The organism is Kordiimonas sp. (genome assembly GCF_048260245.1).
Classification (GTDB): domain Bacteria; phylum Pseudomonadota; class Alphaproteobacteria; order Sphingomonadales; family Kordiimonadaceae; genus Kordiimonas.
Window position 1 is genome coordinate 57672 of sequence record NZ_JBLXGZ010000011.1, and the last position, 55304, is coordinate 112975.

58 protein-coding genes (1 of these 58 only partly in view) are annotated in these 55304 nt (G+C 55.2%); 37 read left to right on the plus strand and 21 right to left on the minus strand.

Features of this window, described 5'->3' with window-relative positions:
• A protein-coding gene (locus tag ACN0VM_RS07995) for an ureidoglycolate lyase (RefSeq protein ID WP_417450341.1) crosses the window boundary here: on the plus strand, positions 1–200 show its 3' end. Its footprint begins 313 nt before the window's first position; the window shows 200 of its 513 coding nt (coding positions 314–513); the start codon falls outside the window, past its left edge; its stop codon occupies positions 198–200.
• Here the strand turns inward: ACN0VM_RS07995 and ACN0VM_RS08000 are convergent.
• From ACN0VM_RS08000 to ACN0VM_RS08015, 4 genes are all read right to left on the minus strand, one after another.
• Complete coding sequence (locus tag ACN0VM_RS08000) at positions 181–1848, minus strand: glycosyltransferase family 4 protein (protein ID WP_417450342.1); 1668 nt, start codon at positions 1846–1848, stop codon at positions 181–183. The two genes, ACN0VM_RS07995 and ACN0VM_RS08000, sit on opposite strands and share 20 nt — an antisense overlap.
• Positions 1849–1926: 78 nt before the next feature.
• On the minus strand, positions 1927–2526 hold the full coding sequence (locus ACN0VM_RS08005) for a GNAT family N-acetyltransferase (protein WP_417450343.1): 600 nt from the start codon (positions 2524–2526) through the stop codon (positions 1927–1929).
• A 100-nt stretch (positions 2527–2626) separates the two neighbouring features.
• Positions 2627–2845, minus strand: coding sequence for a YqaE/Pmp3 family membrane protein (locus ACN0VM_RS08010; protein WP_417450344.1), 219 nt, complete (start codon positions 2843–2845; stop codon positions 2627–2629).
• A 23-nt stretch (positions 2846–2868) separates the two neighbouring features.
• On the minus strand, positions 2869–3084 hold the full coding sequence (locus ACN0VM_RS08015) for a DUF3126 family protein (protein ID WP_417450345.1): 216 nt from the start codon (positions 3082–3084) through the stop codon (positions 2869–2871).
• Between the two features lie 169 nt (positions 3085–3253).
• Here ACN0VM_RS08015 and ACN0VM_RS08020 point away from each other — a divergent pair, with 169 nt between their 5' ends.
• Together ACN0VM_RS08020 and ACN0VM_RS08025 are read left to right on the plus strand one after the other, a co-directional pair.
• A complete protein-coding gene (locus ACN0VM_RS08020) occupies positions 3254–3652 on the plus strand; it encodes an Hpt domain-containing protein (RefSeq protein ID WP_417450346.1) in 399 nt (132 codons plus the stop codon).
• A gap of 102 nt (positions 3653–3754) precedes the next feature.
• Complete coding sequence (locus tag ACN0VM_RS08025) at positions 3755–4261, plus strand: MmcB family DNA repair protein (RefSeq protein WP_417450347.1); 507 nt, start codon at positions 3755–3757, stop codon at positions 4259–4261.
• Here the strand turns inward: ACN0VM_RS08025 and ACN0VM_RS08030 are convergent, their stop codons facing one another.
• Positions 4262–6319 (minus strand): HD-GYP domain-containing protein, encoded by a 2058-nt coding sequence (locus ACN0VM_RS08030; protein WP_417450348.1) that lies wholly within the window; start codon positions 6317–6319, stop codon positions 4262–4264. It abuts the gene before it with no gap.
• A gap of 221 nt (positions 6320–6540) precedes the next feature.
• On the opposite strand from ACN0VM_RS08030, the gene ACN0VM_RS08035 reads away from it, so the two are divergent.
• Positions 6541–7173 (plus strand): transglutaminase-like cysteine peptidase, encoded by a 633-nt coding sequence (locus tag ACN0VM_RS08035; protein WP_417450349.1) that lies wholly within the window; start codon positions 6541–6543, stop codon positions 7171–7173.
• 66 nt (positions 7174–7239) lie between these two features.
• Positions 7240–8544 (plus strand): hypothetical protein, encoded by a 1305-nt coding sequence (locus ACN0VM_RS08040; RefSeq protein ID WP_417450350.1) that lies wholly within the window; start codon positions 7240–7242, stop codon positions 8542–8544.
• Positions 8545–8573: 29 nt separating this feature from the next.
• On the opposite strand, the gene ACN0VM_RS08045 is transcribed toward ACN0VM_RS08040, so the two are convergent.
• The 4 genes from ACN0VM_RS08045 to ACN0VM_RS08060 all read right to left on the minus strand — a co-directional run bounded on the left by ACN0VM_RS08045 (position 8574) and on the right by ACN0VM_RS08060 (position 11988).
• Positions 8574–9122, minus strand: coding sequence for an ActR/PrrA/RegA family redox response regulator transcription factor (locus ACN0VM_RS08045; protein ID WP_417450351.1), 549 nt, complete (start codon positions 9120–9122; stop codon positions 8574–8576).
• A complete protein-coding gene (locus tag ACN0VM_RS08050) occupies positions 9119–10459 on the minus strand; it encodes an ActS/PrrB/RegB family redox-sensitive histidine kinase (RefSeq protein ID WP_417450352.1) in 1341 nt (446 codons plus the stop codon). Before ACN0VM_RS08050 ends, ACN0VM_RS08045 begins: the two co-directional genes overlap by 4 nt.
• Positions 10460–10469: 10 nt before the next feature.
• On the minus strand, positions 10470–11351 hold the full coding sequence (locus tag ACN0VM_RS08055; protein WP_417450353.1) for a hypothetical protein: 882 nt from the start codon (positions 11349–11351) through the stop codon (positions 10470–10472).
• Positions 11352–11418: 67 nt separating this feature from the next.
• On the minus strand, positions 11419–11988 hold the full coding sequence (locus ACN0VM_RS08060) for an ankyrin repeat domain-containing protein (protein WP_417450354.1): 570 nt from the start codon (positions 11986–11988) through the stop codon (positions 11419–11421).
• A gap of 153 nt (positions 11989–12141) precedes the next feature.
• Here ACN0VM_RS08060 and ACN0VM_RS08065 point away from each other — a divergent pair, with 153 nt between their 5' ends.
• Genes ACN0VM_RS08065 through ACN0VM_RS08080 form a run of 4 tightly spaced genes read left to right on the plus strand, consistent with a single transcriptional unit; the run spans position 12142 to position 14470 of the window.
• Positions 12142–12735 (plus strand): SCO family protein, encoded by a 594-nt coding sequence (locus ACN0VM_RS08065; RefSeq protein ID WP_417450355.1) that lies wholly within the window; start codon positions 12142–12144, stop codon positions 12733–12735.
• Complete coding sequence (locus ACN0VM_RS08070) at positions 12735–13163, plus strand: YcgN family cysteine cluster protein (protein WP_417450356.1); 429 nt, start codon at positions 12735–12737, stop codon at positions 13161–13163. Before ACN0VM_RS08065 ends, ACN0VM_RS08070 begins: the two co-directional genes overlap by 1 nt.
• Before the next feature lie 22 nt (positions 13164–13185).
• Positions 13186–13773, plus strand: a complete 588-nt coding sequence (locus tag ACN0VM_RS08075) for a hypothetical protein (RefSeq protein WP_417450357.1) — start codon at positions 13186–13188, stop codon at positions 13771–13773.
• On the plus strand, positions 13751–14470 hold the full coding sequence (locus ACN0VM_RS08080; protein ID WP_417450358.1) for a M48 family metallopeptidase: 720 nt from the start codon (positions 13751–13753) through the stop codon (positions 14468–14470). Before ACN0VM_RS08075 ends, ACN0VM_RS08080 begins: the two co-directional genes overlap by 23 nt.
• On the opposite strand, the gene ACN0VM_RS08085 is transcribed toward ACN0VM_RS08080, so the two are convergent.
• Together ACN0VM_RS08085 and ACN0VM_RS08090 are read right to left on the minus strand one after the other, a co-directional pair.
• A complete protein-coding gene (locus tag ACN0VM_RS08085; protein WP_417450360.1) occupies positions 14448–14723 on the minus strand; it encodes a group III truncated hemoglobin in 276 nt (91 codons plus the stop codon). The two genes, ACN0VM_RS08080 and ACN0VM_RS08085, sit on opposite strands and share 23 nt — an antisense overlap.
• 237 nt (positions 14724–14960) lie before the next feature.
• On the minus strand, positions 14961–16958 hold the full coding sequence (locus ACN0VM_RS08090) for a transglycosylase domain-containing protein (RefSeq protein ID WP_417450362.1): 1998 nt from the start codon (positions 16956–16958) through the stop codon (positions 14961–14963).
• 159 nt (positions 16959–17117) lie between these two features.
• Here ACN0VM_RS08090 and ACN0VM_RS08095 point away from each other — a divergent pair, with 159 nt between their 5' ends.
• On the plus strand, positions 17118–17663 hold the full coding sequence (locus ACN0VM_RS08095) for a TetR/AcrR family transcriptional regulator (RefSeq protein WP_417450363.1): 546 nt from the start codon (positions 17118–17120) through the stop codon (positions 17661–17663).
• A gap of 66 nt (positions 17664–17729) precedes the next feature.
• Positions 17730–18293 (plus strand): NifU family protein, encoded by a 564-nt coding sequence (locus tag ACN0VM_RS08100; protein ID WP_417450364.1) that lies wholly within the window; start codon positions 17730–17732, stop codon positions 18291–18293.
• A 27-nt stretch (positions 18294–18320) separates the two neighbouring features.
• Here the strand turns inward: ACN0VM_RS08100 and ACN0VM_RS08105 are convergent, their stop codons facing one another.
• On the minus strand, positions 18321–19355 hold the full coding sequence (locus tag ACN0VM_RS08105; protein WP_417450365.1) for a polysaccharide deacetylase family protein: 1035 nt from the start codon (positions 19353–19355) through the stop codon (positions 18321–18323).
• Between the two features lie 109 nt (positions 19356–19464).
• Here ACN0VM_RS08105 and ACN0VM_RS08110 point away from each other — a divergent pair, with 109 nt between their 5' ends.
• From ACN0VM_RS08110 to rimI, 3 genes are read left to right on the plus strand one after another with little or no spacing between them, the layout of a single operon-like run.
• Positions 19465–20055, plus strand: coding sequence for a malonic semialdehyde reductase (locus ACN0VM_RS08110; RefSeq protein ID WP_417450366.1), 591 nt, complete (start codon positions 19465–19467; stop codon positions 20053–20055).
• 30 nt (positions 20056–20085) lie between these two features.
• Positions 20086–20742, plus strand: coding sequence for a tRNA (adenosine(37)-N6)-threonylcarbamoyltransferase complex dimerization subunit type 1 TsaB (tsaB, locus tag ACN0VM_RS08115; RefSeq protein WP_417450367.1), 657 nt, complete (start codon positions 20086–20088; stop codon positions 20740–20742).
• A 4-nt stretch (positions 20743–20746) separates the two neighbouring features.
• Positions 20747–21244: a ribosomal protein S18-alanine N-acetyltransferase gene (rimI, locus tag ACN0VM_RS08120; RefSeq protein ID WP_417450368.1), complete on the plus strand. Its 498-nt coding sequence runs from the start codon at positions 20747–20749 to the stop codon at positions 21242–21244.
• Positions 21245–21257: 13 nt separating this feature from the next.
• Here the strand turns inward: rimI and ACN0VM_RS08125 are convergent, their stop codons facing one another.
• Entirely contained in the window at positions 21258–21557 is a 300-nt protein-coding gene (locus ACN0VM_RS08125) for a sulfurtransferase TusA family protein (protein WP_417450369.1), read from the minus strand.
• A gap of 108 nt (positions 21558–21665) precedes the next feature.
• On the opposite strand from ACN0VM_RS08125, the gene ACN0VM_RS08130 reads away from it, so the two are divergent.
• The 19 genes from ACN0VM_RS08130 to ACN0VM_RS08220 all read left to right on the plus strand — a co-directional run bounded on the left by ACN0VM_RS08130 (position 21666) and on the right by ACN0VM_RS08220 (position 42457).
• Entirely contained in the window at positions 21666–22076 is a 411-nt protein-coding gene (locus ACN0VM_RS08130) for a MucR family transcriptional regulator (RefSeq protein ID WP_417450370.1), read from the plus strand.
• 136 nt (positions 22077–22212) lie between these two features.
• Complete coding sequence (locus tag ACN0VM_RS08135; RefSeq protein WP_417450371.1) at positions 22213–22632, plus strand: Fur family transcriptional regulator; 420 nt, start codon at positions 22213–22215, stop codon at positions 22630–22632.
• 50 nt (positions 22633–22682) lie between these two features.
• Positions 22683–23597 (plus strand): lysophospholipid acyltransferase family protein, encoded by a 915-nt coding sequence (locus tag ACN0VM_RS08140; RefSeq protein WP_417450372.1) that lies wholly within the window; start codon positions 22683–22685, stop codon positions 23595–23597.
• A gap of 142 nt (positions 23598–23739) precedes the next feature.
• Positions 23740–25146, plus strand: coding sequence for a tRNA (N6-isopentenyl adenosine(37)-C2)-methylthiotransferase MiaB (gene miaB / locus ACN0VM_RS08145; RefSeq protein ID WP_417450373.1), 1407 nt, complete (start codon positions 23740–23742; stop codon positions 25144–25146).
• Positions 25147–25198: 52 nt separating this feature from the next.
• On the plus strand, positions 25199–26242 hold the full coding sequence (locus ACN0VM_RS08150; RefSeq protein ID WP_417450374.1) for a PhoH family protein: 1044 nt from the start codon (positions 25199–25201) through the stop codon (positions 26240–26242).
• Between the two features lie 9 nt (positions 26243–26251).
• Positions 26252–26836, plus strand: coding sequence for an rRNA maturation RNase YbeY (ybeY, locus tag ACN0VM_RS08155; protein WP_417450375.1), 585 nt, complete (start codon positions 26252–26254; stop codon positions 26834–26836).
• Positions 26829–27758, plus strand: a complete 930-nt coding sequence (locus tag ACN0VM_RS08160; protein WP_417450376.1) for a hemolysin family protein — start codon at positions 26829–26831, stop codon at positions 27756–27758. The genes ybeY and ACN0VM_RS08160 overlap by 8 nt, the downstream gene beginning before the upstream one ends.
• On the plus strand, positions 27745–29361 hold the full coding sequence (gene lnt, locus ACN0VM_RS08165; RefSeq protein ID WP_417450377.1) for an apolipoprotein N-acyltransferase: 1617 nt from the start codon (positions 27745–27747) through the stop codon (positions 29359–29361). Before ACN0VM_RS08160 ends, lnt begins: the two co-directional genes overlap by 14 nt.
• A gap of 122 nt (positions 29362–29483) precedes the next feature.
• A complete protein-coding gene (gene trmB, locus ACN0VM_RS08170; RefSeq protein ID WP_417450378.1) occupies positions 29484–30206 on the plus strand; it encodes a tRNA (guanine(46)-N(7))-methyltransferase TrmB in 723 nt (240 codons plus the stop codon).
• 318 nt (positions 30207–30524) lie between these two features.
• Entirely contained in the window at positions 30525–31052 is a 528-nt protein-coding gene (gene rimP / locus ACN0VM_RS08175; protein WP_417450379.1) for a ribosome maturation factor RimP, read from the plus strand.
• 79 nt (positions 31053–31131) lie between these two features.
• A complete protein-coding gene (gene nusA, locus ACN0VM_RS08180) occupies positions 31132–32835 on the plus strand; it encodes a transcription termination factor NusA (RefSeq protein ID WP_417450380.1) in 1704 nt (567 codons plus the stop codon).
• A 29-nt stretch (positions 32836–32864) separates the two neighbouring features.
• Positions 32865–33473, plus strand: a complete 609-nt coding sequence (locus ACN0VM_RS08185; protein ID WP_417450381.1) for a DUF448 domain-containing protein — start codon at positions 32865–32867, stop codon at positions 33471–33473.
• A 23-nt stretch (positions 33474–33496) separates the two neighbouring features.
• A complete protein-coding gene (gene infB / locus ACN0VM_RS08190) occupies positions 33497–36133 on the plus strand; it encodes a translation initiation factor IF-2 (RefSeq protein ID WP_417450382.1) in 2637 nt (878 codons plus the stop codon).
• Between the two features lie 45 nt (positions 36134–36178).
• On the plus strand, positions 36179–36607 hold the full coding sequence (gene rbfA / locus ACN0VM_RS08195; RefSeq protein ID WP_417450383.1) for a 30S ribosome-binding factor RbfA: 429 nt from the start codon (positions 36179–36181) through the stop codon (positions 36605–36607).
• Between the two features lies 1 nt (position 36608).
• Positions 36609–37508, plus strand: a complete 900-nt coding sequence (gene truB, locus ACN0VM_RS08200; protein ID WP_417450384.1) for a tRNA pseudouridine(55) synthase TruB — start codon at positions 36609–36611, stop codon at positions 37506–37508.
• Between the two features lie 19 nt (positions 37509–37527).
• Positions 37528–37797 (plus strand): 30S ribosomal protein S15, encoded by a 270-nt coding sequence (gene rpsO / locus ACN0VM_RS08205; RefSeq protein ID WP_417450385.1) that lies wholly within the window; start codon positions 37528–37530, stop codon positions 37795–37797.
• A 217-nt stretch (positions 37798–38014) separates the two neighbouring features.
• Positions 38015–40183, plus strand: a complete 2169-nt coding sequence (gene pnp, locus ACN0VM_RS08210; protein WP_417450386.1) for a polyribonucleotide nucleotidyltransferase — start codon at positions 38015–38017, stop codon at positions 40181–40183.
• Between the two features lie 122 nt (positions 40184–40305).
• The gene (locus ACN0VM_RS08215; protein WP_417450387.1) at positions 40306–41700 is read left to right on the plus strand and encodes an NAD(P)H-dependent flavin oxidoreductase; all 1395 of its coding nucleotides are present in this window, start codon (positions 40306–40308) and stop codon (positions 41698–41700) included.
• A 286-nt stretch (positions 41701–41986) separates the two neighbouring features.
• Positions 41987–42457, plus strand: a complete 471-nt coding sequence (locus tag ACN0VM_RS08220; protein WP_417450388.1) for a MarR family winged helix-turn-helix transcriptional regulator — start codon at positions 41987–41989, stop codon at positions 42455–42457.
• A 48-nt stretch (positions 42458–42505) separates the two neighbouring features.
• Here the strand turns inward: ACN0VM_RS08220 and ACN0VM_RS08225 are convergent, their stop codons facing one another.
• The 4 genes from ACN0VM_RS08225 to ACN0VM_RS08240 all read right to left on the minus strand — a co-directional run bounded on the left by ACN0VM_RS08225 (position 42506) and on the right by ACN0VM_RS08240 (position 45583).
• Entirely contained in the window at positions 42506–42781 is a 276-nt protein-coding gene (locus ACN0VM_RS08225; RefSeq protein ID WP_417450389.1) for a hypothetical protein, read from the minus strand.
• Positions 42782–43058: 277 nt separating this feature from the next.
• Positions 43059–43967: a GNAT family N-acetyltransferase gene (locus tag ACN0VM_RS08230; protein WP_417450390.1), complete on the minus strand. Its 909-nt coding sequence runs from the start codon at positions 43965–43967 to the stop codon at positions 43059–43061.
• Positions 43967–44920 carry a bifunctional helix-turn-helix transcriptional regulator/GNAT family N-acetyltransferase gene (locus ACN0VM_RS08235; RefSeq protein WP_417450391.1) on the minus strand — a complete coding sequence of 318 codons (954 nt, stop codon included), beginning with the start codon at positions 44918–44920 and terminating at the stop codon, positions 43967–43969. Before ACN0VM_RS08235 ends, ACN0VM_RS08230 begins: the two co-directional genes overlap by 1 nt.
• A gap of 174 nt (positions 44921–45094) precedes the next feature.
• Positions 45095–45583, minus strand: a complete 489-nt coding sequence (locus tag ACN0VM_RS08240) for an SH3 domain-containing protein (RefSeq protein WP_417450392.1) — start codon at positions 45581–45583, stop codon at positions 45095–45097.
• A gap of 114 nt (positions 45584–45697) precedes the next feature.
• Between ACN0VM_RS08240 and ACN0VM_RS08245 the strand changes: the two genes are divergently transcribed.
• From ACN0VM_RS08245 to ACN0VM_RS08255, 3 genes are all read left to right on the plus strand, one after another.
• Entirely contained in the window at positions 45698–46690 is a 993-nt protein-coding gene (locus tag ACN0VM_RS08245) for a 2-hydroxyacid dehydrogenase (protein ID WP_417450393.1), read from the plus strand.
• A gap of 98 nt (positions 46691–46788) precedes the next feature.
• Positions 46789–48591, plus strand: coding sequence for a translation elongation factor 4 (lepA, locus tag ACN0VM_RS08250; RefSeq protein WP_417450394.1), 1803 nt, complete (start codon positions 46789–46791; stop codon positions 48589–48591).
• 373 nt (positions 48592–48964) lie between these two features.
• Entirely contained in the window at positions 48965–49843 is an 879-nt protein-coding gene (locus ACN0VM_RS08255; protein ID WP_417450395.1) for a hypothetical protein, read from the plus strand.
• A gap of 15 nt (positions 49844–49858) precedes the next feature.
• On the opposite strand, the gene ACN0VM_RS08260 is transcribed toward ACN0VM_RS08255, so the two are convergent.
• The gene (locus tag ACN0VM_RS08260) at positions 49859–50071 is read right to left on the minus strand and encodes a hypothetical protein (RefSeq protein ID WP_417450396.1); all 213 of its coding nucleotides are present in this window, start codon (positions 50069–50071) and stop codon (positions 49859–49861) included.
• A gap of 56 nt (positions 50072–50127) precedes the next feature.
• A complete protein-coding gene (locus tag ACN0VM_RS08265) occupies positions 50128–51237 on the minus strand; it encodes a serine hydrolase domain-containing protein (protein WP_417450397.1) in 1110 nt (369 codons plus the stop codon).
• A 126-nt stretch (positions 51238–51363) separates the two neighbouring features.
• Here ACN0VM_RS08265 and ACN0VM_RS08270 point away from each other — a divergent pair, with 126 nt between their 5' ends.
• On the plus strand, positions 51364–52890 hold the full coding sequence (locus tag ACN0VM_RS08270; protein ID WP_417450398.1) for a winged helix-turn-helix domain-containing protein: 1527 nt from the start codon (positions 51364–51366) through the stop codon (positions 52888–52890).
• A 5-nt stretch (positions 52891–52895) separates the two neighbouring features.
• Here the strand turns inward: ACN0VM_RS08270 and ACN0VM_RS08275 are convergent, their stop codons facing one another.
• Complete coding sequence (locus ACN0VM_RS08275; RefSeq protein WP_417450399.1) at positions 52896–54509, minus strand: EAL domain-containing protein; 1614 nt, start codon at positions 54507–54509, stop codon at positions 52896–52898.
• A gap of 183 nt (positions 54510–54692) precedes the next feature.
• Positions 54693–55166: a hypothetical protein gene (locus ACN0VM_RS08280; protein WP_417450400.1), complete on the minus strand. Its 474-nt coding sequence runs from the start codon at positions 55164–55166 to the stop codon at positions 54693–54695.
• Between the last annotated feature and the right edge of the window lie 138 nt (positions 55167–55304).

A 55304-nucleotide genomic window follows, 5' to 3' on the forward strand; every position in this document is an offset into this window, starting at 1 on the left:
ACGCGGGCAAACTGCGAGCCTTCAGGGCAGAGCCCGGGCAGGGCATAAACTATTACGCCGGTACGTGGCATCACTTCAGCCTTGCGCTGAATGAGGTGAGCGACTTTCTGGTGATTGACCGTATTGCTGATGATGAAAACTGTATTGAACACCAACTAAGCCATACAGAACAAGTCGCCCTTACGCTTCCGATAGCGTGATCAGGCCGATTTTTGCGAAAGCAACAATAACAACCGCAATTTTGGCGGGCGAGGCTTTCAGCTTTGTTGCCAGATTAGCCACGGTCAGTCCCGGTGTCCCTTCAATAATCCGGAGGAGTTTTCCAGCTGATGGGGCGCTCGGCAGTACCTGTTTCGCATAATCAAACATCTGAAGCTTCAAGGCTTCCGCATAGCGCATGGCCAGATCGTTACCCAGAGGAGTTATTCTGGTGTTCATGGCGACAACATGCGTTGGATAGGCGGCGAAGGCCTTATAGGGGTCCATGCGAGCCGGGGCTGCCTTTGGCGCGTTTGACGGGAGATATCTATCGGCGCTTTGCTGGCGTATCGATCCTAGCTCAGTCCAGAGCGCCTGATATTGTTTATAAATCACACTCCAGTCAAACGTGGCGCGCGCATAGGTGCGACCAAAGTTTCCCATTTTTTGTCGTAGCGACGGGTCGTTGACGAGGTCACGGAAGCTCGTCGTAAGACTTGCCTGGTCCAGAGCTATGGTTTGGCATGCGTATCCGCTGTAGCGGTCATAGCTGTCTGTCCGCGCCTCATGGCGCGCTGCCAGCCTATGTACCTCGTCGTCCACAAGGGTCCATGTCGGAATACGGAACCCTGCTTTGCCATTGGGCACGGTGTCCTTGTATCCATCCCAATCACTGACGACGACGGGCAGACCTGCCGCCATCGCTTCGATGGGGGTAATGCCAAAGGTTTCCTGAAAATTGTCGGCCAGTGACGCGAAGATATCTGCTGCCGCCCAACTCGCGTTTCTGGCTGCGGTGTCTTTTCCATCGGTAAAGACACAACGTACACTGGGACAGATGGCTTTTGGGGTCGACTTGTAGGCTTGTTTGATTGCATCGTTGGCAAACCAGCCACATTGGATCAAAACGAGCTTTTTTCCAGTTTCCCTGGCGACATTTTCCAGCGCCAGCATCATGGCATGAGGGTGCGCCTTTGCATGGTATGACAGGCGTCCGACATATAGTATGGCGATCTCGTCATCCTGAATTTGAAGCGCCTTGCGCGCAACTTTTTTGTCATTGTCGTCAAAGACAAAATCATCACATTGAATACCAAGGGGGATTACCGGCAATTGCGGTAAAACCGGTTCAATGTTTTTTCCGAAACGCCAGCGCAACAGATCCATCTGTGCCTCAAGGATTGTATCAACCGTACTTTTGACGGCATTTGACGTGCATATTAGCGCATCCCATGGCATGACCGGCGCACTCAGCATGGCGGAAATGGCATCCATGGCGCCGTGACTGGCGGTGGTATGGGTGACGCCGCATATGCTGAATGCGTCTGGCCCCACACGCAGGCGCTGATTGGCATAGGTATCGAGGTTTGGACCCGGAATATATAGCGTGCCAGTGTTCTTCAGCAGGTCTGGCCGGTGCGTTGGGTACCACTGTGTCTTGACGGAAGAATTGATCGAATTTACGAGGCTGCTGAAAACTTTCGCTGATCGTTCGCTTGGGCTAAAGCAAGACAGTGGTTGCGCGCCCGCATGTGCAATAGCTGCCCGCAGGAAGCTGTTCCCCGCTGCCTGCCGCCCCATAATTTTGTCGCCTGTGACAACATATCCATCAGGCTCAAAGTAAATCGTGGCATGTGCGGCAGTTTGCATAAGGCAGTGTCCTGTTGACGGAAAAGTCTGCTGCATACTTCAACCAGAAGCCGCTGTTTGGCAAGACACATATGTGACTTACGTGTTGGTGGCGGGGCGCCACATCAGCCACATCGGGGGGCAACCCGGCGCCGCTGTTATTTCACGTTCGATTTCAAAACCATGGTTACGGTAGAAACCAATGTTCTGCGCCTTGGAGTTTTCCAGATAGGCGGGCATGCGGGCCTTATCAACCTCCGTGAGGGCTTCGCGCATGAGCTGTCCGCCCATGCCTTTTCCTTGCAACAGCGGATCAACCGCAATCGCAAATAAGTAGTAGTGCGGTGGGTAGGCGGCGCGGTGACGGCTCATGCAGGCGTCAATCGCCAACGAGTTCCGGAGACCGCGAACGCCGCCATGACGCAGGATCGTCTGCGCAAGCGCGACGTTGCCAAGGCCATATGTTTTTGGGGTTCCCGGTCTCAACCATAACGTTCCGGCCTGTGCATCCTGTGTGCAATGACCGAAGCCTCGTTTGAGATACAGGTGCCTTGCCATGACCGTAAAGGCCGGCTTCATCGCCGCAATGCTGTTGAATGCCCAGAGATTCACCGCATCGTCCGCGAACCCGTCTGCGATAATGCGACCGATAAGGTTCGAATCGCCAAGCCCTAGTGGGCGCACACCATGCTTGTTCATTACCTCTTGCTCCATAAAGTGAATGGTATTCACTTTATGGACGGTGCGTCAAGCCGCATGCAGTCTATCTCAGGCATGTTAGGCCTGCCGCGCGAGGCGTTTACGGCCTTCTGGCATCTTCAATCAGTTTGCGTGTATTTCGGTCCCGTACCACCATTATCGCCCAAACAGCGAGCACCACCCACATGATAAAGCCGGCGCCAAAAAGAGCGAGAACCCAAGCTAAAACCCAGATGATGGCGGCTAATATTGCCTGAAAAGGTTTACCGCACAGCAGTAGCGCTAGCGGGGGAATCAATAGTGCGATAAGATAAAGCATGGCTTTTCCTGAAAATCCAACGGTCAGATTTTTGGAAGATCCTCTTCCAGAACACAGATCGACATGGCGTAGGATACCTCGCCTTCGTCTTCATCCCGGTAGACGACGCCCAAAAATTCCTCGCCAAGAACGACCTCAACTGAATCGGGAGCCTTCGGCCGACGGACCAGTTTCAGCATGTTATTGTTAAACTTGGTCTGCAGATAAACCTGCAGCCGCGCGATTTCATTCGGGGTCAATGTATGCTCCTTGCGACTCTGCTGTTTGCCAAGGTTTATCCAAGGCATGCAGCGCAATGCAAGCAAAACCGATGGCTTAAGGCGATAGATCGGAATTTTTAACCTTAAAGTCTTGTTAATCTCATATATTTATTAACAATACGTTCGAGGCGAAAATAGAAGAAGATTTATGACCAGTGATCAAAGCGATTATTCTTACGCGGAAGACAAAGAGCTTGTGGACCAGTTCCTGAGCTGGACTGCTGACGCCGTGAAAGAACTGCGGGAGTTGACGGATTCGCTTGATGGCAGTGAGGGTCCCGAATCTAGTGCTGCTGACAGAATATATGACCTCGCTCACAACGTGAAGGGCATGGGCAGTAGTTTTAATTACGATCTTATGACCACTGTTGGTACCTCTCTGTGTCGCTATATCAAAAATGGTGGTGACCGGCTGCGTCCACGCGCGATTGATGCGCATGTCCGTATCCTTGAAGTGGTGTTGGAAAATAAAATCAGGGGGGATGGTGGCGAAAAAGGCCAGGCTCTCGAAAAACGACTCAACGAAATTATTGTTGAAGAGAGCTGAATAAATACCTCTTTTTATCTGTTCACTTTATGTTCTTTTTGCTTGCCAGATCACATAGCCTTTGTAACCATACTTGCTGATTCGTAGCAGGGAGAGGTGAGGGTGACCAGCACAGCGATGGTGACACGGGGCGCAATGCGGTTTCTTGTGGAATTGGGATATGCCCCACTGGCCGAAGTTTCCCTGACCAATGGCCGCAGGGCTGATATTGTCTCGCTGGACCGTGGCGGACGCTGCATTATTGTTGAGGTTAAATCCGGCCTGGCCGATTTTCGCAGCGACAATAAATGGCGCCAATATCTTGACTACTGCGAAGAGTTTTACTTTGCGGTTGATATGTCGTTTCCGCAGGAAGTCCTTGAGGAAAACAACAGCCTTCCCGGCCTCACGGGCGTCATCGTGGCAGATGCCTTTGGCGCGGAAATTATACGCCCGGCATGCGGCCGCACCGTCAATGCTGCCCGGCGCAGGGCTTTGGCGTTGAAAATGGCGAGGGTGGGCGCCATGCGATTGTCCGGAGGAGTATCTGGTATGGATCGGGGGCAGGCAGCCGGGCGTCCAACACTGAATCCCGAAATGCCGGCCTCTTCGAGCAGAAACCATTTTTGATTAGTCGGCCTCTTTGATCACTTCGGTGTAGCCTTTCCAGCGTTCACGGCCGTCCTTGTTCTCCAGGGCGTTCTGTAGCGCGGCTACGGCACGGCGTTCGTATTTCAGTCCAGCTTCGCTGTTCAGAATATCCATGGCCTTGTCGAAGCCAAGACCTGACCTGTGGGAGCGAGCCGAGACCATGCCCACAAAGGCATTCGCAACGGAGAGTATCCGCGCACCGGGCTCTATCTCTTCGCCTTTTCGGCCTTCTGGCTCACCGCTGCCGTCCCAATGCTCGCGCAGTTGCCGCAAGGTTGCTGCGACAGGGCCCTTAAAGTCCAGCCCGGCAACCAGCCCTGCCCCTTTCTGCATGCTATCGCGGACGAGAGAAAACTCTTCCTCACTGAGGGCACCCTGTTTGGTGAGAATTTCAGTGGGTACGAAAATCTTGCCCAGATTGACCAGCTGCCCGGCGATCCGGATGCTCTCTGTTGCTTCGCTTTCCCACCCCATTTCTTGCGAGATAGTTGATGCAACATCTGCAACACGCTCAGAGTGATGTTTGCTCCATGGGTCACGGGCATCGATAATTTGTGTAAGCGTGCTGACTAACTGTTTAAACAGCGTCTCTGACTGATCCTTGGCGGCAACGAGCGAGGAAATGTCCTGCATAACCAGCAGTGCACTCGCATGGTCGTCGGCCGCGGCCTGCAGCGGCAGCAACTGGGTTTGAAATATGCGTTCACTGCCCTCGGCAGGAAGGCGAATCTGGAAATTTTTTGCTTCGCCCGCGGCTGCGCTTTTGGTTCCCTTGCGTATTTGCTCAGCAATTTCACTTGGGAAAGCGGTATCAAGGCGGCGGTCTTTCAAGTCGGTGACGGGCAGATTGATCACTTCGCCCATTTTCCGGTTGGCAAACCGGACCGTGAGGTCATCATCCAGAGCCGCGATCGCGTTTGGCTGGCTGTCGCTCACGGATTGCAGGAACCGGTTAAGACCCTGATTTTGTGCAGAGAGAGCTGCCTGTTCGCGGTAACTGGCTTCAAGGCGCCGCGATACACCGTGGCGCCAGCTCAGGATCAGCCCCGCCAGGACAAAGAGTGCAGCCAGCGAAAGCGTCACAATCAGGTTATTGCGCCGTGCATTGATTTCGGCCAATGCTTCGGCGCCGCTGATGGTGCGTACGAGGATCCAGTTCACAGGTGCTGTCAGCTCGCGCCCGGTTACCAAGACATCTGTGCCCGCGTAATTTTTTTCAATGGCGAACGCGCCGGGTCGGCTGATCGCGAATGCTGCTGCGGGGTCGAGGCGGGGTTCTCCAACACGGCCACCCTCCGCGAGCGGGGTAAGCGGGGTGAGCAAGGGCCCTTCTCCGGGGGTGACGATATAGGTTTCAGCGGTGTCACTGGCAGCCCCGGGTTGCTGAAGCGTTTTAAGAAAGTCGCCATCTAGCGGCCGGGCTCCGATCACCCAGTTGATTCCCGGCGTGCTGCCGGCAAGGCCTTCATCCGTGGCGACCGGGGCGCCAAAAAGCACCAGCGGTGTTTTGTCTTCCAGCAGCGGCCCGAGCGCAATGAACGCCCCCCGCGACAGTGCGGGCCACTCTCCCGGACGCAGGACAGGCATACCACTTGTGGCGACCAGAGGCGAGCCGTCACTGCGCAGGATCGCGATGCCGGCGCGCTGTGGTCGTTTGATGTTTGCGGCCAATTGATCAATGGCCGTTTTTTCGTGAAAGCCCTGCCGCTCTGCGGCGGCTGACAGGAGTGCATAAACATAGCCGCGCTGCCCTTGGGCCGCCTCAGGCAAATCATCGAGGCTGCCGCCCGCATAAAGCTGAATGGTGGCATCGCCGGCAAGTTCTTCTACACTGGCAAGATAGCGGTTGAGCCATGCAGACACCTCTGTCGCACGGCTATCGGCAACAAGGTTAAGTCGGTCCTGCCAGCGTGCCATGTCTTGTTCGGCTTCTGATTCGGCAAACTTGAAAATTGCCAGAAAACCGATTGCTGCAATCACCAGAATGGCAATAGCTGTCAGCACCACTGATTTGCTGTTACCCTTGTCGCCCACCATAATTCATCCCCTGCATCAATGGTTTCCCCTCCGTTGTAGCTTACTGACTGCGGGGTGGGAAGGCGATCTGTTCAAGGAAGTTACTTGGAACATCAAAGCCATCCCAGTATGTTAACGACTATGCCTTTGGGCTCAATCATTTTTCTACACGGTAATTTATGCGTCGTCTTACTTGTCTCATACTGGTTTCGTTTTCTCTCATCCTACCGGCTCCGGGCTTCATGGTGGATGCCCAGGTCACACGCGGCCTTTTTGGCAGCATGGAAATCCGGTCTACCAATATGGCGAAATTCGCGAAATGGACCGAGATGTGGCGGCGATACAATTTGCCCCGGCAGACAGCAGGCGAACAAGATCAGTCAACGCAAAACTTGTCTAAGGAGAGTTCCTGCCGGGGTTTGGCGCGCGTTCGGTGTAGCAGGGAAGCGTGGGACAATTTTATCGGGCAAAACAGGTCAACGCCGGAGAGAGAATTGCTCGACAAAGTGAATGCTTATATGAATCGGGCCTCCTATATCGTGGATCCGGTGAATTGGGGTATTCCGGATTACTGGGCAACGCCAGATGAGTTTTTTCTCAAGGATGGAGATTGCGAAGATTATGCGATCAGTAAGTATGTCACCTTGAAAAGGCTGGGCATCGCGCCGGATGCGATGCGGCTGGTTATCTTACAGGATGAAAACCTGAAAGTGGCACATGCGGTCCTTGCTGTTTCGTTGGGCGATAATATCTTTATTCTCGATAATCAGGTCGATGCGGTCTTGCCTCACACCAAGATTTTGCATTACAGGCCTGTGTACTCGATCAACGAATCTGCATGGTGGCTGCACCGCATGATAAGCTTTTCAGGTTAAATTAATAAATTATCCCCTAAGATACCGGGTCTCGGTAGTCGGGAGAAATCAGGCTGGGCAATCCAATTGAGTAAAGACGTTACAACGCTTGACCGGATGGTTGACTATGTAAAGCAGTTGCGCCTTCATACGGAGGGGCGGCGTGCGCTGCATATTCGCTTGTCTGCACTTGAGCGCCATTTCCGGGAAGAGCACTACCGATTGTTTGCGGCTTCGGCCCTCCGGAGTGTGATCACCCGTTTCGGCGCGACAATGTTTGCTTTGCCCAATACCGATCTGGTCTTGATCACCAAAGATGCACGTGTTGACGATATCGACCCCGCCCTCAATGTGATTCGCCGCAAATTGCGGGGCTCAGCGTTAATTGCGTCGCTTGATCCCGTGCAGGGTGTTAGTGACGAATTTGCTGTGTGGTTCAATGTTGAAGAGTCCTATCCGGAATTCAAGAGCTATATTGAACAACTGAGCGCGTTGCTCCATCTTGGTGAATCAGCACAGGAGGCTGAAAACGAGGTGTCGGGAAGGCGCGACAGGCGCCGGCTCAAATCCGCATCCAGTCAGGAAATGCCGGTCACACTACGTCAGCCTAATCATGTGCGCATAATGCCCGTGAATCCCCTGCCGAAAGAGAAGGGTGACAGATCGCTTGACCCGGACCTGCTGCTAACGTTGACCAAGGCGTTACACGGTGCGGATGTGGCGGGGCTTCTCAGAAAACAGTTCGTGAAGGCAATTTTGGGCGATGCGCCGCCCATGCCTGTGCTGGAACATAAATTTGTACCCAGACAGTTGATCTATGAGAATATGCTAACCAGTCGTGTTCTGTCCGAGAACAGATGGCTTTGCGGCTATCTGGATGATCAACTAGGGCGGCAGGTTCTGGCGTCTACTCCGGCCATGACAAACGAGGTTTCCCTGGCATCCAGCATACAGGTGACCAGCGCTTCCGTGCTGTCTTCAGCGTTTGATGCTTTTGACAAGGCGCTTGGCAAACATCCCCGTTCCAAAGTTGTTCTTGAGTTTGGCGCTGTTGATATTGTCGCCAATCCGACGGACTATCAGGAGGCCAGCCTGCATGTGTTAGCCCTTGGTTATCGGATATCGGTAGGAGATTTGCATCCGCTTGCCTTCCTCGCTCTGGACGTGGAACCTATGCAGGCCGCCTTTGTGAAAATACAAAAACCACTTGGTAACAACTCAAATTGGCTGAATGACAAGACAGAAGTCGCTATCCAGAACAAGATTGACCGTATCGGAAAAGCGCGGGTGATCCTTGATGGTTGCGAGGACAAAACCGATATTGATTTGGGTCATTTGCTGGGCATTACCCTTTTTCAGGGGCATGCTGTTGATCCGGTTAGTGAAATCTGACCGGATTGCGCGCGCTAAATGAGGGCGGTTTACTGCGGTGAGTGTTTAGCAAGAATGCGTTGCAATGTTCGCCGGTGCATGTTCAAGCGGCGTGCCGTTTCGGATACGTTCCGGTCACACATTTCATAAACCCGTTGGATATGTTCCCATTTAACCCTGTCTGCTGACATAGGATTATCGGGCAATGGCGGGGTCTGGCCTTCCGGGGTCAAGAGTGCCGCTGCGATCTGGTCAGGGTCTGCGGGTTTGGCTAGAAAGTCGACGGCGCCAGCTTTGACTGCGGCAACTGCGCTGGCGAGGTTGCCGTAACCCGTCAGGATGATGATGCGCATATCCGTGCGCATTTGTCGCAAGGACGGTACCAGGTCGAGGCCATTGCCGTCCTGCAGCTTCATATCGAGCACGGCGTAGCGCGGTTTGTTTTGCGCGGCCAGTATGGCGCCCTCTTCTACGCCTTCTGCCGCAAAAACCTTGAAGCCGCGGCGCTCCATCGAAATGGTCAACCTGTTACGGAAAGATTTGTCGTCTTCAACAATGAGAAGGGTTTTTTCTAATGCTTGTGTGGCGGTTTCTGTCATGGTTTGTCCTTTGATGAAGGAGTCTTTGTGCTGCTGTTTTCCAGTGTGGCGCGTGGCCACTCGATTAATATTTCGGCGCCGCCGGTGGCACCGGTACCAAATTCAAGCGTTGCGCCCGTGCGTTCAAGCAGGGTTTTGGCAATGAAAAGGCCCAGACCCAGTCCACCGTCTTTGCCAGGTGTGGGGTGCCGTGTCGTCACATATGGTTCGCCCAATCGCTTAATAATCTGGGGGTCGAAACCGGGACCGTCGTCTGCAATGGTAACGGAAACCGTTTCTTTGTCCCAGCCAGCGCTGACCTGGACCAGATGGCCAGCATAGCCTACCGCGTTCTCGATGATATTGCGGAACGCGTGAATAAATTCGGAGGAGCGACGGACCTTGAGCTGGTCAACCCCTTCGGCAACATACTGGATCGTGATGCCGCGCTCTGCGTGGGGTGCAGCGGCTTCGCGTAGCAAAGCCTCCAGGTCTGTTTCGGTGAAATGGCTGTCGGACCCGGCTTTTCTTTGGTCTCGCAGTTCTGCAAGAATATCCCTGCAGCGGCTGGTCTGTGCCACAATCAATTCCAGGTCTGCGCGCGTTTCTGCATCTCCTTGCCATGTATCCAGCAGTTCGCGGGAAGCAAGCAAAATGGTGCCAAGCGGGGTGCCGAGTTCGTGTGCGGCGGCAGCGGCCAGGGTGCCGAGGGCAGCCAACCGCTGCTCCTGCTCAAGTGCTGCCTGGGTTGCGGCCAATGCGCGGGCGCGGTGTCGCCCCTCACGGCCTACGCGGGCCATGTAGAGTGCCAGAAAGACCAGTGTGAAACACAGTGCTGTCCATATTCCGGCAATTAAGACCGGCGGCAATTGGGGCGGATCCCCCTTCCATGGCAGGGAGAAAGGCGTGAAGGCAAGAGTGGTCACCAGTACAAGCGATACAGCGATGAGGAACTTGGTGCTGCGTTGACCGAGGATGGATGCTGAAACACTGGTTGGCGCCAGCATCAGCAACACAAACGGATTGGTGAGCCCGCCGGTCACGAAGAGGAGTAGAGACAGATGTACGAGATCGAAGGCCAGGTGGGCGGCCGACTGTTTTTCATCCAGCCGAGTGTTGGTATCAGCCCGGAACGAGAACCAGAGGTTCAACAGCGCCGAAACCAGCACGATTGGGACGGTGAGATGCACATGCAGATCAAAGCCCAGCCCCCAGCGAACAATCAGCAAAGCCAGTAACTGCCCGGCGACAGCCATCCAGCGAATTGTCACTAAAGTGCCAAGCCTTACGCCGCCGCCGTGTGGCGTTTCGAGGTCAACCAGAATCAATTCATCAGCTTCATTGTCGCTATGTGACATCTCTTTGTCTTTAGTATCTGCCGTTTTGTAGCAGTATCAGGCTTATTCCCAGCATCGCCATTGCCAGGAGAGTAAGGCCGCTTGTTGCCAAAAAATATAATACGATGGTCCGCAGGTCCCGGACCACGATATTTGCCCGGCCATCTGGTGGGCCTATCCAACGCACAGTTCCATCCTTTCCCTCGCAGGAAAAGGAGATGCCGACAGCGTATGCCACAATTGACAGAGGTATTAACCGCGACAAAATGCCACGAAGATCTGACGTTGCCGCAGGTATTGTGCCCCGCACAGCTGACAGGCTACTTCCGGGCACCAGAACAGGTGCGAGAGCCAGAAAGAAACATGAGACCATGGTTCCGGGGATTGCGAGCAGATTGAAAAACGGCACAAAAGCACTTTTGAACGGTTGGCTGGGCCTTGTCGAATCGCTTGCTGTGTGTTGGTCCAGTGCAGCGGCCAGAAGACGGAAGGGCAGCAGGAGAGCAAAGCCGCCAGCGACAAACAGAGTAAGATTACATATCCAGTCTCGGCTGTAGCTCATAATGAGCTGTTCGCCAGCATGGCGTAGCTTGCCTGCATGGGGTGGTATTTCAAGCAACGAGGCACGGGTTATATCCCATTGCTGCCTAAGTCCTATGGACCGCGCAATAACAAGCACAGCAATGGGTGGGCCGATATAGGGTGTGGTCGCCAGATGATTGGCGAAACTGCCGATAAAATAGCTTCCGGGAACAAGCAGGGCCTGAACGAGCACGGCGCGGTTGCGCAGCGTTGTGTGACTGCGGTGCGAGCGGTTCAGGCGTTCTTCAAGTGGATTGAATAAACACTTTAGCAGCCTGTCAAGGTGCGGCAGGCTCCCCAGAAGGACTTTGCTGCCGAGCATCAGGTCCATCAACAGGCCTAGCGCAAAGAGTTGCGCCCAGCCTGTATAAGGTTCGTTGAAGGTTGCGATCAGCTCGTTAATAGGTTGCTCCAGCGTCCTCTAATGCCTTTACCAGCCGGCGGTTACGGTCCAGCTTGGCGTATTCAAGTGCAGTTTTCCCGGTCAGGTCCTGAACGTTGGGGTCTGCGCCGGCGTCAAGAAGAATTTGTACCGCTTTCGTTTTACGGCTGCGTACTGCCTTGATCAGTGGGGTCTCCTGCGCAATGTCTGCGCGGTTTGGATCAGCGTTATAGCTCAAGAGTAGTTGAATACCGGCACTATCCCCCGAGATTGAACGCATCATGAGCGCCGTGACGCCGCGTGTGCGGTCGGCAATGTCAGGGCTTGCATTATAATCAAGCAACAATTTCATCATAGCCAGATTGCCTTTTTCGGCAGCGATAAGCAGGGCAGGTGTATGGTCGCTGCGTCGGCGTGTGTCTGCTGTCACACCTTTGGCGAGAAGTTCCGTGGCTTTGTTAATGTCATTGTCTTCAACCGCCTTGAGCAAGTCATACTGGGGGTTGATGGCCATCGCCGGGCTGATCGCCACGCCGAAGCCGAATGTAAGAAAGACAAGCATCAGGGTGCGTCTGATCGCCAACATACAGGAACTCCAATTCAATTGTTTGTCATGCAGCGATTAAATTGCCGCATGCAAGGTGACATATGAGCTTCATATTTCTATAACAACCCCATGATCACAAGTCCCAAGGCGGCATTTCTGACCTTGGACACGATCAAATTATGGAGATGTGGTATGAAAGTGATACGCATAGTGGCATGGGCAGCCGTCGTTGCGGTAGCAGTTTTCCTGCTGGCTCAGCGTTTTGCAACGACACGGGACGCCGGAGATCGTCTCGGTGGTGATTTCACGCTGACGGCTCATACTGGCGAGACGCTCTCCAACCGTGATTTTCGCGGGAAATTTATGCTTATTTATTTTGGCTATAGTTTTTGTCCCGACGTGTGTCCGCTTGAACTGGCGAAAATGACATTGGGACTGAATGAGCTTGAGAAGGAAGGCTACGATACGACGCTGCTTCAGCCGCTTTTTATCACCGTAGATCCGGAAAGGGACACAGTCTCCGCACTGAATGAGTATGTCACGGATTTTCACCCACGCCTTATTGCGCTGACAGGCAGCATGGAAGATATTCAGGACGTGGCAAAGAAGTACCGTGTTTATTTCAAGAAGCGTGAGCAGGAGGGAATAGACGGGTATTTGATGGACCATCAATCGTTCATTTTTGTGATGGGGCCAGATGGCGACTATGTCCGGTTGTTTTCGGCAAAAGATCAGCCGGAGGATATAGCAGCTGCGTTCCGTCCTGTGCTTGAAAAGAAAAAATGATGTCCTTCTGGAAGGAAAAGTCACTGGAGGAAATGACCCGCCCCGAGTGGGAAAGCCTCTGTGATGGCTGTGGTAAATGCTGCCTGCATAAACTTGAGGACGAAGACACGGGCGAAATTCATTTTACCGATATCGCCTGTCGCTTCCTGGAGCCGGAGACTATCACCTGCGGCAAATATCTCGTGCGTCAGCGCTACGTTGGTAATTGTGTGGTGATGAGCCCCGATCTGCTGGAGAAGCTGCCGTGGATGCCTTCCACCTGTGCGTACCGGCTTTTATATGAAGGTAAGGACCTGTATGACTGGCACCCGCTTGTCTCGGGCGACCGGGCCAGCGTGCACAAAGCGGGGCAGTCGGTAAAAGGCCGCGCCGTGGACGAACGCGTTGCGGGTGATTATGAGGACCATCTGGTCGATTGGCCTGCGTGAGAGCAGTGCAAGGGAGTAGATCATGTTCAGTACTATAATCAGCTCTGTACTCCAGGTACTGATCCCTGTGGCAGTGACGGCGTATCTTCTGATTGGTTGGATGCTCTATTGTGGGAAGCTGGAACCTTTCGGTAACCGGAAGGATCTGGACGAGAAACTGAAAACCCTCAAGAAAACCCGCAAGGAAAAGAAAGAAAAAGAAATCAATTTTGCACTGAAGAAATGGATGACCTTCGGTGGTGGTTTTTTTGGCACTGCCGCTTTCTACACCTACATCGTGATTGAGCTGAAAGAGGTTTTCAGTATTATGGGCAAGGTGCTTGACCCCTCCAACTGGCATTTCAGCATTACTTTTCAGCTACTCATCGATTTTATCATCAACAGCATTATGAACTTTGTGTCTGCGATCATGTGGTTCCAGTATTGGGATAGCGACAACTCTAACTACATCTGGATCAACTTTATTACGGCCTATCTCGGGTATATGGCGGGGAGCAAACTGGCCAATATCCATCTCGCGGAAGGTGTCGGTCATCCGCAGCTTTGGCGTTGGCTGGAAACCAGACGCGATAGAAAGGCACGCGCGAGTGCTGAAGCTAAGGGCGAGTGAGCCGGAGAGTGTCCTGCTGGCAGGGGAGGAAGTCCCCGTTCGCATTCGCCGCAGTGCAACCGCCAAAAGGATGATCTTACGGATTTGCGACGCTACTGGTGACGTCAAGCTTACCCTGCCGAAACGGGCTTCCCTTAGGGCTGCACACCGTTTTCTTGCGGAAAATACAGGATGGCTTGCCAAAACACGGGCCGCGATGCCTCAGCCAGAAGCCGTGGCTGACGGACAGAACTTGATGTATCGTGGGCGGTTGTTTCGTCTCGCCTTCTCAGGAATGCCACCTCGCAAGATAACGGTAGACGAAATGATCATTACCGTTGGCGGCCCGCGGGACCTGGCAGCAACGAGGCTATTGGGTTGGCTGAAAAAAGAGGCACGGCATCACCTTACCGCCAGCGCTGACCGTCATGCACAGACGCTTGGTGTAAGCTACAGTCGGATCGGCATCGGTGACATGAAAAGCCGCTGGGGAAGTTGCTCAAGCGCGCGTACCCTCAAGTTTAACTGGCGGCTGATTATGGCGCCTGAGGACGTGCTGGATTATGTCGCCGCTCATGAGGTAGCGCATTTGCTGGAGATGAATCACAGCCCGCGTTTCTGGGCGCATGTGTTGACCTGCTGCCCCGAGTTTGACCGACAGCGCAAATGGCTCAAGTCCGCATCGGGGCAGTCTCTTATGAAGGTGCGGTTTGGCTAGGGCTTCCAAGCCCCTGAGGACGATAAAACAAGCCGGCTTTCAGGCTTTCAGCAATACGGCTGGCTCGGGCACGGGCGTGGGATGCCAAATCCGGCGGCAGCATGTCAGTGGCAGCGGCGTTGAATATCGCCAGCCAGTCCTCAAACTGATGTTCACGAATCGCATCGATCTTCTTATGCACGGCGAAAGGGTTGCCCCGATAGAGCGTCCCCGCGCCCAGCATCGTCATCCAAAAATCGGTCAGCCGCTCCATGTGTACATCCCAGCCGTTGCCCAGATGATGCTCAAAAATTGGTCCCAGTTCAGGGTGGCGTCGCAACCGGGCATAAAACTCGACTACAAAAGCATGAATTTCGCTACGTTCCGGGGGAATGGGAGGCATGGCATGACCTTTCAGTTCATCCCCTGATGTATGACAGCCCGCAGCCCTGACTTCAAGCCGTGCGGACCTTATGTCGCGGCGGGAATATGTGGGACGTGACGCTTGCCGCTAGTTGCCAAACAACCGGCTCAGGAAGCTTTTCTTTCTCTGCTTCTTGAGGTCTTCATGCTTTTCATCGTCTTTTGCAGCGGCTAAAAATAGACCTGCGTCAGCAAGCAGCGGCCGCACCGGCGCACCGGCATGGGCCTCTATCATGAAATCAGCCCAGATTCTGGCTGGCAACCCTCCGCCGGTAATTCCTTTCATGGGGGAGCTATCATCATTGCCCACCCACACCGCGGCTGTCATGTCGCTGGTAAATCCTGCGAAAACGGCATCACGGCTGTCTTGTGATGTGCCGGTTTTTCCGCCTGCTGGCCGGTCTAAACGGGCGTTTTTACCAGATCCCTCCTCAACTGCACCTTTCAACATATCAGCCATTTCGGTTGCGGTGTCGGCCGTCAACACAGCACGCGGGCTTATTGGTGTGCGGCGGTATATCACTTGCCCTTCAAGGGTAGTGATCTCGACAATGCCATAGGGTTTGGCTTCAAAACCGCCATTGGCAACAGCTGCGTATGCGCCAGCTAGATCAAGCAGTTTCACTTCCTCCGTGCCAAGTGGCAAGCTGGCGAGCGGCATAACCGGTGTTGTTATGCCGAGGCGTTTGGCCATTGCGGCGACGCGCTCCCGCCCGGCTTCTTCTGCAACTTGTACGGCGACAGTGTTGATGGACCGGGCGAAAGCCTCCCGTACCGCCATTTCTCCACTGAAGAGGCCGGTATAGTTTTTGGGAGACCATCCATCTATGTTGATTTCGTGGTCAATGTATTTGTCGTTTGGTTCAATACCGCTCTCCAGTGCCGCGAGGTAGGAGAACAACTTGAACGCAGAGCCAGGTTGCCTGAGGGCCTGAACTGCTCGGTTATACTGGCTTTTGCCGTAATTCACACCGCCTACCAAACTACGGACCGCGCCGTCGTGATCAAGCGCGACAATGGCTCCCTGGCTGGCGCCGCGCTTCGCGCCTTCGCCGTCCAGACCGCGCTCAAGTGCCATCGCGGCCGCGCGCTGCACCCCGGGGTCCAGTGTGGTATAGATCACCAGTGATTTTCCGCGGGATGCCGGTGCAACACGCGCAGTTTCCGTCAGTATCCAGTCGGTGAAGTATCTGACGTCGCGGCCAGATACCGCACCAATAATGCGGGGTGGTTGTGTTGTCACTTTGGCTGCCGCTTCGGCGGTCAACGCGCCGGTGGCCTGCATGGCGCCCAGCACAACCTTCGCCCGCTCCCACGCGCCGTCAGGATTAATGTGTGGCGCAAGGCTTGAGGGTGCCTTCACAAGACCTGCCAGCATTGCTGATTCCGCTACAGATAGTTTGGTAGCGCTGTGACCAAAAAATTTGCGGGATGCCGCGTCAATACCGTATGCACCACCACCAAAATAAACCCGGTTGAGGTATAAGGTAAGGATTTGTTCTTTGCTGAACTTCTGTTCAAGCCAAAAGGCGAGCAAAAGCTCCTGCGCCTTTCGTTTCATGGTGCGCTCATTGGAAAGAAACAGATTCTTTGCCAATTGCTGGGTGATCGTACTGCCGCCCGCCCGAACCCTGCCGGCTTTTACGTTGGATAACACAGCACGCGCGAGGCCGCGAAAGTCAATGCCGCCATGGTCAAAAAAATAGCGGTCCTCCACTGCCAGAAACGCGCGGACGAGAGCGTCTGGTGCTTCGGGGGCGGGAATCCAGTCGCCGTAGATGGGGCCCTGGGTCACAAGTGTGACACCGTTTGCAGCTTTAACCACCACGGCCTGATCTGCTGCGCCCGGTGCGGGCAGATTATCAAGATCGGGCAAATCAAGGGCAAGAAAACCCAGGATAACGAGGCCGCACATGAAACCCCAGACGGCCGCAACCGACAGCCCGTACGTTACACGCTTGAACAGGGACCGTTTTGAGGGAGCCGTGTCCTGCGATTTCACAACCAGCTTTTTACGTGTCGGCGGGCGCTTTTTTTGGGTCGCGGGCGATTTAGCAGGTTTCCTGTTGGTTGGTTTTTTGCTCACGCGAATGTGGTCCTCTTCTACTCTGCTGCTCTTTTTAGCATGGCTTTTAATTGGGGCAAAGTTACGAAGTCATCAATCGGATCCTTCACGGCACTTAATAATATTAATTAACCGAACGTTTGGTTATAGTGCCCGAGCACTTTGCCCTAGGAGCCGCCCATGTCTCGTATTGCGAAACATACCAAATCAGGTATGGCTGACCGGTTATCGCTTGTGTTCAAAACCTATGGATACGAAGGGGCGAGCTTGTCGATGCTGGCAGCGTCTGCCGGACTATCCAAAGCGAGCCTGTACCACCATTACGCGGGCGGCAAGGCAGAGATGGCCGCGCACGTTCTCGCGTATTCAGGTGCACGCCTCCAAAAGCTGGTGATCGCACCGCTTGCGACTAAGGCGAGTGGCGAAGAACGGATCGTGCGGTCGCTGGAGGGCACAGAACGCTATTATGACGGTGATGTTCCCATCTGCCTGATGAACAGCCTGTTGCTGGGCGAAGGCCGCGCGCTTTTTGCACGCCGTATTGAAGACGCTGTTGCGGCGTGGTCCTCTGGCCTTGCGCATGCGGCGCGCGATATGGGCGTGACAGACCCGGACACATGGTCCAACATCGCGATTGAGCGTATTCAGGGCGCTCTGGTTCTTTGCAGGGTCAAAAAAAGCAGGCTACCGCTGGAAAGGTGCTTGCAGAACTTGCGCGCGGTTTAAAGTCTTTTTCCTTGACCTTCGTGGCCCGAGCGCCCACATGAATGCTAAATCAAGAAGGATTTAGTCATGTTTATTGAAACCGAAGTCACCCCAAACCCGGACACGCTCAAATTTCTCCCCGGTCGCCCGGTGCTTGAGACCGGCACGGCAAACTTTTCGTCCCCTGACGGGGCGGAGGCTTCACCGCTTGCTGAAGCTATGTTTGCACTTGACGGTGTAGTGGGCGTTTTCCTTGGTTCCGACTTTGTGACAATCACCAAACCGACCGAGATGGAGTGGTCTGACGTCAAGCCGGGTGTACTTGCCGGGCTGATGCAGTTTTTCGCGTCTGGTGCCCCAGTGCTGTTGCACCCTGAAGGGCCTGCGGCTGCGTTGGCTGTGGATGAAGACGAAGCCGACGCGGACATTACCGAACAGATCAAAACCCTCCTGGATGAGAAAATCCGTCCCGCTGTTGCCGGTGACGGCGGCGATATCATCTATCGCGGCTTCAAGGAAGGCGTGGTTTACCTGCAGATGCAGGGCGCGTGCTCAGGCTGCCCAAGCTCAACCATCACTCTTAAGCACGGTATTGAAAACCTGCTCAAATATTACGTGCCTGAAGTGGTGGACGTGCGCGCAGTCGATTAGGGCTTATGGTGAGATGGGGCGCAACGGTTAATCCAGTGTGCCCCCTTTGATATAGAAGAACTGTCCCAGCCAGTACCAGCGCCCGCCACCCGCGGGAAGGGTACAGTTTATCCTGTTGCGCCCTTTGGGAAAGGCCTTATCAAACCGCACTTCGATACGGTTGCCATCCATGCGGATGAGTTCTGCTGGCTTGCCCAGGTGGCTGGGATAACAGGCAAGGGCCGATAGGCCTCGTATACTTTCATCTACCGTAAAGCCGAACAGCGGCGGGTTGTGCTCATCGCGCAGGACCGGTTCAAGTGGTACGACGTCGCTGACGGGCAAGGCAAGGGCCTGACTGATCAACTTGAAGCGCTCCATATCACCATACCGCTCATTAACCGGGAAACGAGGCAGGGTGAAAGCATCGCTCCAGATGGCGGCGGGACCGGATACCTGTGCAAACGCGGCTTCAAACCCCTCGCTCTCAATCGCGGCGCGCAGTGCTTGGTCATATTCTCCGTATGGATAGGCAAACAGCTTTGGCACGCTGCCAAGCTCGGCCTCAAACCGCGCGCTTGCTGTGCGCACATCAGCCATAGCCGCGTCGATACCTGCGTCGACCATGTGCAGGTGGGTGTGGGTGTGGTGCGCAATCTCGGCACCTTCGCTCTGCAGCCTGCGTACATCGTCCCAGCTCATGTAATTGCTCGTGGCATTGTCCACCGCATCGGTGGCCACAAAAAGCGTCATGGGGACGCCGGCGGCCTGCAGTCGTGGCCAGGCTTCGGTCGCAACAGACTTGTAGGCATCGTCTACCGTAATCGCGACGGTTCTTTCCGGAAGGGATTTGTTCGATTTCAACTGCGCCACCACATCACCCAATTTCATAAAGTGATAGCTGTTTTCTTTCATCATGCGGATCTGGGCATCGAACTGATCAAGTTTGATGTTGGTGGTGGGATAATCATTCTCGCCGAACCGGTGATAAAGTAATACAACTGCGGACTGATCCGCAAAGGCATGTATAGACAAGGTGGCATATAGCAAAATGAGGCTTGTGAGCCGCGCGGTAAATGTCATGTCAGCATCCTTCCTTGTACCCTAGTCTTGCCTTGTTTGGCGCAAGCTGGCAAGACGGTGTCGAGAAGTCCGGCCTGGATTGGCTGAATTTAAACAATGGAGTTTCCCAATGGCTGAGAAATTGAACGACGCAGCGCTTGACCAGCTTTTTCGCGAGGCACGTACGATCAATGTCTGGAAGGACAAGCCCGTCGCCGAGGCGCAGGTTCGCGCCCTTTACGACCTTCTGAAATTCGGCCCGACAAGCGCCAACTGCTGTCCCGCACGGTTCCGTTTTATCATGAGTGATAAGGCAAAGGATCGGCTCGTTCCGCATTTGATGGAAGGGAACCAGAAGAAGGTCAGGCAAGCGCCGGTCACAGTTATGATCGCAACCGATTATGCTTTTGCTCAACATCTGCCCAAACTGTTCCCTCATGCCCCTGATGCAAAAAACTGGTTCTCTGATCGTGACGTTGCGGATGAGACCGCCTTCCGCAACGGAACCCTGCAGGGGGCATACCTTATGCTTGCTGCCAGAAGCCTTGGCCTTGATTGTGGCCCCATGTCGGGGTTTGACGCGGATGCGGTGAACCGGGAATTTTTTGCAGGCACAACATATAAAGTCAATTTCCTCTGCTCTATCGGATATGGTTCAGATGAAGGTATCTTCCCGCGTAGTCCACGGTTCGACTTTGAAGAAGCTGCCGCTATTCTGTAGGCGAGCAAAACAAGAGGAAATTAGCGCGGCATGAGCATTCTCGCCATTGATACCTGTGAGGGAAGTTGCTCGGCCGCGTTGGTTGAGGAAAGACGAGTGTTTGCCTCTCGCTCTGAGTATATAGGTCGTGGGCATGCTGAGAGGCTGCTGCCCATGCTGGATGCCCTCCTGGTAGAGGGTGGTGTCGGGTACGACAGTATCCGCCGGATCGCGGTGACAACGGGACCGGGTACCTTTACCGGTTTAAGGATCGGGCTTTCCGTTGCCCGAGGGTTGGGCCTTGCGCTTGACGTGCCGGTCGTCGGCCTCTCCAGCCTTGTCGCGCTGGCGGCATCTGTGCGTGAACCGGACGCAACAGTACACGCTATTGTCATGGGCCGCGGCGGTCAGGGGTTTCATCAGGCTTTCCAAACCACAGAGTATGCATTCATGCCCCGTATTTTAAGTGAGGCACGCAGTATGGATGGGCCGGACATAGCGGCTGAAGTGCAGGCAGTACCGGGGGTTGTTGTCGGCTCGGGCCGGTCGTTGGCGACAGGCGGGTTGGATAATTCCATACAGGCGGTTGATCCGGTTGTTCTTGGGCGGCTTGCAACCCCTCTGGATGCGATATGTCATCCGGCGGAGCCCACCTATCTGCGCGCGGCGGATGCTGTGAAGGCAAAAGCACTCCTGCCGACTGAATAGTGCCATGTTTCCCGTGACAAAAATTGTATCACCGCCTGATGCCCGGATGCTTTCCCAGCTTGCGGAGGCGCATGCCCGTGCTTTTGCGTCGCAGGACGAGCGCCCGTGGCGGCCGGAAGAACTCCTCTCTTTGATGGCAATGCCGGGTGTCTCTGTCCGGGTTGCGCTGGACGGTGACAAGGTTGCGGGATTCATCATGGACCGTGTGGCAGCTGATGAGGCTGAACTGATCACTCTGGCCGTGTCACCGCAGTATCAAGGCCAAAAAATCGCGCTTGGGTTGATGAATGCTATGATCGTTGACCTTCTGGCTGAAAAAATTTCGAAAGTTTTCCTCGAAGTAAGAGATGATAATGAGAGAGCAATTAAATTGTACGAAGACTTCGGTTTTCAAGCGCAGGGTAAAAGACCAAGGTATTATCAAACTCAAAGTGGCAAAATCATTGACGCACTATGTTTGTGTTTAATTTTAAATAAGCACTCGAGTGGTAAAGAAAATTAAGTAAAAACAGGTGTTATCTATTTACTTCAATTTTGAGTAAGGTTAACTGTACATAGTCATTTGTCTTTGACCCAATTTTTGTTCCGGCGTGGGGGGTTGGCGGTGTTGGTTCAAAAGCTGTTTTTGAAAGGACATTGTGTCCAAGGGATTGGATCGACCTGACAAGTGGCTCGTTTGGAGGAGTATCCTCATAGAGGATAAGGGTTGTGTCTCCACTGGAAAGGCTGTCGAGGTGAATTTTTGCTTTGACAAAGGCCATGGGGCAATAGGCACCTCGAAGGTCGAGATCTTGAGATAGGTCGGGCTGAGGCATGCCTGTTTCCCTTTTTGAGTGGGGCGCTTTGTATAACGTAGGTGTGTGGTGCTGGAAAGCACAACATGAACAAGTTCCAGTTCAACCTAGTAAGCCGGACTGAGGGATATGGAGCAAGACAAACTACTCAAGGAAGACCTGTTGGCGTTGACGGTGGAAATCGTTGCGTCATATGTGTCGAAGAATTCTGTCGCTGTGGACGAGTTACCAAACCTGATAGGGCAGGTATTTGGCACTCTGCAGGATTTGGGGAACAGGGGGACCATTGCAGATGCAACGCCTGAGCCTGTGGTTCCCATCAAAAAATCAATCACACCTGATTACCTGATTTGCTTGGAGGACGGCAAAAAGCTCAAGATGCTGAAGCGTCACCTCAAGACGCGGTATGACATGACGCCTGACGACTATCGGGCCAGGTGGGGCCTGCCGGGTGACTATCCGATGGTGGCACCAAACTATGCCAAACAGCGCCGGGATCTGGCCAAGAAAATTGGTTTGGGGCGCGGTAAAAAGAGCTGATTCAGTCGCGCCAATATGCGAGGGCTTGGCATGGTGCTCAAGATACGGGCAGCTGCGCCTTGCGCTTGCCTTTTTGCTGTGCCATCTTTCCGACTTGTTCCCAACTTAGCGAGATGCGAAGGAGTGCCCGAGGGTCATGAATATGGATCACCCTAATATTGAAGACCTTTGTCTGGAAAAAGGTATGCGCATGACGGACCAGCGGCGGGTGATTGCCAAGGTCTTGTCGGAAGCGGATGACCATCCTGATGTGGAAGAGGTCTACCGTCGCTCAACCGCGATTGATTCTGGCATCAGCATCGCCACGGTATATCGCACCGTGCGCCTTTTTGAAGAGGCGGGCATTCTGGAGCGGCACGATTTCCGTGACGGCCGCTCGCGTTATGAACCTGCTTCCGATGAACATCACGATCATCTGATCAATGTTGAAACCGGCGAAGTGCTTGAGTTTCATAATGATGAAATAGAAAAGCTGCAGGAAGAGATCGCGCGCAAGCTTGGCTACAAGTTGGTAGATCACCGAATGGAGCTCTACGGCGTCCCGATAAAAAAATGAGCTGACTAAGGCACTGTGCCTTTTTGGCGCGGTGATGCGGAGCGGAAAGTATGGCGGAGGAATATGGCGGACTGAAGTCAAACCTGAGCGGAGATGGCTGGACCTTGTTGGGGGTTGGGCGTATCTTTCTGGTAATGGCGCTGTCCGTTTTTATCCTGCCTGTGCAATATATAGCTGTCCGGCTGATGAAATCCCGCGGTTGGTGGTCGCTGGCCGGGCTGTGGCACCGAGCTGTGTGCAGGATTCTTGGTGTTGAGGTGCGGATAAGCGGGACGCCCCATGAACACAACGGCCCAGTGCTTTACGCCTGCAACCACATATCCTGGCTGGATATCCCTGTGGTGGGTGGGCATCTCAAAAACGCCAGCTTTATCGCCAAGTCCGAAGTTGCTGGCTGGGGCGCCATTGGCCTGCTTTGCACGTTGCACAAAACAATTTTTGTAAACCGTGAACGCCGGAGTGACAGCGCGCGGCAGCGGGATGCGCTATCGCAGCGGGTGGAGCAAGGCCACAGCCTTATTCTTTTCCCTGAAGGCACATCAACGGACGGTATGCGTGTCGCGCCTTTCAAGTCAGCGCTGTTTTCGGTGGCAGAGCGCGCCGACGAAGCCAGTGATCACCATCTGTTGATCCAGCCGGTCACGCTGGCCTATACGGCTGTCAACGGCATGCCGCTCATCCGTTCCCAGAAGCCTGTTGTCGCATGGCTCGGAGACGTAGAGCTGTTTGGTCATTTGCGTCAGTTGATGAGCCGGGCCCGCATCGAAGCCGTTATCGAATTTCATGCTCCTGTCACACTTGCCGAGGCCGGATCGCGCAAAGCGTTGGCAGCCTATTGTGAAGCAGAAGTGCGGCGCGGATTGGAGCGCGCACACCGCGCAGAGTTAAAAATGGGCCCGCAATCTCCCGCTTTGCCAGCCCCGGATACTGATGGCCCGTTTGACCCCAGCTTGGGGACAACATAAAATCACCAGTACTGAAAGCATTTGAATGCCGCTGTTTCCTTGACTCTGTGGGCTTTGATGCTAGTCTCCGGCACCTTTTCGAGATATGGGCTGGATGCGGCCAAAAGAGTGAACCTGCGAGCAGCGGGGCAGGAGCAGTGCGGTGAGTAAAAAAGTCTTCATCAAAACCTACGGCTGTCAAATGAATGTGTATGACAGCAAGCGGATGGCTGACGTTTTGAAACCTCACGGCTATGAGCAGTCGGAGAGCGCGGAAGACGCTGACCTTGTGATTCTCAATACCTGCCATATCCGCGAGAAGGCGGCAGAGAAGGTCTATTCCGAAATTGGCCGCTTGCGGGCGGAAAAGGAGACGCGGGCTACTGAAGGCAAGAACATGTATATCGCGGTAGCGGGCTGTGTCGCGCAGGCCGAAGGCCCGGAGATGATGAAGCGCGCGCCAGCGATTGATATGGTGCTCGGCCCCCAGACCTACCATCGTCTTCCCGATATGCTGAAGTCAGCCGAAGAACAGCGTACCGGTGGGCGCCTGTCTGCCCGCGTGCTGGATACCGAGTTTCCGGTCGATACAAAGTTCGACTATCTGCCTACAGATGAAAGCGCCTTTGAAGGTACGGCTGCTTTCCTGACCATTCAGGAAGGTTGCGACAAATTCTGCACCTTTTGCGTGGTGCCCTATACCCGCGGCGCAGAATACAGCCGCCCGGTAAAGGATATTGTGGACGAAGCCCGGCGCCTTGTGGCACGTGGCGTGGTGGAAATTACGCTTCTGGGTCAAAATGTGAACGCGTTTCACGGTGATGACAGCAATGGTGGCTCGGCCACTCTTGGTGGCTTGATCGCCGAGCTTGACAAGATCGATGGACTTGGCCGCATTCGCTATACCACCTCGCATCCGCGCGATATGGATCAGGAGCTGGTTGATGCTCACCGCGATATCGCAAGTTGCATGCCCTACCTGCATCTGCCGGTGCAAAGCGGGTCTGACCGCATTCTGGATGCCATGAACCGTAAGCATACGCGGGACGAATATTTTGCCATCATTGACCGCTTGCGTGCCGCGCGGCCTGATCTGGCGCTGTCCAGTGACTTCATCGTCGGGTTCCCCGGTGAAACCGATCAGGACTTTGAAGACACGCTCGATCTCGTGCGCCGCGTCAAATATGCACAGGCTTATAGCTTTAAATATAGCCCCCGCCCCGGCACGCCAGCGAGTGTGAGCCAAGAGCAGGTGCCGGAAGACGTGAAGTCCGAACGCCTTGCTCGCCTGCAAGCTCTGCTCAATGAACACCAGCTCGAATTCAACGAAGGATCGGTTGGTAAAGAGATGGATGTGCTGTTGGAGCGGCAGGGCAAACGTGCGGGCCAGCTTCTTGGTCGCAGCCCTTACCTGCAGTCTGTGCACGTGAATGTCGCAAATGCTGACAATGCGCTGGACGCGACGGGTGATAAACCATACACTGATTATATGGGCAAACTGGTTCGGGTACGGATTGTTGAAGCCGGGCCTCACAGCCTCAAAGGGGAACTTGTCAGGGCCCTGAATTAGGGTGCATTTGTGCCCGGTAGGGCCGGCGAAAAGGAGCCGCAAACTGCACGATATGTATGCCAAGGCCAGTCAAGCGCCCAAAGCTTCGGGCAACTCATCCCACACCAGCCAGCCTGCAAGACGGGTGGTTGAATTCGACGATAACAGGACCGCCGCCATTGTTTATGGCCAGCACGACAAGAATCTTGCGCGTATAGAGCAGCGTCTAGGTGTTGTGATCATCAACCGTGGCAACAGGGTTGCGATTGAGGGTGCGCAGGACAGAACCACCTTTGCCAAAAAAATACTTGAGGACCTGTACAGGCTTGCGGCGTCCGGACAGCCGATTGATATTGGCGAGGTAGACGGTGCAATCCGTATGGCTGAGGGTGTGCCGGTCTCTGGCGGCGAAAGTATTACGGCCCGTCCGGGCGGCAATGCGGCAGCGGACAAGGACAAGCTTAAAATAATCACCCGCAACCGGGTGATTGGCCCAAGGTCACCTGGCCAGGCAGATTACATCACTAACCTGCTCAGTCACGAGATGGTCTTTGGGGTCGGCCCGGCGGGCACGGGTAAAACTTATCTTGCTGTTGCTATGGCAGTGGCGCGTATGCTGGCCGGGGAGATTGACCGTATCGTGCTTTCCCGACCTGCGGTGGAGGCGGGTGAAAATCTTGGTTTTCTGCCTGGTGACCTGCGCGACAAGGTAGATCCCTATCTGCGCCCGCTTTATGACGCGCTGTACGATATGATGCCGGCGGAGCAGGTGGAAAAACGTATCGCCAGTGGACAGATAGAAATTGCGCCGCTTGCTTACATGCGTGGGCGCACGCTTGCGAATGCTTTTGTGATTCTTGATGAAGCGCAAAACACCACGCCGATGCAGATGAAAATGTTCCTGACCCGCTTTGGCGAGAACTCGCGTATGGCCATCTGCGGAGACATCACCCAGGTTGATCTGCCGCGGGGCACACGCTCGGGTTTAAGGAATGCTCTTGATATCCTGCGCGGGGTCGACGGCATCGCCGTGACAAAGTTTACCCAGCGGGATGTCGTCCGTCACCCGCTTGTGGGCCGTATTGTGGAAGCCTACGGCGATGAAGATGGCCGTTAAGAGAATGATATGAGCGACGATCCATCACCTAGTATCATCGACCGGGAAACTGACACAGAACTTCCCGGTCTCACCCTCGATTTTGATCTGCGTGACGGCGGACTCGGCGATGCGGGCCATTTGGCCGCTGTTATTGGCCCCGCCGTTGTCGCTGCGCTCCGAGCGTCCGCACCCAAAGTGGCGGCGCCGATGGATTTGTCTGTCATCGTCACCGGTGCAGAAGAAAGCCGGACGCTCAACCGCGAGTACCGTGACCGTGACAAGCCGACGAACGTGCTTTCCTTTCCCGCAACGGACCCTGACGAACTCGATGATGCGTTTCGTTTTGCGCTTGCCGGCGGACCGCCTGCCATGCTGGGGGATCTGGTGCTTTGCGTTCCTGTTGTGCTGCAGGAAGCTCACTTGCAGGGCAAGCCCGCAGACCATCATGTGGCCCATTTATGCGTACACGGGGTTTTACATCTGATGGGACATGACCATATCGAAGACACGCAGGCAGAAGAAATGGAAGCGCTGGAGCGCGAAATATTGGCAGGCATGGGTATACCGGACCCATATCTTGCAGACGCTAACATGGATGAAGACGATGACTGATCAGGGTGTGAACAATCAGGGAGGACTGTTGCGTTCGCTCAAGCAAATGCTTGGCTTCCGTCCAAGTGAAACAACCCTGCGAGAAAGCCTTGAGGAAGCACTTGAAGAGCACGAGGAGGAGACCCGGGGTCCATCGCTGGGCCAGGAACAGCGGGAGATGCTGTTCAATGTGCTGGAATATGCAGCCCTTCGGGTTGACGATGTTATGGTGCCGCGCGCCGATATTGTCTCAGTGACTGAGGGCATCTCATATGCTGATCTGGTACGTGTGTTTGCGGATGGCTCGCATTCCCGCATGCCGGTGTATCGGGAAACGTTAGACGATGTTGTGGGCATGGTGCATGTTAAAGATGCGCTGAAGGTCGTGGCTGACGGGATAGACCCTGATAGTTTCAGGATGGAAAGTATTCAGCGTCCTGTCTTGTTTGTGCCGCCTTCGATGAAGGTGATCGACCTGCTGGCCAAAATGCGTGTGGCTCGAACGCATATGGCGATAGTGGTAGATGAATACGGGGGCACTGACGGCCTTGTGACGGTGGAAGACATCGTGGAGGAAATCGTCGGCGAAATTGAGGACGAGCACGACGAAATCGAGGAGCCGGTTCTTAGCGCACTGGAGGGTGGCGGTTATGACGCTGATGCACGGATCGAGATCGATGAACTTGAGGATGCGCTTGGGATCGATCTATTGCCCGAAGAAGATGAAGAAGACGTAGACACGCTCGGAGGGCTTGTCTTCACCCTGGCTGGCTGTGTACCTGAAATTGGTGAGGTTGTGACCCATGAAAGCGGGTACCGCTTTGAGGTGGTGGATGCTGACCCACGCCGCATATACAAAGTCCGGATACATATTCCGGGTGTTGAACCTGCGCCAGAGAACGAGCCGGACAGTCAGATAGCAGCAGATAATGCAGGATCATAAGCGTCTTCCGGAAACAGCGCCGTCGCCTGCGCTTGCGAGCCACCTTGCACAAATGATGACGTGGCTTGACGGAAAGAGCCGCTTCGGTCTGCCTGCGCTCGCCTTTTTGCTTGGGGTTGTCTTCTCGCGTGCGTTCGCTCCTGCAAATTTCTTTCCGGCGCTGTTTATCGCAATCCCCTTGATGCTGATCATGCTGGACCGGGCGCACAACAGGTCACAGGCGTTCGGCTTTGGCTGGTGGGTGGGGTTTGGCTTTTTCACCATTGGTCTGAACTGGATCGGCCACTCCTTTACGCAGCAACAGGCCGTGCCGGCGATTCTGGCACCGTTTGCTGTGACGGCACTTGCGGCTGTTCTGGCGCTTTATATCGGTCTTGTGTTCTGGATGACCTACCAGTTGCGTGCGCGCGGAATCTTGCGTGTGCTGGTCTTTGCTGCCGCATGGGTGCTGTTTGAGATGGCGCGGGGTACCTGGTTTACCGGTTTCCCCTGGAGCCTTGTCGGTACAGCGTGGGCCGGGTGGCTGCCGGTTGCTCAGGCTGGTTATTATATAGGCGTGTATGGCCTGAGCTTCCTGACCTTTGTTGCCGCAGGTACCTTTGTGTATGTGCTGGACGGCAGCACAGGTTGGCGGCGTGTGGTGCCGCCTGTGGCGGGTGTCGCTGTGTTCGGTATTATGGCGGGCATGGGGTATATGCGCCTAGCCGAGGCGCAGACCGAATATCATCTGGGAGTTTCCTTGCGGCTGGTGCAGGCCAATGTTCAGCAGCGCGAAAAATGGCTGTCCCATTTGATCGAAGACCATTTCGCCGAGCATATGCGGCTTTCACGTAATGGCGATGAGGACGGGCGTGCCCGGGGTGTTCGCTTGCTGATCTGGCCGGAAACTGCGGTGCAAACCGAAAAGTTCGACCGGGAAGGCTCGATCCACCGCTGGCGGTTATCCAAATTGCTGGATTATGGTTCCTTTGCCATTGTCGGCGCCCCGCGATTTGCGGTGAAAGATGGCGAGGTCGAGTTTTACAACAGCCTTTTCGCGGTGAATTCACAGGCAGACCTCTATGCGCGGTATGATAAGGTTCATCTGGTACCATTTGGCGAATATATACCGTTTGAAAAGACGCTGAAAAAATGGGGTATAAACCCGCTCACGGGCGCGCAGTCATGGACTGGTGGCCGGGGCGCTGACACGATTGAACTACCCGGTATCCCTGGTTTTTCGCCCCTCATTTGTTATGAGGTGGTCTTTCCGGGTCAGGTGATCGCGCCGTCCAAGCGGCCGGACTGGATGCTTAACATAACCAATGATGCGTGGTTTGGCATGACAGAAGGGCCTTATCAGCATTTGGCGCAGGCCAGAATGCGGGCGATTGAAGAGGGGCTGCCTTTGGTGCGGGCGGCGAGCACAGGCGTGAGTGCGGTGGTCGATCCTTACGGAAGGACGGTCACGAGCCTTGGCCTTGGCAAGCAGGGGCTGGTGGAAAGTCCGTTGCCGCAAGCCATTGATGCTGCACCGCTTTCAAGCCCTCTGCGCACCGCGATTGTGGCGATCCTTTGTGCCTTCATCCTGTTTGCGCGGCTGATTTTTGTCTGGCGCAAATAGGTTCTGTCCTGCACAAAACTGTGCAGGGCCTGTGCAATAAATACCCGGATTTGTGCAAAATGTGAGACGAAACTGTGCCAAAAAACTTTGCTTGTGTGCACAGTTCGGCTATAGGGGCCGCCATGACAAAAGACGCCAATATCCCCGAAGGTTTTCACCTGCCAGAGCAGCGCTTTTTCGGCCGCCGCAAGGGCAAGCCGCTATCCGGCCGCCAACAGTCCCTCATGGATGACTTTTTGCCGACCATCAGCATTGCCATTCCAGCGCAGGATGAGCAAGAGCTTGATCCCCTCGCCCTGTTTGATGGCAGGGTCGATGATATCTGGCTTGAGATCGGCTTTGGCAAGGGCGAACATCTTGCGTGGCAGGCCGATCATCACCGTAGCGTGGGGATTATCGGCTGCGAGCCATATCTGAATGGTGTGGTCGGGCTGCTCAACCATATTGAAGACACTGACACCAGCAACATCCGCATCTACGGCGACGACGCGCGCCACGTTATCTGGAAGCTGCCGGACGCGTCGGTCTCCAGGGTGTTTCTGCTGCACCCCGACCCATGGCCCAAGATGCGGCATGCACGTCGTCGTTTTGTCAACCGCCACAATCTTGATGATCTGGCGCGAATCATGAAAGACGGGGCGGAACTGCGTATAGGTACTGACCACCCGGTGTACCGCGAATGGACCATGGTGCAGATGAGCTTGCGTGACGATTTTGAATGGCAGGCAGAAGGCCCGGAAGACTGGCTCACGCGTCCGGACGATTGGCCGGAAACCCGCTATGAGATCAAAGCGCTTGAGGGCAGGGCGACCTATTTTCGGTACCAAAGGCGGCCCCGCAGCTGAGGGCGGCAGACCTCCGCAGAGGTAAAACGACTCGGATGTTCCGGTGGAAACCGGGTTCGCATAACGCGGTCGCGCGGAAATCCTGTATTTCGGGCTTGCGAGGCTTGCCACTTGACGGTATATAGGGGCCGCTTCTCCTAGATGAATGGTCAACTTTCACAGGAGTGGGGAATACCCCACTGCCCGCGATGACCCACACCCAGAGCGGTTTTGCGCTCACTGTGTCATCAGGGAGGTCGGTGTTTTGAGTATGGTTTTTGAGTATGGGGCGCATAGCCCTCCCCGGCCTGAAGAGAAGTGAATGAAAGGACAGGATTGGTGAGCGACGCTGCCAATAACATTGCCGAGATCATTGAGCCAACCGTATCCGCGCTTGGTTACGAGCTTATTCGTGTGAGCTATGGCGGTGGGCGTAAGCCGACCCTGCAGATCATGGCGGAAAAGCCGGACGGCACCATGGGTGTAGAGGATTGCGCTAAACTGTCCCGGGAGCTTTCGCTCATTCTTGATGTGGAAGACCCGTTGCCGGGCGAGTACCTGCTGGAAGTAAGCTCGCCAGGTGTAGACCGGCCGTTGACGCGGCCAAAAGATTTTGAGCGCTGGCTTGGTTTTGATGCCAAGGTGGAGCTCGGGACTCAGATTGACGGTCGTCGCCGTTTTCGTGGTCGTCTGACCGCGTTTGATGGCGAGACGCTCAAGATTGATACAGAAGACGAAGGTGTAGTGGAACTGGCGTATGGCGAGATTGCCAAGGCCAAGCTTCTTCTGACCGATGAACTTCTTGAAGCGGTACAAAAAGAAGCCGCGGCGAGAAAAGATAGTGCTCAGGCCGCGGACGGCGAATAGCTGGCCGTGGATGAATAAAGTTTTAGCGAGGGGTCGTCATCTGGCGGTGCTCTTGCTGTGAAACGACGGAGTGAATGTGATGGCTGCTGCTGTCAGTGCAAACAGGTTGGAACTGCTGCAAATTGCAGATCTCGTGGCGCGTGAGAAGTCGATCGACAAGGACATTGTTCTTGAGGCGATGGAAGAAGCGATCCAGAAAGCCGCGCGGTCCCGCTACGGTGCGGAGAACGAGATCAGGGCGCAGATCGACAAAAACACCGGTGACATCCGTCTTTTCCGGGTTCTTGAAGTCGTGGAAGAAGTCGAGGAACCCGCAGTCCAGATCAGTCTGGACGACGCCCGTCATGACAAGGCCGATGCCGAAATTGGCGATTATCTGGCCTCAAGCCTGCCGCCGATGGACTTTGGCCGTATCGCAGCGCAAACCGCCAAGCAGGTGATTGTGCAGAAGGTACGCGACGCAGAGCGCCAGCGCCAGTATGATGAGTATAAAGACAAGGTTGGTGAAGTTGTCACCGGCGTCGTCAAACGCGTTGAATATGGCAACGTAATTGTGGATCTGGGTCGCGCGGAAGCTATCATGCGCCGCGATCAGGTGATCCCGCGCGAACATATCCGCCAGAACGAACGTATCCGCGGCTTCATCTATGAAGTGCGCCGCGAGAACCGGGGCCCGCAGATTTTCATGTCGCGGACCAAGCCTGATCTCATGGCTGCGCTGTTTGCGCAGGAAGTGCCTGAAATCTATGACGGTATCATTGAGATCCGTTCCGTTGCCCGCGACCCGGGGAGCCGCGCAAAAATCGCTGTGCTCTCGAACGATGGTTCCATCGACCCGGTCGGTGCCTGTGTTGGTATGCGCGGTAGCCGCGTGCAGGCCGTTGTGAACGAACTGCAGGGCGAGAAAATCGATATTATTCCATGGTCGGGTGATGTGGCCTCGTTCATTGTGAACGCCCTGCAGCCGGCTGAAGTGTCGAAAGTGGTGCTGGACGAAGAGCGCTCCCGCGTGGAGGTTGTTGTGCCTGATGACCAGCTGTCGCTGGCCATTGGTCGTCGCGGCCAGAACGTACGGCTCGCGAGCCAGCTTACCGGCTGGACAATCGACATCATGACCGAAGCGGAAGAGAGCGAACGTCGCCAGGAAGAATTCATGACGCAAAGTAAGCGTTTTGTTGAAGCCCTTGATGTTGACGACACGCTTGCCCATCTGTTGGTAGCGGAAGGGTTCACAGAGGTCGAGGAAATCGGCTATGTTGAACCTGAAGAGCTGCTGGCAGTTGAGGGCTTCGATGATGGCCTCGTGGAAGAACTGCAGCGTCGTGCCCGTGATTTCCTTGAGGCTGAAGCCCGCGCTGCTGATGAAAAGCGCGTTGAGCTTGGCGTTAGTGATGATCTTGCCGATATGGAAGGCTTGACGCCGCAGATGCTTGTGGCCCTTGGTGAAGCAGAGGTGAAAACCCTTGAAGACTTCGCAGGGTGTGCTGCAGACGAGCTTACCAGCAAGGACGACGGTATCCTGAAGGGCTTCCCTCTGGCCGAAGGCGAAGCGAGTGACATGATCATGTCTGCGCGTGTCGTTCTGGGTTGGATATCTGCCGAGGAAGCGTTCGGTCACCGCGAAGCCGCTGAAGAAGCAGAGGGCGAAGAGGCATCAGAAGACGCTGCCAGCGACGATGAGGCTGCGGATGGTGAAGAGGCCGCCCCAGTTGATGCAGTCTCTGTCGATGCGGCCCCTGTTGAGGCTGCGGCTGAAGAGTCAGCAGAAGAAGGAAAAGAGTAATTCCTTCCGCACCGCAAGAGAGCAAGCCAATGCGTGAGAGGCGGTGTATACTAAACCATGAGGCGCGACCGGAAAGTGAACTGGTCCGTCTCGCTCTGGCACCTGACGGCACAATGGTGCCGGACGTGGCCGCCCGGTTGCCCGGAAGGGGCATGTGGGTCAGTGTAGACGGCGCGGCACTGGCTGACGCTGTCAAGGATGGCAAGCTTGCAAAGGCTGCCAGCCGGTCGCTGAAAACCACCGTGCGGCGCGAAGCGGTGCCTGAAGATTTGGTCGAGATGATCGACCGGCTCATGACGCGGCGCTGCCTTGACAGGCTGGGTCTTGAGCAAAGGGCAGGGAACCTGGTGACGGGCTTTGACAAGATCAAGGCGGCGCTCACTAAAAAAGGCGCAGGGAAACCGGCGCTTGTGGTTGCTGCAACAGACGGTGCCGAAGACGGGCGCCGCAAGATTAAAGCGGCTGTGGGCATGGATGTGCCAACAGTATCGCTGTTTGACCGCGAAGCGCTTTCCAATGCGCTGGGGCGCGAGAACGTGGTTCATGTGCTGCTGATGACAAGTGGCGGCACGGAGATGTTAAAGGCCGATTTAGGCCGACTGATACGGTTGCGCGGACTGGAGTCCGCTGACTTGTGAAGCGCAAGGGAACGAAGAGTAATATGAGCGACGAAAAGAAACTGACATTGTCCGGCCGCGGCACTCTTGGAGTAAACAAGGGGGTTGAGACCGGTCAGGTTCGTCAAAGCTTCAGCCATGGGCGCAGCAAGGCAGTGGTTGTCGAGCGCAAGAAAAAGCGTGTGCTTCACAAGGGTGGCGCGATGGAATCGCCTGCGAACCCGGACGCACCGTCTGTAACGCGCAAGACGCCGAAGTCTTATGTGCCGAAAAAGCCTGCGGGTGAGGGCGCCCAGAACCTGACAAATACCGAGCAGCAAACCCGCATGCGGGTGCTTGAAGAAGCAAAGCGCCGGGCCGAGGAAGAAGCCAAGGAAAAAGCTGCGCGGGATGCACGTGAAGCCAAGGAAGCTGCCGAGCGTAAAATTCGCGAAGCGGCCGAGGCGGCTGCGCGGGATGAAGAAGAAGACGCCCGGGTGCGCGCCGAGACTGACATGAAGGCGAAGCGCGACGCTGAGAACAAGAAAAAAGCCGAGGTTGACGCTGCGAAGAAGGTCGAGGATGACCTTAAGGTACGCGAAAAAGCGGAAGCTGAGGCGCGCAAGAAAGCCGAGCTTGAAGCGCGGGCGGTTCAGCTCAAGAAAGCCGGTGAGGCCCGTCAGGCCGCAACGCCGGCTCCCGACGGTGATGATGAGCGCAAGTCGCGCTCGAAACGTAAAAAAGGTGGTGCAGGTGCCCCCGCCGGACAGGAACAGCGTCCAGCACGTGGCCGTGGCCGTGGTGACGATCGTCGTTCTGGCCGCTTGACCATCTCCAGCGCCCTTTCCGGTGGTGATGAGCGCCAGCGCTCGATTGCTGCGTTCCGGCGCGCCCAAGCCAAGAAGCGCCAGGCGCAGGACTCGTCCGCGAACCAGCCGAAACAGGCGCGCGAGGTTACAATTCCTGAAGCGATTACGGTTCAGGAGCTGGCCAACCGGATGGCGGAAAAAGCCACGCTTTTGATCAAGACCCTGATGGGTATCGGGGTGATGGCCACCATCAACCAGACGCTTGATCAGGATACGGCGGAACTTGTTGTGACCGAAATGGGCCATACGCCCCGCCGCGTGTCCGATGCCGACGTTGAAATTGGTCTTGTGGGTGACGAAGACCATGAGGACGATCTGGCGTCACGGGCGCCGATCGTGACCGTGATGGGCCACGTCGACCACGGTAAAACCTCGCTTCTGGATGCCCTGCGTGAAGCCAATGTGGTGTCAGGCGAAGCCGGTGGTATTACCCAGCATATCGGTGCCTATCAGGTGTCGGTTGGTGACAGCAAGATCACCTTCCTTGATACGCCGGGCCACGCCGCTTTCACCCAGATGCGGGCGCGCGGCGCCAGCGCAACGGATATTGTGATCCTCGTGGTTGCTGCCGATGATGGCGTGATGCCTCAAACCATTGAAGCCATCCACCACTCCAAAGCGGCAGGTGTGCCGATGATCGTTGCCATCAACAAGATGGACCGTGAAGGTGCCAACCCTGACCGTGTGCGGAATGAGCTTTTGCAGTACGAAGTTGTAACCGAGAGCTTCTCTGGCGATACGCAGGAAGTTGAAGTCTCGGCTAAAACCGGTGACGGCCTTGATAAACTCAAGGAAGCCATCGCACTGCAGGCTGAAATTCTAGAACTGAAAGCCAATGCCAACCGCGATGCGGAAGGTGTGGTTGTTGAAGCCAAGCTTGATAAGGGTCGTGGCCCCGTGGCGACGGTTCTTGTGCAGCGTGGCACACTTCGTGTTGGCGATATCTTCGTGGCTGGCCCTGAGTGGGGCCGTGTGCGTGCGCTTGTCAACGACAAGGGCGAACAAGTGACCGAAGCCGGTCCAAGTGTGCCTGTTGAGGTTCTTGGTCTCAATGGTGCGCCGGGTGCGGGTGACGACTTTGCAGTGGTTGAGAACGAGAGCCGTGCGCGTGAAGTCACAAGCTACCGTCAGGATATGCAGCGCAAGAAACGTCAGGCTGCGGTTGCCGCACCCAAGACTCTCGAGAGCATCTTCACCCAAATGAAGGAGAACGAAGGCGTTCAGACTTTCGACGTGGTGATCAAGGGTGACGTTCAGGGGTCGGTTGAGGCGATCACACAGTCGCTGGAGAAAGCCGGGAACGATGACATCAAGTGTCGTGTGATCCACGGGGCTGTTGGCGGCATAACGGAAACCGACATCACCCTTGCGCAGGCATCCGGTGCGCTTGTCATTGGTTTCAACGTGCGGCCTAACAAACAGGCACGTGATGCGGCCGAAGCGGAAGGTGTCACGATCAAATATTACTCGGTAATTTATGACCTGATTGATGAAGTCAAGGCAGCGATGGCTGGCCAGCTTGGTCCGGAATTCAAGGAAAACATCATCGGCCGCGCCGAGATTCGCGATGCCTTCCAAGCTGGCAAGTCTGGCAAGGCGGCGGGTTGTTTTGTGGTCGAAGGTTCGATCCGCAACGACCTCAAGGCCCGCATTCTGCGCGACGATGTCATTATCTACGAAGGTCAGATCGACAACCTGCGCCGCTTCAAGGATGACGTGAAAGAAGTGCGCTCGGGTCAGGAATGCGGCCTTACATTCGAGAATTATCACGACTTCAAGTCTGGTGATGTGCTCGAGGTTTACGAACTTGAGGAAATCCAGCGCAAGCTTTAGGGCTTGCGCCGGTTTCCCGGCTTTTGACGGTTAAGGTTTACACGCATGTCCAAGTCACAACACGGTAAAGGCCCTAGCCTGCGCCTTTTGCGCGTGGGCGAGAATGTGCGCCATGCCATATCGGCAATCCTGTCGCGTGGCGACGTGCAGGATAAGGACCTTGAGACCGCTTCTGTGACGGTATCAGAGGTGCGCATCAGCCCGGACTTGAGGAACGCGACAGTATTCGTGATGCCGCTTGGCGGTGATGCGGAAGGTGTCGTGACCAAAGCACTCAATAAAAACGCTGCATTCATTCGCGGTGAAATGAGCAAGGTTGTGCATATGAAATATATGCCACGGCTCAAATTCATTATCGACGACAGTTTCGACGAGGCCAGCCATATTGATGCGCTGCTGCGTGACCCCAGGGTGCAACGCGACCTTGAGCGCAATGGCGACGCCCGCGGCAACCCGGGCGACGAAGAAGAATAGCATGGCACGCAAACGCAAGGGTGAGAAGGTCGACGGCTGGATGGTCGTCGACAAGCCCCTCGGGCTATCGAGCGCGCAGGTTGTCGGCCGGATCAAATATCTTACCAAGGCACAGAAGGTGGGGCACGGCGGCACGCTTGACCCACTGGCAAGCGGCATCCTGCCCATCGGGCTGGGCGAAGCCACCAAAACCATGCCCTATATCGTGGACGCCAGCAAAGACTATGCTTTCACCATCCGCTTTGGCTCTTCAACCGATTCGGACGACCTTGAGGGCGCCACCGTCAAGAGTGGCGGTCGCATACCGCTGCAATCGGAAATTGAGGCGGCGCTGCCGCAGTTCACAGGCACGATCGAGCAGGTGCCTCCGGCCTATAGCGCGATCAAGGTAGACGGTCAGCGCGCCTATAAGCTTGCGCGCGACGGCGAAACGGTTGAGCTGAAGGCTAGACCCGTTGAAATTCATAGGCTTAGGCTGGATGCATTTGATGCGGACGCTGGCGAAGCCACGCTTTTTGTCACTTGCGGCAAGGGTACCTATGTACGCTCGCTCGCGCGGGATATCGCCCTTGCGCTTGATACGCTTGGCCATGTGAGTATGCTCAGGCGCTTGCGCGTCGGCCCGTTCGGCCTTGAGCGCGCGATTTCGCTGGAAAAGCTGGATGAGTTGAGCCATAGTGCGCGCGCTGTGGACTATCTTGGTCCCATTACGACGGCGCTGGACGACATCCCGGCGGTTGCCGTGACGGAACCGGAGGCGGATCGCATTCGATGCGGGCAAACCCTCCACCTGCCCACGGCTAAGCAGGGAACGATTGTTCTGATGTGTGGTGATGTGCCTTTGGCAATCGCTGAAAACACAGACGGTACGGTAAAATCCCTGCGGGTCTTCAATATGTAACTTTTTTAGGAGAAGATCGATGTCGATCACTGCTGAACGGAAACAAGAACTGATCAAAGAATACGCTACGCAAGAGGGCGATACCGGCTCCCCAGAGGTGCAGGTTGCTGTATTGACGTCGCGCATTGTGACCCTGACCGAACACTTCAAAGAGCACAAAAAGGATAACCATTCCCGCCGTGGTCTTATCAAGATGGTCAACCAGCGTCGCAAGCTGCTTGATTACCTGAAGTCCAAAGACGAAGCGCGTTACACGACGCTCATTGGTCGTCTGGGCCTCCGGAAGTAATCAGAAGCTGAAGTTCAAGGAGGCCGGTTCAAAGGAACCGGCCTTCCTGTTTTCATTGGGGCATCATGTGCCCCTTTGGCGTTTTAGAAAACACCTTGGTCTCTAATCCGGGAGGCCCGGGATATATATAAAAAGCGGGGCGTCCTTCATAGGGAAGGCGCCGAGGCTGCCGGCAAGTAGAAGTGCGATACCCGGTCAGTCGCTGAAAGGTAAGAAAATGTTCAATATCCATCGCAAAGAAATCGAATGGGGCGGCCGTACCCTCTCCCTTGAGACCGGTCACGTCGCACGACAAGCAGACGGCGCCGTTATGGCCAAATATGGTGACACCGAAGTGCTTTGCACCGTTGTCGGCGCCAAATCACAGAAGCCAGGGCAGGACTTTTTCCCCCTTACTGTGAACTATATCGAGAAATTCTATGCTGCCGGTAAAATTCCCGGTGGTTTCTTCAAGCGCGAAGGCCGCCCGAGTGAAAAAGAAACACTCGTCTGCCGCCTGATCGACCGTCCGATCCGCCCGCTGTTTCCCGACGGGTTCAAGAACGAAGTACAGGTTATCTGTACCGTATTGAGCCACGATCTTGAGAATGACAGCGACGTTGTTGCCATGATCGGTGCATCCGCCGCGCTTACGCTATCGGGCCTGCCATTCATGGGCCCGATTGCGGGTGCGAAAGTTGGCTACAAAGACGGCGAATACATCCTCAATCCGACACTTGAAGAAGTGAAGGAAAGCGAGCTTGAGCTCGTTGTTGCAGGCACGTCCGACGCTGTTCTGATGGTTGAATCCGAAGCAAAAGAGCTTTCGGAAGATGTGATGCTGGGTGCTGTGAACTTTGGTCACGAAGCGGCACAAAAAGTTATCGACGCCATTATTGAACTGGCCGAGGTTGCAGCCAAAGACCCTTGGGAATTGCCGGAAGGCCCGAACAAGGAAGACCTGAAGGCAGCGATTGCTGAAGCGGGCGAAGACGACCTTCGCGCAGCCTATACAATCACCACCAAGCAGGACCGTGTTGCCAAAATTGGTGAAGCCAAGGTGAAAATCGCTGAAGCTGTTGCGCCTATCCTTGAGGAAAACAGCGAGCTGACCGCCCAAATGGTTGGGGACCTGACGAAAAAGCTCGAAAGCTCGATCGTGCGTGGCAACATCCTTGAAACCGGCAAGCGTATTGACGGCCGTGACCTCGATCAGGTTCGTTCGATCATGTCGGAAGTTGGCGTACTGCCACGCTCCCACGGTTCCGCGCTGTTCACCCGTGGTGAAACACAGGCACTTGTGGTTGCGACCCTCGGTACCGGTGAAGATGAGCAGATCATCGACGCCCTTGAGGGCAGTTGGCGCTCGAACTTCATGCTACACTATAACTTCCCGCCGTTCTCGGTTGGTGAGTGTGGCCGTGTTGGTTTTACCGGCCGCCGCGAAGTGGGTCATGGTAAGCTGGCTTACCGCGCCGTGCGTGCCGTTCTGCCGCAGGGTGAAGAGTTCCCGTACACCATTCGTCTTGTCTCAGAGATCACTGAATCAAACGGTTCAAGCTCGATGGCGACAGTTTGTGGCGCAGCCCTTGCCATGATGGACGCTGGCGTGCCGATCAGCCGCCCCGTTTCCGGTATCGCCATGGGTCTTATCAAGGAAGGCGACGACTTTGCTGTCCTCTCCGACATCCTTGGTGACGAAGATCACCTTGGTGACATGGACTTCAAGGTAGCGGGTACCGAAAAAGGTATCACTGCGCTGCAGATGGACATCAAGATCACGGGTATCACCCGTGAGATCATGGAGCGTGCGCTCAATCAGGCAAATGGTGGCCGCGCTTACATCCTTGATGAGATGAACAAGGCGCTGACCGGGGCTCGTACAGAGCTTTCCGAGCATGCACCGCGTATTGAGACCATGAAGATCCCGACTGACAAAATCCGTGAAGTGATCGGTACTGGTGGTAAAGTGATCCGTGAGATCGTTGAATCCACCGGTGCGAAGGTCAATATCGAGGATGACGGTACGATCAAGATTGCCTCCAGCGTTGGTTCTGAAATTGAAGCGGCGAAGAACTGGATCATGGGCATCGTGGCCGAGCCGGAAGTTGGTACGATCTATAAAGGGAAAGTCGTGCGAATCATGGACTTTGGCGCCTTTGTAAACTTCATGGGTAGCCGTGACGGCCTTGTGCACATTTCCGAACTGGTCGAAGACCGCGTGGAAAAAGTGACCGATGTCGTGAAGGAAGGTGACGAAGTTTACGTCAAGTGCCTTGAGATCGATGGCCGCGGTAAAGTGCGCCTTTCCATGCGTGTCGTGGATCAGGAAACGGGTGAAGAAAACCCGGATGCACGTCCGCCAAAAGCATCCCCGTCGCCCAAGCGCGGCGGTAATCGCGACTAGGCGCGCGCGTGAAGGTGTGATTTAATTGAAATGAAACCGGCGTGTGATACGATCACGCCGGTTTCGCCCTTTAGGGAGGGCGCTCGGGGACGGTACGGAACCCTGAAGTTTGGGAGAGTTAGATGAGTTTCAGTTTGAATTCGATCCGTCTTGGCGGCAAGGAAGTGCTGCCGTTGATCGAGGGTGGCAAAGGCGTTGCCATCTCCACTGGTGCAAGCTCCGGTCCCTGGGCCGCAGCAGGCGGTATAGGCACTATCTCGGCGGTGATCGCGGACCAGTATGACGCGCACGGTAATGTAGAGCCCCACGAATATCTTGGCCGGACCCGCAAGGACCGCCATGAGGAGATGATCGAGTATTCGATCAGGGGCACCATTGATCAGGTGCGCAAGGCCTGGGAGCTCTCCAAGGGCGAAGGCCACATCAATATCAACATGCTTTGGGAAGTCGGCAGCGCGCAGCGTATCCTTCACGAAGTTCTGGAAAAGACAAAAGGCATGATTCACGGGGTGACCTGTGGTGCCGGTATGCCGTTCAAGCTGGGTGAACTTGCCAGCAAATACGGTGCCCATTATTACCCGATTGTCTCATCGGGTCGTGCCTTCAACCTGCTTTGGAAACGCGCTTATAAAAACGTGTCCGAGCTTCTGGGCGGCGTGGTCTATGAGGACCCGTGGCTGGCTGGCGGTCACAACGGCCTTTCGAATGCGGAAGACCCTACCAAGCCGGGAGACCCATACCCGCGCGTGCTGGAGCTCAGGCAGATCATGCGCAAGCTTGGCCTTGACCATGTGCCGATCATCATGGCCGGCGGTGTATGGAACCTCAAGGAATGGAAAGACTGGATCGACAATAAGGAACTGGGGCCGATCATGTTCCAGTTCGGCACTAGGCCGCTGCTGACCAAAGAGAGCCCGATTTCCGATAAGTGGAAGAAGCGCCTTCTGAGCCTGAAGCCTGGTGATGTGTTGCTACAAAACTTCAGCCCGACCGGCTTTTTCTCAAGCGCGCTGAAGAACAGCTTCATTGGCGAACTGGTGCAACGCAATGACCGGCAGATTGACTTCCGCACAGAGAAAGAAGGCGAGTTTGATACCGAACTGTTGGTGGAACGCAAAACCTATATTGTGCGCCGTGCCGATGAAGGCAAAGCTCGCGACTGGATCGCGGAAGGTTTTGAGCGTGCAATGAAAACACCAGACGGCAGCCTGATTTTTGTTACGCCTGACAAATGCGCTGAAATCCGCAAGGATCAGGCGGACTGTGTTGGTTGCCTGAGCCAGTGTCGCTTCTCTTCGTGGGCCACCAATGAGAAAAATTCGACCGGCCGCCTAGCCGACCCGCGCAGTTTCTGTATCCAGAAGACGCTTGAGGATGTCGCGCATGACGGCAGCGTGGACGACAACCTCGTGTTTGCCGGGCATAATGCTTTCCGCTTTGGCTCTGACCCGTTCTACTCAAACGGTTTCATTCCCAGCGTGAAACAGCTTATGGACCGTATTGTCAGCGGCGACTAAGCGCGCGACAACTGAATTTCAGAAAGGCGGGGATTATACCCCGCCTTTTTGACGGCTTCAGTGATGCCGGATTGCTGACAACAGCAGCCGACATTGGGTCGTTCTGACAAACTGGTTCTTTAGCCGTGCCTCGCGCGTAATGCTGCGGGATATCCCCCAATCTAAAGTGGCAGTTGACATATCCCTGTCATCGTTGTTTGTTAGGCGAACTAACAGTAGGGCCTGATGTGTTTCAATAGCAGGTGCTGCTTATATGTTTGCACAACGTCTCTGGGGGCAGAGGGATATGAGTAAGGCCGACTGGCTGGAACAGGTTCACCGTTTTCTTACGCTTGAATGGGCAAATGCTGCGAGCGAGGGACGTACTTTCAATGAATTTGCCTATCTGCGCACCATTGGCCTCCTGGAGGCGGGTGTGCAGCGCGCTGAAACCGCAACGGAACGCTTCGGGCCGCGCCTCAGCGACCTTGCCGACGCCATGGCGGTGCGCCGTGCGTCCGCCAGCACCATGCTGACAAAGCTTGAGCGCGAAGGCCTTGTTGAGCGTAAACACAGCCGCCTTGATGCCCGCACCCAGCATATCAAGCTGACGGAAGAAGGTCGTGAAGCGGTGAAGGTTGGCCTCAAGCTTTATGAACGCTCCGCGGCGCAGCTGCTGGCGGCTATTGGCGACCACCAGGCTGATATCCTTGCACTTTCCGCTGGTCGCGCCGCCAAACGTGCCAAGGAAACCCGCCGTACCGGGCCGCATACATAAATCGTAAATTTATCTACACCCCAGTTGTCCACCGGGTAGGTTGCGATCTTACGGTGTAACCGGCGCTTGGGTTGCAACAAGCCACATCTGCCGGACCAGCCACGGCAGGTCCGGTATCAATGTGAGGAACGCCACATGACCGGCCATGATGAAAGCGAACAGGTTCAATATTGTCGCTACGCCGAACAGCAACCGCCAACGCCATTGTTTGAACTTGATAATGCCAACGATATTTGCGGCAAATATTACCAGCGCGCCGGAGAAGGCTAAGGTAACACCAAAGAGATGCGGTAAATGAAGCAGGTCTTCCAAGGTAAAAAACATACTCAGCACAACCGGTAAAAGCGATATTGGCGATGAGAAAGTGCTGGGTCGTCGGAGCGAGGCCAAGCCATCCGTCCCTTGTGATATAAGCCAATCACTGCTCCTTTTTCGCTAACGTCTAGGATATTCGCTTTTTGTTCTTTTTTAAGGCCTATTATGGTACGGCACTTCCTAGGTATGCCTTGTGGTAGCTTGGGGTATGGTGTTGGCTAATTCGCTGGTGTTTGTTAGAAACCCTAACGCTTTATTAACCATGTTTTTGCGGCGGGAAGCCGGCCTAAAGCGCCCGGCTCATGTAGACGACATCATCTTCAGGATTGAAGTTATAGGGCTCTATCTCGCTGAACCCGAGCTTCTGATACAGCGCGACGGCGGCTTCAAGTCGCCGCAGGCTGTCCAGCAGCATGGTCTTGTAGCCAAGGGCGCGCGCATCGGCGATCAGGCGTTCACAGATGGCGCGGCCTGCGCCCGTGCCCTGCGCTTCCGGCAGCATATACAGCCGCTTCATCTCGCACACCTCTGCACTGTGTTCTTTCAGTGCGACGGCGCCAACGGCCTTGCCCGCGCGCTTGGCAATAAGCAAGTGTACATAGCCTTCCGGGAAGTGTGCCATCTCGGCCTCAAAATCCTGAAAACCAAGATCGATAGGCAACCATTCGGAAAAGGCGCGAAACACTTCTTTGCAAGCTTTGATGTCCCCGGGCTTTTGCGCCTTGTGGATCACCACATCCGGTGCACGCCACTCCATGTAGCAGTCGGTGCCGTCATACCCATCTGCATCCGGATTCTCCGTTAGCTCGAACCCCAGCGTCTCATAAATACGCATGGCTGGTTTGAGTTTACTGTGTGTTTCGAGGAACAACGTTTTCCCCCCGCGCTCGGCAAACCAGTCGAGCACTGCGATACAGAGCGCCCGACCGGCGCCGGTGCCTTGTGCCGAGGGGGCTACGCCCAATTTGGTCAGTTCAAACCGGCCTCCGCCTGCGTTGCGTACGGCGACAGTGCCGATAACTTGTCCGCCTTGAAGGGCGAAAAAAACCTCGCCGCCAGGCTTTATGATGGTGTCTTCGGGGTTGTCCAGTACCGAGAGGTGCACAGGTTCGACGGTAAAATATTTTTCCAGCCAGGCGAGGTTAAGGTCACGGAACGCCTGTTTATAGTCAGGTTTGTAAGTCGCTATCCGCATCACGCTTGCTCCCGCCATTCCATATAATAATTTGCGCGCTCATAGGGGCTGGGAACGGGCGGCTCCATCTGTACAAAGCCGAGCTTGTCGTATAGCGCGATGGCGGGGGTCAGCACTGTATTGGTCTCAAGGTAAAGCGTCTTGCCGCCGCGCGCCTTGAAACGCTCAATGACTTTTTCGCACAGCGCCCGGCCCATGCCGCCTTTCCTGACATTCGGGTCAACGCCCAGTTTGGTCAGCTCAAAGCGGCCATCGCCCTCGGCCTTCATGGCAACCGCCCCGACCGCAATACCGTCCGCGACCGCAAAGTAAACCTCGCCGCCCGTGTCGAGAATTTTGCCCTCCGGGTCCGAGAGCACGACTTCGTCGATCGGCTCCACTTTGAAAAATTGCTCTACCCACGCGATATTCAGGTCATAGAAGGCCTCTTTGTAGGCGGTGTCATAGGGGACGATCTCAAAGGTGAGTTTGTCACGTAGCGTGCGCTCTTCGCGCAGGCGCTCATACATGTTTTTTCTGCTGAGGGCGTTCTCAAGCCCGTCGAGCGCGGCCAGCAGGTCAACGCCCGCCTCGTCCATCGCGGTCTTAACAGCGCGTTCAAGAGCGAGCCACAAGGGCTCCACATCTTGCACTAGTGCGCGGCCCTCTGGTGTGAGGGTAACAAGCTTTTGCCGCGCGTCGTCGGTCGCCTGTGTCTCGACCCAGCCCAGCTTTACCAGCCGCTTCACCGTCTGGCTGACGGCGGAGTGAGAAAAACCGGCGAGCCGTGCAATCTCGGAAATTGGCATACCACCCCGCTCAGAAAGTGCGTATATGACGTAGAAGTAACTCACACGGAAGTCAGTGCCAGCTTCCTTATACACCCGGTCAGCGTCTGAACTCATCTGTTCATACAGTCGCCGCATGCGGGTACCGATCCCGAGTGCGAAAAAAATCTCGTCAGCTATGCTCATGCCATGCCTCCCGGCCAGTCGCGATCAAGGTTCAGGCAATTATGAAAGTACTTATATAAGTTCGTCAATAGATAGATGTGCCATAGGCCATAGTCGCCTTCACGCAGGCTGGCAGGTGCTCAGGGATCACTTGTGGTGCGAGTTTCGGTGCGTGAGCGTGTGTATTGGCTGTACTCAGTCGAACATTTCGTCGGCATAGAGACCCCACAAGAAGCGGCGTTCGATCCATGCGCGGGTACCGTCAATCTCCATCAGACACCAGTGCGAATCGCACTCAAGCACGTCGCCGATCACTCCGGCGTCTGCAGTCAGGCGCACGGGCGTTTGTCTGTCTGGCTCGCGAAACAGGCGCCTTGCGCCACCAATGATCATCGCCGTACGCCGACTGGATAGTAGGCGCACATGCATCCATCCAGTGACGCCGTCATGGTCGCGTACCTTGCGCCATGCACCGTGCTCATCAACCACTTCAAGTGGCAGGTTATCCCGTTTGTATACCCACACCACGGGGTATTGCAGGCCAGGCCCCGTCCGCATATAGGCCTTATCGGCGGCGAGCGAGATAAAACGCGGCAGCGGGTTGCCGCTTGGACCCACCTCACCAGCGCTCGCAGGTGTGGCGAACATGCCCAGAAACAGAAGAATCGCAAAAAAGCGCTGCATCGCGTATGGTTCCAACTCTCTTGGCGTTTGAAAGAGCCCGCACCTTCTGGTACAGAAGCCGTAAGTTTTTGGCGGGGGCCCACCCTCGCCCGTCAGAAAAGGTTATTTTGCTCTATGAGTCAAACAGGAAACCGGCAACGCCCAAAGGTTATTGTCACGCGGAAACTGCCTGACAATATCGAAACGCGCATGGCCGAGCTATTTGACGTGACGCTGAACCTCGGTGACAAGCCGCTTGGTAAAGCGGCGCTGCAGAAAGCTGTGGCCGAGGCGGATGTGCTGGTGCCAACCGTCACCGATGATATTGATGCGGAGGTGATAGCAGCGGCCGGTAAAAAGCTGAAACTGATCGCCAACTTTGGCGCAGGCGTGAACCATATTGATGTGGCTGCCGCGCAGGAAAAAGGCATCGCTGTAACCAATACACCGGGTGTGCTTACGGAAGATACCGCAGACCTTGCCATGGCGCTGATCCTGTCGGTGCCGCGCCGTCTGTTTGAGGGCGAGAAAATCCTGCGTTCGGGTGAATGGACCGGCTGGACGCCAACCTTCCTGATGGGCCGCCGCATTCAGGGCAAGCGCCTTGGCATTATTGGCATGGGCCGCATCGGCACAGCGATCGCGCGGCGCGCCAAGGCGTTTAATATGGCGGTGCATTACCACAAACGCAAACGCTTGCCCGCCGAAATGGAGCGCGAGCTTGAAGCCACCTATTGGGATGACCTCGATGAGATGCTGAGCCGGATGGATTTTGTTTCGATCAACTGTCCGCTGACGGAAGATACCCATCATCTGCTGGACCGCACGCGGCTGAAGAAGTTGCAACCACATGCGGTGATCATCAACACCGCGCGGGGCGAGATAATTGATGAAGAGGCGCTCGCCGACCTTATTGAGGTTGGCCGTATTGCTGGTGCGGGCCTTGACGTTTTTGAGCAAGAGCCCGAGATCAACCCCAAGCTTCTTGAACTGGACAATGTGGTGTTGTTGCCGCACATGGGCTCCGCCACAGTAGAGGCGCGCATGGCGATGGGTGAGAAGGTGTTAATCAACATTCGCACATTTGTGGACGGCCACCGTCCGCCCGACCGTGTATTGCCTTATTAGGGCACGAGGCCGACAACAGAATTTATGCACAAGGGCCGCCGTGACGCGGCCCGACCTGTACCAACAAGAACCATAATTTGGATGTAAACAGTACGGCCATGACCGAGCTTAAAAACATACGTAACTTTTCCATCATTGCGCACATCGACCATGGTAAATCCACCTTGGCCGATCGCCTGATCCAGTCAACCGGCGCGCTGACCGACCGTGAGATGAAAGCTCAGGTGCTTGATTCGATGGATATCGAACGCGAGCGCGGCATCACCATCAAGGCGCAGACAGTGCGGCTTGAATACAAAGCGCAGGACGGCCAGAATTATACGCTAAACCTTATGGATACGCCCGGCCACGTTGATTTTGCCTATGAAGTCAGCCGCTGCCTCAGCGCGTGCGAAGGCTCGCTTCTCATTGTCGACGCCAGTCAGGGCGTGGAAGCCCAGACGCTCGCCAACGTTTATCAGGCGATTGAGAACGACCATGAGATTGTACCCGTTTTGAACAAGATTGACCTGCCCGCCGCAGAGCCCGAGCGCGTGCGCCAGCAGATCGAAGATGTTATCGGCCTTGACGCATCCGAAGCTGTGCTGTGTTCAGCGAAATCAGGTATCGGCATTAATGACGTGCTTGAAGCTGTGGTGACCCGCCTGCCCGCGCCCGAAGGTGATCCGAACGCGCCACTTAAGGCGATGCTGGTGGACAGTTGGTACGACAGCTACCTTGGCGTGATGGTACTGGTGCGGGTGATTGACGGCAAAATCAAGAAAGGCCAGACCATCAAGATGATGGCTGCAGACAGTGAACATCTGGTTGAGCGCGTCGGTGTGTTTACGCCCAAGGGTGTGATTGTGCCTGAACTTGGCCCGGGTGAGGTTGGTTTTATTACCGCCAGCATCAAAGAGGTGGCGGATACCAACGTGGGTGACACCATTACGGATGCCAAAAAGCCTTGCGCCAAGGCGCTTGAGGGCTTTAAACCCAGCCGTTCTGTGGTGTTCTGTGGCCTGTTTCCGGCGGATAGTTCAGAGTTTGAGCGCCTGCGCGAAGCACTTGGTAAACTGCGCCTTAATGACGCCAGCTTCGAGTTTGAGACGGAAAGCTCGGCCGCGCTTGGTTTTGGCTTCCGCTGTGGTTTCCTTGGCATGCTCCACCTTGAAATCATTCAGGAACGCCTGCTGCGCGAGTTTGACCTCGACCTCATCACCACCAGCCCAAGCGTGATTTACAAGATCCACAAAACGGATGGCACGCTTGAGGAACTGCATAACCCTGCCGATATGCCCGACGCTGTGAAGGTCGACTATATCGAAGAACCCTGGATCAACGCGACGATCCTTGTGCCTGATGAGCACTTGGGCGCGGTGTTGAAGCTGTGCGAAGACAAACGCGGTATTCAGGAAGACCTGACCTATGCAGGCACCCGCGCCATGGTTAAATACAAATTGCCGCTGAACGAAGTCGTGTATGACTTCTATGACCGACTGAAGTCTGTCAGCCGGGGTTACGCAAGCTTTGACTATGACATGGCGGGTTATCAGGAATCGGACCTCGTGAAGATGTCCATTCTGGTGAACGCAGAGCCCGTGGACGCGCTTGCTATGCTGGTGCACCGCAGTCAGGCCGAAGGCCGGGGTCGTGCTCTGTGTGAACGCCTCAAGGACCTGATTCCGCGCCAGTTGTTCAAGATTCCCATTCAGGCGGCTATTGGCGGGCGGGTTGTAGCGCGGGAGACAATTTCGGCGATGCGCAAGGATGTGACGGCTAAATGTTATGGTGGTGACGTAACCCGGAAGAAGAAACTTCTTGAGAAGCAGAAGAAGGGTAAAGCCAAAATGCGCATGTATGGCAAGGTGGAAATTCCGCACACTGCCTTTATTGCAGCGCTCAAGATGCGTGAAACCTAAGCATTCAGCACAGGAATTGAAAGAGTGAAAGTCGGCTTTCAGGGGCCGGTTTTTTGTTATGGATTCAAGATGTTATCTTGCGGCGTAATGAGACCACATCGGCCCTAGCGAAAAAAAATTCGACAATTTTGCGAAAAATGCATTTTTCTTCCCGCTGTTTACCCGTTGTTAATAGCCTTCGTTCTATAAAGAGCATGCTGATACAGACTAATTAGCTCCCTTGATCTGACTGTGTCGCGCGGAACCGCATGTCCTCCCCCGAATTGCGGTTCCGCTTTTTTATGTGCTCCCTTCCCCTTTAAAATCTACCTGCAGGCTTGCAACTCATGGCAAGATGAATTTCAATAGCGCCGGGGTTGAGTTGGGATGGCATATGATATTGAAATTGTTGCGGATTGAGAAACTGGTCAGCGTGGTTAGCCTTTTTGCTCTCGGCTTGTTGTCGTTTGCGAATAGCGCAAACGCCCAGGGTTTTCTGAGCCTGGAACAGGACCCGCGTCAAATGGCTCTCGACGTGTTTGCAGGTGTCAATCGTGGATCACCTCCTGAAACGGTGGCGCTGAAGCTCTCGCAGCTGATCAATGCGTATCGGTTTCGTTGTACCCGGTTGACAGATTATCAAATCTTTAAAGCCCGGCCCAATATGGTCGACATTAAAGCTAAATGCAGTGGTGATTCGCTCTATGGTGTGACAGTCGCCTCCAATGGCTATGTCGCCATCTATGGTGGCAACGGCATGGTTGCGCAGCTTGACCGTCGTGATGGGTTGATCGTCAGCTTTGCGGCAGACGGAAGGCTGGAATCCGACTCCAGAGTTACCGCCGGCGAGGCGTTCGATGAAACTGTCGAGCGGCTGGAACTGGGTGACGACTATAATTTGCTGTACGTTCTTGGCTTGTTTTCCACGTTGCTGGCGGTTGTTACCGCTATTACGGTGATATGGCTCAGAATGTGGCGTACTCGCAAGGGCAAGAAAAGGCGCCATCGTGGCATCAAGCCGATGGCAAAACATGCGGTTTCCGCCACCAGCAACGTCAAGAACCAGTTGCTTGAGGAAAGCATTCAGATCAGCAAGAAACTGTATAAACATCCGTCAGGTGTCTATATCGCACGCGGAAAATACGGCAAGCGACGGTTTTTCAGATCCCGCATGTGGGCTGCTGCATACACAAGCCTCGGCTGGCGTATGTTTGAGGTTAGCGCTCCTGAACCGCTGGCGTACCCGGAATCAGTAGCCGCAGAAGAAATGTGAGCACACAAAGCCGTTTTAGCGCTGAAAGGGTGGTTTCCAGTCGATGCCGGTGATCAGCGCGACGAGATGTGCGAGAAACACAAAAGCCCCGACAAGCGCCAAAATCTGAATATAGATAGGGGGCACGAGCGGCACTTCACCTGTTACATGGCGCTTTTCCCGCCAGAAGCCAAACAGCCACAGCAGCAGGAAGGCAAAGAGGCCGACAAGAGTTACAGTTAGTTCCATAAAGGTGCCCGAAACAGATTTCCGGGCACCCTTTTAGGGCAAAAACCATAACCTCCCTAGTCTTTTTCTGGCGCGGATATCTCTGGTGCTGTGGTACCCGTCAATCGGGGCAATATCTCATCCGTAAGGAACTTCTCCGCCGCCTCGTGCATACCACGCGAATTATAATCCGTTTTTGTCAGGACCACGGTCATGTTGTGCGCCGGGATGATCCATACCCGGTTGCCGCCATTGCCATTCATGGCTGCGGTTTCCACCGTCTGCCCACCGACCTCGTAGCTCTTCAACCACCAGAGATAACCATAGAGCCAGCCTTGCTGGTCAATATCAGCCTGCGGCGTGAGGGATGCGGCACCCCACGCTGTGCTGAATACCTGGCCTCCCGGGGCTTGGCCTTCCAGTCGGCCAAGCTCACCCAGTTTACCCAGCCCGTGCGTGGTCATCAAAAGCCCCCCACCAAGATGGGGCTCACCCAACCCATTATATTGCCAGCTGTACTCTTCGCCGGTGATGCCGATGGGGGTGAAAACACGGTCTTTGATATAATCGGTCACGGGTTCACCGGTTGCTCTTGCTATGGCCTGTCCGAGAAGCTGAACCCCGGCCGTGCAGTAAGAAAATGTGCGGCCATAGGGCTGTTTTGCCGGCGGCAGATCCCACGCCGGGTAGCCCCTGATGGGCAGCGACCAGTAGAACTTGGTCCAATCCTCTGTGATATACATACGCTCTTCATTGCCCCGTGACATCTCATTCCAGTCGTTACATTCAACGGGACTGCTCATGGTCAGGAGGTCTTCGGCGCTGATCGCGGCCTTGCGAGAGTCGCTGGCGATTGTTTGTTCATAGTCGAGGAAAAAGGGGGCTAGCTTCTGGTCGGGCCCGGTCATCTTGCCGTCTTTTATTGCGGCACCTGCTGCCATGCCGATCAGGGTTTTGGTGGACGACCGGGTGTCATGGCGAGTGGCGGCAGTGGCTCCCCTGAAATAACCCTCGTAAAGCGTTTCACCATTTTCCATGACCAGCACGCTGGTAACCGTCTGGTAGCGGCCATCGCCGATGTGCTCGGTCAGTTGCGCCTTGTCATCATTGTCCCACGCTTTAGCGTGTACATGTGCGGGGTATGCCGCGCTCAGGAGAAGGGCAGCGCCTGCCAGTGTGTGTTTCATTTTGTTTCCTCGCTTGCTTGTTATGGCCTTCAGGCCGGTTGGTGATTTCCGTTGCAAAATAAGGGGGTGAGGGCCAAAAATGTCACCTGAAGAAACTTGAAGTTTCCTGAAGGGATAAAAAAGCCTATGCGGGATAAGGGGATAACGCACCATGGCGACCTGAGGGTCGATACGGTAAACAAGCGGGTTGTACGTGAGGGAGAATTGATCGAATTCTCCGACCTGACCGCCCGCCTGTTTTTTACCCTTGCCGAGATCAGCCCGGAGCCTGCTTCCGCCGCGCAGTTGTCGGAAAAGGTCTGGGACGGTGCATTTGTCAGTGATGAAACCATCGCGCAGCGCATCAAGCTGTTGCGGCAAGCGCTGGGGGACAGCGCGCGAGCGCCACGCTACATAGAGACGATCCGTGGCCGTGGGTACCGTCTCGTGCCGCAGAGTGCGAAGACCCGAATAGTGAGGCTGAAGCCGCAATTCCTTGCCTTGGGTGCGGTATTGGGCGCTCTTTTCCTCGGGGCGGTCTATTTCGTCCGCCAGGAGACGCCCGTGCCGGAACAGGATGTTCTCGCCGCAGCCGGGGTTGACGCAGATATGTTGCTCACACAGGCGCAGCGTTATCTGGCCGGGCATCGGCCCGATGATGTCGATGCGGCAATTGACCTTTACCGCCGGGCGCTGGCCATGTGGCCGGAGGATGGTCGTGTCCAGGTTGGGCTCAGTTTTGCGTTGTCCACCCGAGCGACCAAGGTCAGCGGCGAGGAAAGCGACGCCCTGGAGGCGGAAAAACTCGCCCGCGCAGCGGTGGCGGTTTCCGCCCAGAATGGGCTGTCATGGCACGCGCTTGGCTATGCGCTGGATGCGCAGGGCAGGGTGGATGATGCGCTTACATCATACCTTCATGCTTTTCGGCTGGACCCTGATGACCGCGCGGCAGCGTCAAGCGCAGCATATCTTCTGGCGATCCGGGGACGATACTACGAGGCTCTAAAGCTGCAGGTTACGGTTCTCGGCGGGACTGACCAGTTACGCTACGGCGATCTTCAAATCGCTGAAGCGCTTGATCTTCTGGGCTATGCATTGGCGGCTGCCCGCTGGCGCAACAAAGCGGTTCTTCTCAATCCCGGAGATCTGGTTATCACCGGCGGGGCCATTATCTCTGCGCTTCGGCAGCACAAGACGGAAGAAGCGGAAAGACTGTACCAAACCCTGGCGCCTGACATGCTGAAGACCTCGAAGGGACAGCGCCTGCTGGGGACTATCCGGCTGGCACAGGGCAGGCTTGAAGACGCAAAAGAGATTTTTGCGGGAAGCGATAAGCTGATGCATGCTGCGATTGCCAGTATGCTTGGCGATGGCAGCGTGCCTGTGCAACTTTCTGCGCCAGACAGCGTGACATGGCCGGGACAGTATTTTGATGAAGCCTGCGTTCTGGCTGCGCGCGGAGAGGTCGCTGCCGCGATCAACACCCTTGGACAGGCGGTTGACCTTGGCTGGCGTGACGGCGCTCGTTTTGCCATGGTGCCATTTTTCGCTGACCTCAGCGACAACGCCGCCTTTCTTGCCATTCGTCAGCGCATCGCGGAAGATACCGCCTTCCAGCGCGAGTTGCTGAAGTCGGACGAGGCGCTCATGGCAGCACTCGGGATCGAAGAATAGAACCCCTAGTTGGTCTTGGGTGAAAAATCAGGCTTGCCGAAATGGAAACCCTGCCCAAAATCAACACCCAGCGACCGAAGAAAATCGGCTTGAAACCGGTTTTCAACATGTTCGCCGATAGTTTTAATGCCAAGGTCCGCGCATAGGCGCACGATACTGAGGAGGAATGTCGGTCGGTAGCCCGGGGTGTTCATGTCGCGCACATAGTCGCCATCAATTTTAACATAGTCCACATTGAAGGCGCGCAGATATTGGTAGCCTGCGGCGCCGGCACCAAAGTCATCAAGACAGATGCGGTAATCCATGGCCTTCAGGTCACTTAACACAGCTTCTGCTTTTTCCAGTTTTGAGATGGCTGACGTTTCAGTCAGTTCCAGCAGGAGCGACCTTGATACATCCTTTGCGCTTTGGAACACGCCCATCAGCGCCGCCAGGTATCGGTCACTCTCGATGGTGCGGCCAGACAGGTTGACGGCAAGCGTCAGCGGAGTGCCCAGTTTTTTCATCTTGCGTACATAATCAATGGCTTTTTTGCATATCGCGATATCAAATTCCTCGATAACGCCGACCTCTTCAGCAAAGCGAATCACCTCAAGAGGAGTGCTGTCGCCCATACGTTCGTCAAAACGGCTTAATACCTCATTATGGTGAATATCACCGTTCAGGAGAGAGACAACAGGCTGAAAGGCGATATTGAAGCTGCCGGTTTCGATCATGTTGTGCATCTGAACCACGCGGCGCTGGGCGTCGCCTGCCATGCTCTCATAGGCTGTCGACAGGGACTGGAAATTGACATTGTCTTCACCTGCGCAGAACTGGTTGAGTACATATGACAGCGTGCGCAGCACCTGATCTTCGGCGACATCCTTAAAATCGGACGCAAGGGTGGAATAGGCGGCGCGCAGCTTCACGTTGGCATCTACTTTTGCCAGTGAGGATTCAAACTGTTTTCCGTCTCCCTTGGTTCGGTGCAGGAAAGCAAAATGCCGTTCATCGATCTGTCCGGCGATTTCACCGTCAACGGATAATGTCCTGAGGTGCGCGCTGATCCGCTTGAGAAGCTTGTGCATATATTCGGGGCCGAACTGTTTCTCGGCCTCTTCGATACCGCCCACCTCAACGGCGGTCATATAAAGGTTACTGCCCGTGGGGTTATCCCGCATGGTTGCCGACGCCAGCTTCATAAAGCCGTCTTTGGTCAGTAGCCCGGTTTCTGCACTGACGTCCTCCTCTCCCAGTCCGCTGGTTCCAAGCGGGGCAGAGCGAAGGGCGAGAAAAACGCGGTCTGCATCGGCAGGCATGCGCAGGGCGAACAGTCGCAAAGCCACACCGCGACCCGCGCCAGACGTAAATCTGAGCGGGATGGGGCCGATACGTCCCTTGTGTTCAAGGTGTAAAACGAGGGCGGAGAACACGTCGCGGTCGTCTGTGTCTATGTGATCATAAATATTCTGGCCGACAAGGCTTTGCCCGGGTTTTGCGCCGATACGGTCAACTGCGCCGCCTTCAAAGGCGATTTTGCCCTGTGCATCCACTTCAAAAAACAGTTCTGCCGCCGCGAAGGCAAAAGCGACAAAACGTTCACGTTCTTTTTTAAGGTCGTCAATGGATGCAGACATATGTTCCCTATAGATCAAGCCCGGCGAGAGCAGCACTTTCTCCGGCAAAGTGCCCATCTCGGGAGTCTATAGGCAGGCCCGCCTTCAATGCCATCAATAATGTGAAAACAGGGAGAATTTGTTCCCACGCCTTAATGAGCGAGCGTCGTATAATCTCTTTGTGGGAGGTAAAGAAGCGGGGCGTTAAGCCGCAGTGTGACTGACAGCCAGAATTGCCCATAAAAAGCGGTCCTGATCAAAAAGATAGGCTTCGTCTGCGGTGCCCAGTGCACCGGTCTGGCCAACGGCGTTACCGTCATACAGTGTGCGTTTGATGGTGGGGTTGAAAACTTTGAAATATTCCCCGTCGTTCGTTCGTTCAACCTGCCAGACCTGATCCGGCGCGCGGGTTCCGTTGAAGACATCGACATAGCCGTCTGACCAGCCAAACATGCGCCACCCGTCATTGAAGACATTGCTGATCTGGTAGTGATCGAGGCTATGTTCGGTGAAGTGCCAGTATGACATCGCTGCATTACCGGGGTTCAGCGTGGCGGGCGGCATGCCCGACCAGCCGCAAAGACCTGAACCTCTGCGGAATTTGGGCGTCTGTGTGATGACGTTTTTGGTGGCCTTGTTCTGGATCGTATAATGCGTGCCGGGCTGGATGCTCATCATTCTCCTCCTGCTGGTTTAACCCAATGGGTGCCACTTGGCACGCCATCCCTTTTAGGTAGCAATACATGTGCCAGTATTATTATTTATATTTATCAAAGGCTTAGCTTTGAAATGTTGATCTCGGAGGGGGGCTGACGC

What these genes read in the sequence shown, in the direction of transcription:
- ACN0VM_RS08000 (WP_417450342.1), bottom strand. Translation starts at nt 1,848, where the DNA reads ATGCAAACTGCCGCACATGCCACGATTTACTTTGAGCCTGATGGATAT.
- ACN0VM_RS08005 (WP_417450343.1), bottom strand. Translation starts at nt 2,526, where the DNA reads ATGAACAAGCATGGTGTGCGCCCACTAGGGCTTGGCGATTCGAACCTT.
- ACN0VM_RS08010 (WP_417450344.1), bottom strand. Translation starts at nt 2,845, where the DNA reads ATGCTTTATCTTATCGCACTATTGATTCCCCCGCTAGCGCTACTGCTG.
- ACN0VM_RS08020 (WP_417450346.1), top strand. Translation starts at nt 3,254, where the DNA reads ATGACCAGTGATCAAAGCGATTATTCTTACGCGGAAGACAAAGAGCTT.
- ACN0VM_RS08030 (WP_417450348.1), bottom strand. Translation starts at nt 6,319, where the DNA reads ATGGTGGGCGACAAGGGTAACAGCAAATCAGTGGTGCTGACAGCTATT.
- ACN0VM_RS08035 (WP_417450349.1), top strand. Translation starts at nt 6,541, where the DNA reads ATGGTGGATGCCCAGGTCACACGCGGCCTTTTTGGCAGCATGGAAATC.
- ACN0VM_RS08045 (WP_417450351.1), bottom strand. Translation starts at nt 9,122, where the DNA reads ATGACAGAAACCGCCACACAAGCATTAGAAAAAACCCTTCTCATTGTT.
- ACN0VM_RS08050 (WP_417450352.1), bottom strand. Translation starts at nt 10,459, where the DNA reads ATGTCACATAGCGACAATGAAGCTGATGAATTGATTCTGGTTGACCTC.
- ACN0VM_RS08055 (WP_417450353.1), bottom strand. Translation starts at nt 11,351, where the DNA reads ATGGACCTGATGCTCGGCAGCAAAGTCCTTCTGGGGAGCCTGCCGCAC.
- ACN0VM_RS08060 (WP_417450354.1), bottom strand. Translation starts at nt 11,988, where the DNA reads ATGTTGGCGATCAGACGCACCCTGATGCTTGTCTTTCTTACATTCGGC.
- ACN0VM_RS08065 (WP_417450355.1), top strand. Translation starts at nt 12,142, where the DNA reads ATGAAAGTGATACGCATAGTGGCATGGGCAGCCGTCGTTGCGGTAGCA.
- ACN0VM_RS08070 (WP_417450356.1), top strand. Translation starts at nt 12,735, where the DNA reads ATGTCCTTCTGGAAGGAAAAGTCACTGGAGGAAATGACCCGCCCCGAG.
- ACN0VM_RS08075 (WP_417450357.1), top strand. Translation starts at nt 13,186, where the DNA reads ATGTTCAGTACTATAATCAGCTCTGTACTCCAGGTACTGATCCCTGTG.
- ACN0VM_RS08085 (WP_417450360.1), bottom strand. Translation starts at nt 14,723, where the DNA reads ATGGAGCGGCTGACCGATTTTTGGATGACGATGCTGGGCGCGGGGACG.
- ACN0VM_RS08095 (WP_417450363.1), top strand. Translation starts at nt 17,118, where the DNA reads ATGTCTCGTATTGCGAAACATACCAAATCAGGTATGGCTGACCGGTTA.
- ACN0VM_RS08100 (WP_417450364.1), top strand. Translation starts at nt 17,730, where the DNA reads ATGTTTATTGAAACCGAAGTCACCCCAAACCCGGACACGCTCAAATTT.
- ACN0VM_RS08105 (WP_417450365.1), bottom strand. Translation starts at nt 19,355, where the DNA reads ATGACATTTACCGCGCGGCTCACAAGCCTCATTTTGCTATATGCCACC.
- ACN0VM_RS08110 (WP_417450366.1), top strand. Translation starts at nt 19,465, where the DNA reads ATGGCTGAGAAATTGAACGACGCAGCGCTTGACCAGCTTTTTCGCGAG.
- tsaB (WP_417450367.1), top strand. Translation starts at nt 20,086, where the DNA reads ATGAGCATTCTCGCCATTGATACCTGTGAGGGAAGTTGCTCGGCCGCG.
- rimI (WP_417450368.1), top strand. Translation starts at nt 20,747, where the DNA reads ATGTTTCCCGTGACAAAAATTGTATCACCGCCTGATGCCCGGATGCTT.
- ACN0VM_RS08125 (WP_417450369.1), bottom strand. Translation starts at nt 21,557, where the DNA reads ATGCCTCAGCCCGACCTATCTCAAGATCTCGACCTTCGAGGTGCCTAT.
- ACN0VM_RS08130 (WP_417450370.1), top strand. Translation starts at nt 21,666, where the DNA reads ATGGAGCAAGACAAACTACTCAAGGAAGACCTGTTGGCGTTGACGGTG.
- ACN0VM_RS08135 (WP_417450371.1), top strand. Translation starts at nt 22,213, where the DNA reads ATGAATATGGATCACCCTAATATTGAAGACCTTTGTCTGGAAAAAGGT.
- ACN0VM_RS08140 (WP_417450372.1), top strand. Translation starts at nt 22,683, where the DNA reads ATGGCGGAGGAATATGGCGGACTGAAGTCAAACCTGAGCGGAGATGGC.
- ACN0VM_RS08150 (WP_417450374.1), top strand. Translation starts at nt 25,199, where the DNA reads ATGTATGCCAAGGCCAGTCAAGCGCCCAAAGCTTCGGGCAACTCATCC.
- ybeY (WP_417450375.1), top strand. Translation starts at nt 26,252, where the DNA reads ATGAGCGACGATCCATCACCTAGTATCATCGACCGGGAAACTGACACA.
- ACN0VM_RS08160 (WP_417450376.1), top strand. Translation starts at nt 26,829, where the DNA reads ATGACTGATCAGGGTGTGAACAATCAGGGAGGACTGTTGCGTTCGCTC.
- lnt (WP_417450377.1), top strand. Translation starts at nt 27,745, where the DNA reads ATGCAGGATCATAAGCGTCTTCCGGAAACAGCGCCGTCGCCTGCGCTT.
- trmB (WP_417450378.1), top strand. Translation starts at nt 29,484, where the DNA reads ATGACAAAAGACGCCAATATCCCCGAAGGTTTTCACCTGCCAGAGCAG.
- nusA (WP_417450380.1), top strand. Translation starts at nt 31,132, where the DNA reads ATGGCTGCTGCTGTCAGTGCAAACAGGTTGGAACTGCTGCAAATTGCA.
- ACN0VM_RS08185 (WP_417450381.1), top strand. Translation starts at nt 32,865, where the DNA reads ATGCGTGAGAGGCGGTGTATACTAAACCATGAGGCGCGACCGGAAAGT.
- infB (WP_417450382.1), top strand. Translation starts at nt 33,497, where the DNA reads ATGAGCGACGAAAAGAAACTGACATTGTCCGGCCGCGGCACTCTTGGA.
- rbfA (WP_417450383.1), top strand. Translation starts at nt 36,179, where the DNA reads ATGTCCAAGTCACAACACGGTAAAGGCCCTAGCCTGCGCCTTTTGCGC.
- truB (WP_417450384.1), top strand. Translation starts at nt 36,609, where the DNA reads ATGGCACGCAAACGCAAGGGTGAGAAGGTCGACGGCTGGATGGTCGTC.
- rpsO (WP_417450385.1), top strand. Translation starts at nt 37,528, where the DNA reads ATGTCGATCACTGCTGAACGGAAACAAGAACTGATCAAAGAATACGCT.
- pnp (WP_417450386.1), top strand. Translation starts at nt 38,015, where the DNA reads ATGTTCAATATCCATCGCAAAGAAATCGAATGGGGCGGCCGTACCCTC.
- ACN0VM_RS08215 (WP_417450387.1), top strand. Translation starts at nt 40,306, where the DNA reads ATGAGTTTCAGTTTGAATTCGATCCGTCTTGGCGGCAAGGAAGTGCTG.
- ACN0VM_RS08220 (WP_417450388.1), top strand. Translation starts at nt 41,987, where the DNA reads ATGAGTAAGGCCGACTGGCTGGAACAGGTTCACCGTTTTCTTACGCTT.
- ACN0VM_RS08225 (WP_417450389.1), bottom strand. Translation starts at nt 42,781, where the DNA reads ATGTTTTTTACCTTGGAAGACCTGCTTCATTTACCGCATCTCTTTGGT.
- ACN0VM_RS08230 (WP_417450390.1), bottom strand. Translation starts at nt 43,967, where the DNA reads ATGCGGATAGCGACTTACAAACCTGACTATAAACAGGCGTTCCGTGAC.
- ACN0VM_RS08235 (WP_417450391.1), bottom strand. Translation starts at nt 44,920, where the DNA reads ATGAGCATAGCTGACGAGATTTTTTTCGCACTCGGGATCGGTACCCGC.
- ACN0VM_RS08240 (WP_417450392.1), bottom strand. Translation starts at nt 45,583, where the DNA reads ATGCAGCGCTTTTTTGCGATTCTTCTGTTTCTGGGCATGTTCGCCACA.
- ACN0VM_RS08245 (WP_417450393.1), top strand. Translation starts at nt 45,698, where the DNA reads ATGAGTCAAACAGGAAACCGGCAACGCCCAAAGGTTATTGTCACGCGG.
- lepA (WP_417450394.1), top strand. Translation starts at nt 46,789, where the DNA reads ATGACCGAGCTTAAAAACATACGTAACTTTTCCATCATTGCGCACATC.
- ACN0VM_RS08255 (WP_417450395.1), top strand. Translation starts at nt 48,965, where the DNA reads ATGATATTGAAATTGTTGCGGATTGAGAAACTGGTCAGCGTGGTTAGC.
- ACN0VM_RS08260 (WP_417450396.1), bottom strand. Translation starts at nt 50,071, where the DNA reads ATGGAACTAACTGTAACTCTTGTCGGCCTCTTTGCCTTCCTGCTGCTG.
- ACN0VM_RS08265 (WP_417450397.1), bottom strand. Translation starts at nt 51,237, where the DNA reads ATGAAACACACACTGGCAGGCGCTGCCCTTCTCCTGAGCGCGGCATAC.
- ACN0VM_RS08270 (WP_417450398.1), top strand. Translation starts at nt 51,364, where the DNA reads ATGCGGGATAAGGGGATAACGCACCATGGCGACCTGAGGGTCGATACG.
- ACN0VM_RS08275 (WP_417450399.1), bottom strand. Translation starts at nt 54,509, where the DNA reads ATGTCTGCATCCATTGACGACCTTAAAAAAGAACGTGAACGTTTTGTC.
- ACN0VM_RS08280 (WP_417450400.1), bottom strand. Translation starts at nt 55,166, where the DNA reads ATGATGAGCATCCAGCCCGGCACGCATTATACGATCCAGAACAAGGCC.